At 60.4% G+C, this 57,020-nt stretch carries 51 protein-coding genes and 1 pseudogene (1 of these 52 running past the window's edge); 25 read left to right on the top strand and 27 right to left on the bottom strand.

Annotated features, from left to right (window positions below; genetic code table 11):
* A pseudogene (locus ABIB95_RS42870) lies at positions 1-1,384 on the top strand (helicase-like domain-containing protein) (it extends 3,547 nt beyond the left edge of the window).
* Between the two features lie 778 nt (positions 1,385-2,162).
* Positions 2,163-2,867, top strand: coding sequence for a hypothetical protein (locus tag ABIB95_RS42865; protein ID WP_354248711.1), 705 nt, complete (start codon positions 2,163-2,165; stop codon positions 2,865-2,867).
* Here ABIB95_RS42865 and ABIB95_RS42860 read toward each other — a convergent pair.
* Complete coding sequence (locus ABIB95_RS42860) at positions 2,854-3,276, bottom strand: DUF4403 family protein (RefSeq protein ID WP_354248717.1); 423 nt, start codon at positions 3,274-3,276, stop codon at positions 2,854-2,856. The two genes, ABIB95_RS42865 and ABIB95_RS42860, sit on opposite strands and share 14 nt — an antisense overlap.
* Positions 3,159-4,187 (bottom strand): DUF4403 family protein, encoded by a 1,029-nt coding sequence (locus ABIB95_RS42855; RefSeq protein WP_354248710.1) that lies wholly within the window; start codon positions 4,185-4,187, stop codon positions 3,159-3,161. Before ABIB95_RS42855 ends, ABIB95_RS42860 begins: the two co-directional genes overlap by 118 nt.
* Before the next feature lie 872 nt (positions 4,188-5,059).
* Here ABIB95_RS42855 and ABIB95_RS42850 point away from each other — a divergent pair.
* From ABIB95_RS42850 to ABIB95_RS42820, 7 genes are all read left to right on the top strand, one after another.
* A complete protein-coding gene (locus ABIB95_RS42850) occupies positions 5,060-6,724 on the top strand; it encodes a ParB N-terminal domain-containing protein (RefSeq protein ID WP_354248709.1) in 1,665 nt (554 codons plus the stop codon).
* Positions 6,725-6,815: 91 nt separating this feature from the next.
* Positions 6,816-7,697, top strand: a complete 882-nt coding sequence (locus tag ABIB95_RS42845) for a DUF7007 domain-containing protein (RefSeq protein WP_354248708.1) — start codon at positions 6,816-6,818, stop codon at positions 7,695-7,697.
* Entirely contained in the window at positions 7,694-8,101 is a 408-nt protein-coding gene (locus ABIB95_RS42840) for a hypothetical protein (protein ID WP_354248707.1), read from the top strand. Before ABIB95_RS42845 ends, ABIB95_RS42840 begins: the two co-directional genes overlap by 4 nt.
* A gap of 680 nt (positions 8,102-8,781) precedes the next feature.
* On the top strand, positions 8,782-9,369 hold the full coding sequence (locus ABIB95_RS42835; protein ID WP_354248706.1) for a hypothetical protein: 588 nt from the start codon (positions 8,782-8,784) through the stop codon (positions 9,367-9,369).
* A 349-nt stretch (positions 9,370-9,718) separates the two neighbouring features.
* Complete coding sequence (locus ABIB95_RS42830; RefSeq protein ID WP_354248705.1) at positions 9,719-10,651, top strand: ArdC family protein; 933 nt, start codon at positions 9,719-9,721, stop codon at positions 10,649-10,651.
* A gap of 625 nt (positions 10,652-11,276) precedes the next feature.
* On the top strand, positions 11,277-11,588 hold the full coding sequence (locus ABIB95_RS42825; RefSeq protein WP_354248704.1) for a DUF736 domain-containing protein: 312 nt from the start codon (positions 11,277-11,279) through the stop codon (positions 11,586-11,588).
* 63 nt (positions 11,589-11,651) lie between these two features.
* A complete protein-coding gene (locus ABIB95_RS42820; RefSeq protein WP_354248703.1) occupies positions 11,652-11,798 on the top strand; it encodes a hypothetical protein in 147 nt (48 codons plus the stop codon).
* 20 nt (positions 11,799-11,818) lie between these two features.
* Here the strand turns inward: ABIB95_RS42820 and ABIB95_RS42815 are convergent, their stop codons facing one another.
* The 5 genes from ABIB95_RS42815 to traC form a co-directional block, all read right to left on the bottom strand.
* A complete protein-coding gene (locus ABIB95_RS42815; RefSeq protein WP_354248702.1) occupies positions 11,819-12,121 on the bottom strand; it encodes an HU family DNA-binding protein in 303 nt (100 codons plus the stop codon).
* Positions 12,122-12,253: 132 nt separating this feature from the next.
* Positions 12,254-12,487, bottom strand: a complete 234-nt coding sequence (locus ABIB95_RS42810) for a WGR domain-containing protein (protein WP_354248701.1) — start codon at positions 12,485-12,487, stop codon at positions 12,254-12,256.
* Positions 12,488-12,907: 420 nt separating this feature from the next.
* Positions 12,908-14,839 (bottom strand): Ti-type conjugative transfer system protein TraG, encoded by a 1,932-nt coding sequence (traG, locus tag ABIB95_RS42800; protein WP_354248700.1) that lies wholly within the window; start codon positions 14,837-14,839, stop codon positions 12,908-12,910.
* Positions 14,826-15,041 carry a type IV conjugative transfer system coupling protein TraD gene (traD, locus tag ABIB95_RS42795; RefSeq protein WP_354248699.1) on the bottom strand — a complete coding sequence of 72 codons (216 nt, stop codon included), beginning with the start codon at positions 15,039-15,041 and terminating at the stop codon, positions 14,826-14,828. Before traD ends, traG begins: the two co-directional genes overlap by 14 nt.
* Before the next feature lie 4 nt (positions 15,042-15,045).
* Positions 15,046-15,306, bottom strand: coding sequence for a conjugal transfer protein TraC (traC, locus tag ABIB95_RS42790; RefSeq protein WP_354248698.1), 261 nt, complete (start codon positions 15,304-15,306; stop codon positions 15,046-15,048).
* Between the two features lie 246 nt (positions 15,307-15,552).
* On the opposite strand from traC, the gene traA reads away from it, so the two are divergent.
* From traA to ABIB95_RS42765, 5 genes are all read left to right on the top strand, one after another.
* Positions 15,553-18,861, top strand: a complete 3,309-nt coding sequence (gene traA, locus ABIB95_RS42785) for a Ti-type conjugative transfer relaxase TraA (protein WP_354248697.1) — start codon at positions 15,553-15,555, stop codon at positions 18,859-18,861.
* A gap of 20 nt (positions 18,862-18,881) precedes the next feature.
* The gene (gene traF, locus ABIB95_RS42780; protein ID WP_354248696.1) at positions 18,882-19,391 is read left to right on the top strand and encodes a conjugative transfer signal peptidase TraF; all 510 of its coding nucleotides are present in this window, start codon (positions 18,882-18,884) and stop codon (positions 19,389-19,391) included.
* Positions 19,312-20,562 carry a conjugal transfer protein TraB gene (locus tag ABIB95_RS42775; RefSeq protein WP_502917932.1) on the top strand — a complete coding sequence of 417 codons (1,251 nt, stop codon included), beginning with the start codon at positions 19,312-19,314 and terminating at the stop codon, positions 20,560-20,562. The genes traF and ABIB95_RS42775 overlap by 80 nt, the downstream gene beginning before the upstream one ends.
* On the top strand, positions 20,559-21,182 hold the full coding sequence (locus tag ABIB95_RS42770; protein WP_354248695.1) for a TraH family protein: 624 nt from the start codon (positions 20,559-20,561) through the stop codon (positions 21,180-21,182). Before ABIB95_RS42775 ends, ABIB95_RS42770 begins: the two co-directional genes overlap by 4 nt.
* Positions 21,183-21,657: 475 nt before the next feature.
* On the top strand, positions 21,658-21,978 hold the full coding sequence (locus ABIB95_RS42765; RefSeq protein ID WP_354248694.1) for a transcriptional repressor TraM: 321 nt from the start codon (positions 21,658-21,660) through the stop codon (positions 21,976-21,978).
* Positions 21,979-22,115: 137 nt separating this feature from the next.
* Here ABIB95_RS42765 and ABIB95_RS42760 read toward each other — a convergent pair whose 3' ends face one another.
* On the bottom strand, positions 22,116-22,859 hold the full coding sequence (locus tag ABIB95_RS42760) for an autoinducer binding domain-containing protein (protein ID WP_354248693.1): 744 nt from the start codon (positions 22,857-22,859) through the stop codon (positions 22,116-22,118).
* Positions 22,860-22,900: 41 nt separating this feature from the next.
* On the opposite strand from ABIB95_RS42760, the gene ABIB95_RS42755 reads away from it, so the two are divergent.
* A complete protein-coding gene (locus ABIB95_RS42755; RefSeq protein ID WP_354248692.1) occupies positions 22,901-23,128 on the top strand; it encodes a hypothetical protein in 228 nt (75 codons plus the stop codon).
* Positions 23,129-24,190: 1,062 nt separating this feature from the next.
* Here the strand turns inward: ABIB95_RS42755 and ABIB95_RS42750 are convergent.
* The gene (locus ABIB95_RS42750; RefSeq protein ID WP_354248691.1) at positions 24,191-24,493 is read right to left on the bottom strand and encodes a helix-turn-helix domain-containing protein; all 303 of its coding nucleotides are present in this window, start codon (positions 24,491-24,493) and stop codon (positions 24,191-24,193) included.
* Positions 24,494-25,309: 816 nt separating this feature from the next.
* On the opposite strand from ABIB95_RS42750, the gene ABIB95_RS42745 reads away from it, so the two are divergent.
* Positions 25,310-26,590, top strand: a complete 1,281-nt coding sequence (locus tag ABIB95_RS42745) for an ABC transporter substrate-binding protein (RefSeq protein WP_354248690.1) — start codon at positions 25,310-25,312, stop codon at positions 26,588-26,590.
* Between the two features lie 576 nt (positions 26,591-27,166).
* The gene (locus ABIB95_RS42740; protein ID WP_354248689.1) at positions 27,167-28,645 is read left to right on the top strand and encodes a porin; all 1,479 of its coding nucleotides are present in this window, start codon (positions 27,167-27,169) and stop codon (positions 28,643-28,645) included.
* A 505-nt stretch (positions 28,646-29,150) separates the two neighbouring features.
* Here the strand turns inward: ABIB95_RS42740 and phnL are convergent.
* Genes phnL through phnG form a run of 8 tightly spaced genes read right to left on the bottom strand, consistent with a single transcriptional unit; the run spans position 29,151 to position 35,844 of the window.
* The gene (phnL, locus tag ABIB95_RS42735; RefSeq protein ID WP_354248715.1) at positions 29,151-29,888 is read right to left on the bottom strand and encodes a phosphonate C-P lyase system protein PhnL; all 738 of its coding nucleotides are present in this window, start codon (positions 29,886-29,888) and stop codon (positions 29,151-29,153) included.
* A 53-nt stretch (positions 29,889-29,941) separates the two neighbouring features.
* Positions 29,942-30,841, bottom strand: coding sequence for a metallophosphoesterase family protein (locus tag ABIB95_RS42730; protein WP_354248688.1), 900 nt, complete (start codon positions 30,839-30,841; stop codon positions 29,942-29,944).
* Positions 30,842-30,861: 20 nt separating this feature from the next.
* Positions 30,862-32,004, bottom strand: coding sequence for an alpha-D-ribose 1-methylphosphonate 5-triphosphate diphosphatase (locus tag ABIB95_RS42725; protein ID WP_354248687.1), 1,143 nt, complete (start codon positions 32,002-32,004; stop codon positions 30,862-30,864).
* A 25-nt stretch (positions 32,005-32,029) separates the two neighbouring features.
* Positions 32,030-32,821 carry an ATP-binding cassette domain-containing protein gene (locus ABIB95_RS42720; protein ID WP_354248686.1) on the bottom strand — a complete coding sequence of 264 codons (792 nt, stop codon included), beginning with the start codon at positions 32,819-32,821 and terminating at the stop codon, positions 32,030-32,032.
* Positions 32,818-33,693: an alpha-D-ribose 1-methylphosphonate 5-phosphate C-P-lyase PhnJ gene (locus tag ABIB95_RS42715; RefSeq protein ID WP_354248685.1), complete on the bottom strand. Its 876-nt coding sequence runs from the start codon at positions 33,691-33,693 to the stop codon at positions 32,818-32,820. Before ABIB95_RS42715 ends, ABIB95_RS42720 begins: the two co-directional genes overlap by 4 nt.
* The gene (locus ABIB95_RS42710) at positions 33,690-34,772 is read right to left on the bottom strand and encodes a carbon-phosphorus lyase complex subunit (protein WP_354248684.1); all 1,083 of its coding nucleotides are present in this window, start codon (positions 34,770-34,772) and stop codon (positions 33,690-33,692) included. The genes ABIB95_RS42715 and ABIB95_RS42710 overlap by 4 nt, the downstream gene beginning before the upstream one ends.
* Positions 34,763-35,380: a phosphonate C-P lyase system protein PhnH gene (gene phnH / locus ABIB95_RS42705; protein WP_354248683.1), complete on the bottom strand. Its 618-nt coding sequence runs from the start codon at positions 35,378-35,380 to the stop codon at positions 34,763-34,765. The genes ABIB95_RS42710 and phnH overlap by 10 nt, the downstream gene beginning before the upstream one ends.
* On the bottom strand, positions 35,377-35,844 hold the full coding sequence (phnG, locus tag ABIB95_RS42700; RefSeq protein WP_354248682.1) for a phosphonate C-P lyase system protein PhnG: 468 nt from the start codon (positions 35,842-35,844) through the stop codon (positions 35,377-35,379). Before phnG ends, phnH begins: the two co-directional genes overlap by 4 nt.
* Before the next feature lie 315 nt (positions 35,845-36,159).
* Between phnG and ABIB95_RS42695 the strand changes: the two genes are divergently transcribed.
* The 3 genes from ABIB95_RS42695 to ABIB95_RS42685 are packed head-to-tail and all read left to right on the top strand — an operon-like array spanning position 36,160 to position 39,106.
* Positions 36,160-37,314, top strand: coding sequence for an ABC transporter ATP-binding protein (locus ABIB95_RS42695; protein WP_354248681.1), 1,155 nt, complete (start codon positions 36,160-36,162; stop codon positions 37,312-37,314).
* Entirely contained in the window at positions 37,314-38,276 is a 963-nt protein-coding gene (locus ABIB95_RS42690) for a carbohydrate ABC transporter permease (RefSeq protein ID WP_354248680.1), read from the top strand. Before ABIB95_RS42695 ends, ABIB95_RS42690 begins: the two co-directional genes overlap by 1 nt.
* Positions 38,273-39,106: a carbohydrate ABC transporter permease gene (locus tag ABIB95_RS42685; protein ID WP_354248679.1), complete on the top strand. Its 834-nt coding sequence runs from the start codon at positions 38,273-38,275 to the stop codon at positions 39,104-39,106. The genes ABIB95_RS42690 and ABIB95_RS42685 overlap by 4 nt, the downstream gene beginning before the upstream one ends.
* Positions 39,107-39,135: 29 nt before the next feature.
* Here the strand turns inward: ABIB95_RS42685 and ABIB95_RS42680 are convergent, their stop codons facing one another.
* From ABIB95_RS42680 to ABIB95_RS42670, 3 genes are all read right to left on the bottom strand, one after another.
* On the bottom strand, positions 39,136-39,897 hold the full coding sequence (locus ABIB95_RS42680) for a GntR family transcriptional regulator (RefSeq protein ID WP_354248678.1): 762 nt from the start codon (positions 39,895-39,897) through the stop codon (positions 39,136-39,138).
* 802 nt (positions 39,898-40,699) lie between these two features.
* Positions 40,700-41,485 carry a class I SAM-dependent methyltransferase gene (locus ABIB95_RS42675; protein ID WP_354248677.1) on the bottom strand — a complete coding sequence of 262 codons (786 nt, stop codon included), beginning with the start codon at positions 41,483-41,485 and terminating at the stop codon, positions 40,700-40,702.
* 54 nt (positions 41,486-41,539) lie between these two features.
* Positions 41,540-42,979, bottom strand: a complete 1,440-nt coding sequence (locus tag ABIB95_RS42670) for a Mur ligase family protein (RefSeq protein WP_354248676.1) — start codon at positions 42,977-42,979, stop codon at positions 41,540-41,542.
* Positions 42,980-44,898: 1,919 nt separating this feature from the next.
* Here ABIB95_RS42670 and ABIB95_RS42665 point away from each other — a divergent pair.
* The 5 genes from ABIB95_RS42665 to ABIB95_RS47435 all read left to right on the top strand — a co-directional run bounded on the left by ABIB95_RS42665 (position 44,899) and on the right by ABIB95_RS47435 (position 49,422).
* Positions 44,899-46,107 carry a pyridoxal phosphate-dependent aminotransferase gene (locus ABIB95_RS42665; protein ID WP_354248675.1) on the top strand — a complete coding sequence of 403 codons (1,209 nt, stop codon included), beginning with the start codon at positions 44,899-44,901 and terminating at the stop codon, positions 46,105-46,107.
* Positions 46,108-46,262: 155 nt separating this feature from the next.
* Complete coding sequence (locus tag ABIB95_RS42660) at positions 46,263-46,877, top strand: CDP-alcohol phosphatidyltransferase family protein (protein ID WP_354248674.1); 615 nt, start codon at positions 46,263-46,265, stop codon at positions 46,875-46,877.
* A gap of 29 nt (positions 46,878-46,906) precedes the next feature.
* Complete coding sequence (locus tag ABIB95_RS42655) at positions 46,907-48,085, top strand: aminotransferase-like domain-containing protein (protein ID WP_354248673.1); 1,179 nt, start codon at positions 46,907-46,909, stop codon at positions 48,083-48,085.
* An 18-nt stretch (positions 48,086-48,103) separates the two neighbouring features.
* Positions 48,104-48,946 (top strand): class I SAM-dependent methyltransferase, encoded by an 843-nt coding sequence (locus ABIB95_RS42650; protein ID WP_354248672.1) that lies wholly within the window; start codon positions 48,104-48,106, stop codon positions 48,944-48,946.
* 158 nt (positions 48,947-49,104) lie between these two features.
* Positions 49,105-49,422 carry a hypothetical protein gene (locus tag ABIB95_RS47435; protein WP_502917931.1) on the top strand — a complete coding sequence of 106 codons (318 nt, stop codon included), beginning with the start codon at positions 49,105-49,107 and terminating at the stop codon, positions 49,420-49,422.
* Between the two features lie 101 nt (positions 49,423-49,523).
* Here ABIB95_RS47435 and ABIB95_RS42640 read toward each other — a convergent pair whose 3' ends face one another.
* From ABIB95_RS42640 to ABIB95_RS42610, 7 genes are all read right to left on the bottom strand, one after another.
* The gene (locus ABIB95_RS42640) at positions 49,524-50,639 is read right to left on the bottom strand and encodes an NAD(P)/FAD-dependent oxidoreductase (protein WP_354248671.1); all 1,116 of its coding nucleotides are present in this window, start codon (positions 50,637-50,639) and stop codon (positions 49,524-49,526) included.
* Between the two features lie 488 nt (positions 50,640-51,127).
* Positions 51,128-52,257, bottom strand: a protein-coding gene (locus ABIB95_RS42635) for an IS3-like element ISRj2 family transposase (protein ID WP_354248670.1) whose coding sequence is annotated in 2 segments (ribosomal slippage) — positions 51,128-52,005 and positions 52,005-52,257 — 1,131 coding nt in all. Because the reading frame shifts where the segments join, the coding sequence is not laid out codon by codon here.
* Positions 52,258-52,410: 153 nt separating this feature from the next.
* Entirely contained in the window at positions 52,411-52,797 is a 387-nt protein-coding gene (locus tag ABIB95_RS42630; RefSeq protein WP_354248669.1) for a hypothetical protein, read from the bottom strand.
* Between the two features lie 908 nt (positions 52,798-53,705).
* Positions 53,706-55,358 (bottom strand): IS66 family transposase, encoded by a 1,653-nt coding sequence (gene tnpC / locus ABIB95_RS42625; protein WP_354248668.1) that lies wholly within the window; start codon positions 55,356-55,358, stop codon positions 53,706-53,708.
* Between the two features lie 45 nt (positions 55,359-55,403).
* Positions 55,404-55,751, bottom strand: coding sequence for an IS66 family insertion sequence element accessory protein TnpB (gene tnpB, locus ABIB95_RS42620; RefSeq protein WP_354248667.1), 348 nt, complete (start codon positions 55,749-55,751; stop codon positions 55,404-55,406).
* On the bottom strand, positions 55,748-56,146 hold the full coding sequence (gene tnpA, locus ABIB95_RS42615; protein WP_354248666.1) for an IS66-like element accessory protein TnpA: 399 nt from the start codon (positions 56,144-56,146) through the stop codon (positions 55,748-55,750). The genes tnpB and tnpA overlap by 4 nt, the downstream gene beginning before the upstream one ends.
* Before the next feature lie 236 nt (positions 56,147-56,382).
* The gene (locus ABIB95_RS42610; protein ID WP_354248665.1) at positions 56,383-56,886 is read right to left on the bottom strand and encodes a hypothetical protein; all 504 of its coding nucleotides are present in this window, start codon (positions 56,884-56,886) and stop codon (positions 56,383-56,385) included.
* Positions 56,887-57,020: the final 134 nt, after the last annotated feature.

The raw sequence follows: 57,020 nt of genomic DNA, 5'->3' as shown, positions 1-57,020 counted from the left end.
CATCCTGCTCTCCGTCATCACTGACGGCCGCCATGCGGCATCGACCTGCGTCTGGTCGATGCCACAATGACAATGAGCTGGAGAACAAGCTCAACAATCTCATCGCGAACGCCTTCCGCATCTGGAAGGAGACGGCGGAGAACAATTACATGCGTCCGGACGGCAAGTCGTTTGAGCTTCCCGGCGCCGCCCAGATGATCTTCTCCGATCTCGGCACGATCAGCGTCGAGAAAACCAGGGGCTTCTCCGCCTACCGCTGGATTCGCGATGAGCTCATCCGCATGGGTGTGCCGGCATCGGAAATCGCTTTCATGCAGGATTACAAGAAGTCCGAGGCGAAGCAGCGCCTGTTCGGCGACGTGCGCGCCGGCACGGTGCGTTTCCTGATCGGTTCGTCCGATACGATGGGCACCGGTGTCAACGCCCAGCTTCGGCTGAAGGCGCTGCATCATCTCGATGTACCCTGCCCTCACAGATCGAGCAGCGTGAGGGCCGCATCGTGCGACAGGGCAACCAGCATGACGAGATCGACATCTTCGCCTACGCGACCAAGGGCTCGCCCGATGCCACAATGTGGCAGAACAACGAGCGCAAGGCCCGCTTCATCGCGGCCGCGCTCTCCGGCGACACCTCGATCCGTAGGCTCGAGGACCTCGGCGAAGGCCAGGCGAACCAGTTTGCTTTTGCCAAGGCGATCGCGTCGGGTGATCCGCGCCTCATGCAGAAGGCGGGGCTCGAGGCCGACATCGCACGGCTGGAGCGTCTGCGCGCCGCCCATATCGACGACCAGCACGCCGTGCGCCGGCAGGTCCGCGATGCCGAGCGCGAGCTCGAGTTCTCGGCCCGGCGCATCGCGGAGATCGGACAGGATATCGCGCGGCTGGTGCCAACGGCAGGCGAGGCGTTCGCGATGAGCGTGAAGCGCCAGCGCTATGCCGAGCGCAAGGACGCCGGCCGCGCGCTGATGAAGGAGATCCTGACGCTAGTCCAGCTTCAGAAGGAAGGCGAGGCCGTCATCGCCTCGATCGACGGCTTCGACCTCGAATATGCCGGCGAGCGCTTCGGACGCGATGGCTATCGCTACGCCACCATGCTGATGCGGACCGGCGCCGAGTGCGAGATCGATCTGGCGGTCACAGTGACGCCGCTCGGCGCGGTCTCCCGCCTCGAGCACGCGCTTGATGATTTCGAGGGGGAGCGAGAGCGCTTTCGCCAGCGTCTCGCCGATGCACGCCGACGTCTCGCGGCATACTAGTCGCGCGAGGGCGGCGACTTCACCTTCGCCGGCGAGCTTGCCGATAAGCGGAAGCAACTCGCCGAGATCGGGCAGGCGCTCGCCGCGGACATCGAGGGGGCGGGCGAGAGGACGGCGATCGCCGCATAGGCGCTCTCGCGCAATTCCTCGATCAGCTCGGGGATGCTGGTCGAGGAGCCGTAATAACTGGCTGGTCGGGCCGCTCGGCTCGACCGGGGCCCCCTTCGTATTTGTCGAGGTATTCTCGCCCACCTTGAGCGGCCCCCAAAGCGCGACAGCTGTAGCTTCTCGCGCACCATTCTTACCGTCGAGGGCGAGGAAGTCCCGCAGCCCCGCATCGGTCACGGCCATGTCATCACCGACATGGATGCCCTCGTCGCTGTTTTCCGGGCAATAGCCCGGCAGTTCGATCGTGATGCTCTTGTCCTGTAGGTCATGATGAGACGGTCGTTTCGACGTCAGCCTGGCTAAGCGTAGTTGTTCGTCTCCCGACTGACTCGATCGACCCAGCTCAGTCATTATCGCCGCCGCCGCCCGACCTGATGCAGCAATCCGGCGGAAGTGGCTTGCAAGTTTAGCCAACGTGCACTCTGCACAGCAAGATTGCAGAAATACTGCAGGCAGCACCAGCTAAGCGCAGGCAGACATGACGCTCCCGACCGACCTTCGACTTTGTCACGGATCGCAGAACATCGCCAAGGACTGTTTACGGGCACGCCCAGTTTATAGATGAACGGCGAAACGAGGCTGTTTGCAGGTTGGTGGCTTTATTTCGTGCCGAACTCTGATTCAAGCTCAAAATGATCCACTTCGGCGTCTCTCAGCGAGACTCGGCAGTGATCGCCAGATGAGGAGAGGTCGTGCTAGAGGTATTCGTCGAAGCTTTTGCTCCGTTCGTGGTGGGACAATGTACCAGAAGCATCTGACGCAGGTCTGGCAATGGATGTCGGTCGTGTGCGTGCTGTTTCTCGTTACGAGTGTGATCTCGATACAGGGCGGATCAGAGTTCATCGGAAGGCTTTTCGGGGACAAAGCCGGTTCTCTCCCCGACAACAAACCTGCGATCGGATACTTCGGTGCCATTATCGGAGGCGTTCTGTTCCTAATCGCCTCCTTCGTGCTCTATTTGCACGCCTACCGCCACGGCACTCGATGGCACAGCCGCGTTCCGACCGTCTGGCTCGAAGGCCTTAACACAGATGTCTGGGACGGAAAGTGCTTTCAGATTATTGTTCTGACGTTGTTTCTCGGACTTCCAGCGGCTGGCATCGTCCTTTGTACAATGGAAGCCGAACGCGGAGATATCTGCGAGCAGGATGCGGCTCATTTTTACAAAGGTTCGGATACGACGCTTCTGTTGCCTCCCAAGGCGATCGACCCCAGGAACCAGATGAGGCTCAGGCGCGAGGGTTCCGGAAGTGAAGAGTGCAAGAAGACCGGCATCGAGATCCTCCCGACATTTTGGAGCCCGTTCCTCGTGTACGGCTTGCCGTCTTTGAGCTTCTGCATGGCATTCGCGGCCATTGGGACGATCTTGCTCGGACCTTTCCGCAAAACAGCGCCGGCCTCCGGAGGGAATTCCGAAGCGGATGATCTAGCTACTTCAGGATAGCCTCGGTAACTTCGGCGTCGACCGGCATCGTAAGGTTGGCGACCACGACGAGGTCAGAGGAGGCCACGTAGACGCCATCCAAAGCGATATCCGGGGTGCCTGCTTTGATCTGTAGGCCCGGCAGGTCGGCCTTCGCGATCGCCCGCGTGATCTCGCTCACGGCTTCATCGATCTCCGCGCTGAGATCGAACGTCGCATGCGCGTCGACAATCTTCAGGATCTCGTCCCGAAATACGAGTTCGGCGGCTGACCAGAAGGCGCTGTCGACGACGCTCGCGAAACGAATGTCCTCTACTTTGATGGCCTTGCCGTCTTTGACCACGATCGGCTTGCCGGACAGATAGACCCAGCCGCCCGTGTCGAACCAGCTTGCGGGCGTTTTTGCGTCGATCTTGAGCCCGAGAGCCAGCGAATCCCCGCTTGAGTAGACGTCGAGGTCGAGAACGCGGACTTCGACTTTTCCGTGGGGAGGTCCTTTCGGAAGATCTTATCCGCAAGCGCCTGCCGAAGTTGCTGCTTGAGCAAGTCGTAAGGGGCAACGGCTCGTAGGTTGATCCGTAGGCTGCCCTTGTCCGCCGTCAAGGGATCGAGGGCCGGCAAGGGCAACACGGCTGTATCGATGGGAGCGGTCTTGAGCACAGTCTGCGCGCCGACACGAACGGCGACGCGTAAACGATCATCCTCCGGGATGAGACCGGAAAACGCTGCCGATTTCGGAACGATGTTCAGGTAGAGCGGCGGACGTTTGTCCCGTTCGACCTTGATCGAGAATGGACGCCACTGGCTCTCGATCTCGGGTTTGACGCTGTCGCAAGGAACGGCGCTTTGCGCTCCTTTTTTGAGATCGTCGCGATGCTTGTCGAATTCGTGGTTCAACTCGTTGGCGATTCCGAGGTTGATCGGCCCTGCGCAAATTTCGGGGTGCCCCAAAGGTCCTAGATCTATCCCCAGACTGTTCTTTCCGACGACCTCGACCGAAGCATCGTCGACCCAGGAGCCGATCGGTTGGGCGGTAATGATGGGGCACCATTGCTTGTCCAAGATTGCACTCAAACTCACTCGCGGCGTCGCATGGACGTCAATGTTCTTACCGTGCAATGAGAGCAGGCCGGCCAAGTCACCGCCCACGCCGGCTTGCCCCGTGACATGGATGCCTTGGGATAGACGTAGAGCGTTTCCGTCGCGGGAGATCTGAGGGGAGCCATCTTTGTTGATGTCTGCGTGCCAATGATAATCGGCACACTGATCGTGTGTGCCGAACTTGGGCCGTAAAATTGGGGCACATCGGTACAGACTCCCAGCAGACACTGCTGACCCCATTCGGTGTGGCCCGGGTTCACGTAAGGCACGCCGAGGCAGGCGATATGACCATCGCCGCCGATCGGGGATGACTTCGGCAGCTTCTCTTCCGCCATACGAGCCAAAGTGGAGTAGGGCAGTGACGCGACCAGCGTGACGACGCTGTCGGCCACGGCGGGCGCCGGAACGTTCGATGCCCCGCGCTCAGGTGGCGTGAACAGCACCTTGTCGTCACACGCCGCTAGGAAAATGCAACACGCGTGGATCAGAAGCAAATTTCTCGGCGCCATCGCAATTTCTCCGATGAAACAATCTCAGGTTGCAACCGTACCATAGCCCCGGATGGTTCTTGCTTAGAAAAATTCGACGGCGTTCTCGTGAATGCCGGACGCGCCGATACGCCCACTCTGGCGTAACCTCTGATCCGCCGCCGGACCGCGGCCAGCCGCAGTTCACGACTTGGCGCAGCAGCGTAGCCGTTTGAGCTCCGGCTAGCGGGCAGAGTCCGGCGGCATCCATTGCGGCCATGGCTTTGGGTACGCCACCATCGCCTGGCCTGACCATTCGAAAGTCGGACGCCTCTACTCGATACCTCACCATGTCACCTTGGCTTCAAGGAAGCAGGAGGAGGAAGAGGGGGACGAAGAAAAGCAGGAAATCAGCCCGCTCGCAGATCGGGCGGACCGCCGTCGCTGACGCTCAACCGCCGCCTGTGCGATCCCGGCCCGTCGTCCTGCGCAGGGCTGTAAGCCCCTGCTGGTCCTGCCGGGCAGGGATGCTCGGTCGCAGTTGCACCGGCCCGTCCGCTCTGCGGGGCCAGGGGAAGTCTTCGGGAAGAAGACGAGAAAGGGCCCCGGCCAGGCCGGTCCGCAAACCCCAAAAGGAGCATTCCCATGCATCTCATCAAGGTCGATCCGCGTGCGCTGAAGGACAATCCTGACCGCCTGCGCCAGACCAAGTCCACCCCGCAGGGCGACGCGCTGCTGCTGGCGACGATCAAGGCCGTTGGCATCGTGCAGCCGCCCGTCATCACGCCGGATTCCGGTGGGGGCAACGCCTACATCATTAGCGCCGGGCACCGCCGCGTGAAGCAGGCGATCGCGGCCGGCCTCATGGAAATTGACGTGCTCGTCGACGAGGCAGCGAATGATAACGGCGCCATGCGCTCGATGGTCGAGAATATCGCCTTCGAGCCGATGAACCCGGTCGACCAGTGGCGCGCGATCGAGCGCCTCGTTGCACTCGGCTGGACCGAGGAAGCGATCGGCGTCGCGCTGGCGCTGCCCGTGCGCCAGATCAGGAAGCTGCGTCTGCTCGCAAATGTGCTGCCCGCCATGCTCGACCACATGGCCAAGGGCGACATGCCGAACGAGCAACAGCTTCGCACCATCGCTGGGGCTTCGCCCGACGAACAGAAGGAGGTCTGGAAGAAGTATAAGCCGTCGAAGGCCGACCCGCAGGTTGCGTGGTTGAGCGTAGCCCAGGCCCTGCAGAAGACGCGGAGGCATGCGCGTCACGCCCGCTTCGGCGACGAACTCGCGCAGGCCTACGGCATCCAGTGGGTCGAGGACCTGTTCGCCCCCGCCGACGAGGACAGCCGCTACACCACGAATGTCGAGGCTTTTCTCGGCGCGCAGCATGAGTGGATGGCGAACAACCTGCCGAAGAAGGGCATCATCGCCGAGACCACGAGCTGGGGCGAGGTGAAGCTGCCGGCGAAGGCCGAGCGGGTTCATGGCAAGCCCTCGAGGTCGGATTGCGCCGCCATGTATCTCGACCGCGAAGGCCGCGTGCAGATCGTGCATTACCGCATGCCCGCAGCGAAGAAGCCGAAGGGCAAGGCCGCTTCGGGTTCGGGCAGCGCCCCGGATGATGTCGGCGAGGTTACAAAGCCGCGTCCGGATGTGACGCGAAAGGGCGTCGAGATGATCGGCGATTATCGCACCGATGCGCTGCGCGAAGCACTCGGACGCGCGCCGATCAAGGACGACACGCTGATGGCGCTGCTGATTATCGCGTTCGCCGGTCAGAACGTCTCCGTTACGACCGGAAGCGGCGGTGTCTACCATGGTCATAGCCGCTTGGCCAAACACGCGGCGGCCCTGTTCGACGGAGACGGCAAGCTCGCTTTTGACAGGGACGCGCTGCGCATCGCGGCGCGGGCCATGCTGATCGAGGTGTTCTCGTGCCGCGAAAACGCGACCAACAGCGGCATCGTCGGCGAGACGATCGGAGCGGACGAGTTTCTGCCGAACACGGGCAGCGAGGAGTTCCTCTCCTGCTTGTCGCGTGCTGCGCTCGAGGCTTCGTGCAAGGACACGCCGCTCCTTCCGCGCCAGCGCGTAAAGGACACCCGCGCCGCGCTCGTCGAGCACTTCAAGGAAGGACGCTTCATCCATCCTGCTGCCCTCTTCGCGCCCGATGCGGCGAAGCTTGCCAGATGGCTGTTGTCGAGCACGACCGCCGCGAATGAAGCCGATGACGTGGATGAGGATACCACGGGAGACGGCGATGACCCGCCCGACGACGTCGAGGCCTTCAGGGAGGCGGCCGAATAAACGCCGCCGCCTTCTTCCTCCGAATGACGTCCGCCGCCGGCATCGCTGGCGGCGGTTCTGTTACCACATTTGCGCACCCATGGAGGACGCGATGTCCGACCCTTTCCCCCAGAATAAAGACGCCGCCGGATTTCCGGCGGTTTCCTTCGGCCACAGTGCAGATGGCCTTGCCGTCGCGCTTGTCGATGAGACCGCCTTCGCAATGGCGCCCGCTCGTGACGGCAAGCATTATCTCGTAACAGCCTGGCGCATCCCGCGTCCGATGAACGAATGGACGCGGGGTGATTTCTATGGCCATTTCGGCGAACTCGCTGATGAAGCGGCGTTTCGGGCTCGCATGGTCGAGCAGGCCGAACATAGCCGCGAACTGAAGACGCTCTGTCGTCGCGTCACGCGAATCCCCTGCTACACCCCGTGGGGCACGTCGCAGGGTACGACGGTCTATGCTGAGGGCGTCATCTGTCATTCGACGGCGGGCCACGGCGGCTTTCATCTCACACCCGAGCGCAACGCGCAGGTTCATCCGATACTGCGCAGCGATGACGGCTACTACGAAGAGGATTGCGCCTGGGCGATCGTCGCCATCACCTTTCCGCATCTGTTGACGAGCTACGAGCGGCGCTGCGCTGAGCGCACGATCAAGGCAAGCTGGCCGGACGCGTGGGAAGCGATCTTCGGCACGATCCTCGCCCCCGGCGAATCCTACGAGAAAGATCGCCGCGCCTTCGAGCAGGCGCATGCCGATGACTGGATCGTCATCTCGGCGATCACCTCCAGCCACCAGAAGGGGTTCGTCGAGTGCGTGGCCACGCCCGGTGGCAGGCGCGGAGCCGGCACGGAGGAGCGGCGCTTTCTCGTGCCGTCTTGCGAATACAAGGTCGGGCGTTTCGGCTTCGTGGTCGATCCGGAGCGGCGCCACGTCTACGGCGGACCATCGGACTTCGTCGGCTGGCAGCGGAGAGTGGCATCATGACGCCCGCTTCCGATTGCCTCGTTCAACTCGCGCGGATGGAGGAAGCGCGGCGACAAATCCAGCGCCAGCTCGACCTGATCGACAGGCAGATCACGCGGCGGATGACAGCGATGATCCCGCAGCTCAAGCCAAAACGCACCGGCTACCGGCGCGGTAAGGTTCCGGACCCGAGCGCCTTCCTCGAGCGATATCGCTCGCACCTCGCGGCAATCACGGCCGAGCGCCAGCCTGAGATTGACGCGCTTTCGCGAAAGCTCGCGCGGCAGGATGCGCTCATCGAGGCCCACTGCCTGCGCCATGGGTTTGCGCGCGACCGTGCCGCTGCCCCTCACCAATCGGCTCCCGGTCCGGTCGATCGGGCCGCGCTACCACCGCGCAGCCAGAAGGAGTACGACCACGGATGACGCCGCGCGCGGGATGCGAACGGTTGCTCGACATCACGAGGCACGACATCGGCCAGTCGCGCCGCGAACTTCATTTTCGTCTGGTCGAACGCTGAGCCCTCTGCGGATTCGACTTGTCCGACATCTTCGCTGCGGATCGCACGATCGCGCGTGCCATAGCCATGATCGTCGCGGACCTCGCCGAATCTCCAGTCGCGGAAATCCCAAGGCTTGCCGCGTCGAGATCGAGGAATTCATCATGCTCTGGCGGCCGGAGGTCTGGGTGCACTCGGTCGAAACCGCCTGACGTGGCGGGGATTGCCTTCGTTGCGATCGACATGGAGCGACACACGAATGCGCGGCAGGTCATGGCGGTCCTTGCCTGCTGGTTTCTCCATCATCGTTCCGGGTCGCCGGATCTCCCCTCGGGTTTGTCGCGCTCGTAAACCGGCGGCCGGGCGCTTTCCAAGGCCGCTGTCGCGCCGCGTTGCGGCCGGGGTCGCCGATCTCGGCAAAGCGGGTCCGCGTCCCCGCGCGAGGGCTGAAAAAGCCCTGCTTGTCCGCAAACCCGCTTCGCTCGATCCGGCAGCCCCGGACCTTGGGAAGCCCCGTCTTTCCGCCGGTTTTTCCCGATCGCACCCGAAGGGAGGACCGGCAGGTGCCGGCCCGAGCCTTCCGGGAGAAACCGAAAGGATGTTCCCATGACCAAGACCGCTCGCGCTCCTCGCCAACCTGCCAAGGTCGTTCAGCTCCGCAAGGGCACCACCCTCGAAATGGTCGGGCTCGCCTGCCCCGACGCCGCCCAGGCCACCCGCATCTCCGAAAGCTTCGGCCTCCCTGTCCTCGACAGCGACGGCATCCGCGATCTCCATGAGCGCCTGATCATCGAGACAGCCGGCGCACTCAGCGAAGGCCTGAGCCAGCGAGCGATGCAGATCCATCTGCAGCGGATCGTCGGCGCCTATGTCGGCTCCGCCCACGGGGCTGGCCAGTTCTACAGCCGCGCGGTGACGGAAGCCCGCAACGCCACGGCCAAGACCGCCAACGACGCTCGTGACGAGGACCTCGACGGTCCGGTCGGCTTCGACAGCGCCGCGCAGCGCAAGCGCGAGTTTGCCGCCGACATGGCGCTCCAGTGCCACGCGCTCCGCATGGCGGCCGAAGGCGCTGTCGCAGCCTACGAGCAGGTCGTTGGTGAGGCCTGGAAGCCCTTCGAGCGTCCGTTCGACAATCCGGGCCAGACCGTCGACCATAAGGCGGCCGAACTCCAGATGGCAGCGTTCGGTTGAGCCGCATCGGGCGAGGCTTCGGCCTCGCCCATTTCTCGTCGCCTGCATCTCAGGGCCGGTCCCGCGTGGGTCCGGCCCTTTGTCATGTCGCAGCCCGCGGCGGGCTTGGTCGTCGACCTCCTGATCTCGATGCCTGGAAGACGGAAGAGGGAAGGCGAGGCAGGCCAAAGCGCCGCACCACGCGGCCGTCCCGGCTGTTGGTCCTGCCAGGGCCGGCGGCCGGCGCAGCGGCTGCGCCGCCCTCCACTTCGTTGCGGCCTAAGGGTGCGCCAGCCCCCTGAATTCCCTGGCGACGGACCGCCGTGACGGGCCGCGATGGGCGCGGCCCTCGAAACGGATGTTCAGGAAAATGAGCAGGAAAGATAAGAGCGAAACGTCGCGCCGTGATGTCTATGCGCGCATCACAGAACGCATCATCGCCGATCTCGAAAAGGGCGTGCGGCCTTGGGTGCAGCCCTGGAGCGCCGGCAATGCAATGGGTCGGATCACCCGTCCGTTGCGCCACAATGGTGAACCGTACACCGGCATGAATGTGCTGTTGTTGTGGTCGGAGGGCATGGCCCGCGGCTTCACCTCGCCGATCTGGATGACGTTCAAGCAGTCGGCAGAGCTCGGCGCTCATGTCCGTAAGGGCGAGTCAGGTTCGACCGTCATCTATGCCACCCGCTTCACCAAGACCGAGACCGACGAACACGGCGGCGAGGTCGAGCGGGATATCCCGTTCCTGAAAACGTACAACGTCTTCAATGTCGAACAGATCCATGGCCTGCCTGAGCATTTTTATCACCGGCCGCAGCCTATCCTCGATCCGGTCGAACGCATCGCGCATGCCGATCGCTTCTTCGCCAACACCGGCTCCGTGATCCGGCATGGCGGCTCGCGTGCCTTCTTTTCGCCGTCAACCGACAGCATCCAGATGCCGCCGTTCGAGACGTTCCGCGACGCAGCCTCTTACACGGCGGTGTTGAGCCATGAGCACATTCACTGGACAGCGGATGCGCGTCGTGTCGGTCGTGATCTCAGCCGCTACGCGAAGGATCGCAGCGAGCGTGCGCGGGAAGAATTAATTGCGGAAATTGGATCTGCGCTGGTATGTGCGGATCTCGGCATCGTCCCCGAGCTCGAACCGCGACCGGATCATGCCGCGTATTTGGCGAGCTGGTTGACCGTTCTCGCCAACGACCGCCGCGCCATCTTCTCGGCCGCCGCCCATGCGCAGCGCGCCGTCGCCTATCTGCACAGCCTTCAGCCACAGGCCGAAGCCGAGCGGGAGGCGGCCTGATCTTTAATGCACCGTTTGTTGAAGGGAGGGCGTTCCGTCCTCCCCGATCCGCTTTCGTGTGTTCAGCCTATGTCGTATTCGAGTGCAAAGCCCAAGGCCCGCCTCGCGGCGGATTCGCAGCGGATGCCATTTCCGGTTCCGTCAGCGCCACATTGCTGAAGCCCGCGCGTGCGAGGATCATCAGCGGCATCATTTCCGCACGGAAGCTATCGCGTCGACATGACGTGGACATCGGGCCTCGGTCTCTCCTGCGACGGCCATCACCTCATGTTCCCCCCGCAATTGCTGATCGGGACACTTCTCGTGAGCGGATACGCGGTCGCACGGCGGCCTGGTCGAGGAAAATCGGTGTTGCGATGGCCGGATCCGTTGCTGCCTGATCGGAAGGACCGGGAACGCCAGTCGTCATCCCCCGGTGTTTTCGCGACGGGCGCACCATCCGCGTCCTCGATAAAGGCTGGTCTGACCGAAGGTCGATCCCGCTTCGCGCGCTCTCGATCTCGTCCCCGCAACGTCCGTCCTCCATTTCATTTCGGCCCTTCGGGTGCAGGTCGATCGCCTCCGGTCTTTCGACCGCCATCGAGGTCGCGATTGGCGCGACCCGAGAAAACAAAGGATGAGACAAATGGCTACCATCGGCACCTTCACCTCCAATGGCAACGCTGGCTTCTCCGGCGCCATCAAGACCCTGAACCTCAACGTAAAGGCCAAGCTAATCCGCGTCGAGAACCCCTCCGACAAGGGACCGCACTTCCGCGTCTACTCGGGCAATGTGGAGCTGGGCGCGGCCTGGCAGAAGGTCTCCAACGAGGGCCGCGACTACCTCTCGGTCAAGCTGGACGACCCGAGCTTCCCCGCCCCGATCTACGCCACCCTGATCGAAGTCGAGGGCGCGGAAGGCTTGCAGCTGATTTGGTCGCGACCGAACCGGGACTGAGGCTCCCGCTAGAAGGCTCCGCCGCGAGGCGGGGCCTTCTCCACGTCATGCGGAGACACGCTCATGACCGTCGTCGACACGATCGAAGAGCTGCGAGCCGAGCTGCGCAACTGTCTGTTCACGCCCGCGGAGCGCAAAGCACTCGAGGCCGAACTCACCGAGCTCATTCGCCAGCGCGATGCGGCGCTCGCCGCGGAGGAGGGGACGTAAGTCCCTTCTCTTTGCTCGTCTTACGGTGCGGTACCGGCCGCGTTCGTCCCGTTGAGGGCGTCCTTGATAGCCTTGGCTGGCGTGAAGGTCAGTTTCCGGGAGGCCGCGATCGTGATTGTCGCGCCGGTCCCCGGATTGCGACCCTCGCGGGCAGGCGATTCCTTGACCTTGAACTTGCCGAACCCGGCCAAGCTCGTTTCGGCCCCGCTCACGGCCGCGTCTCCGATCGCCTTGAACACGCCGTCGACGATGGCCTTCGCCTGCGCTTTTGTCATGCTGTACTCGTCTGCGATCTTGTCGGCGATCTCATTCGCGGTCGTCATGGAACGGTTCCTTCTTGCTGTGATTTCCGTCCGTCTGACACCATGATTGCCGCATAGGTAGGGCCGAGATCGCAAGCTGAGCCTTATCCCCGGAAAACTGCCGAATTATCGCGCTTTCTCCTCCGCACCGATTTATCCGCGCCTGCGCTTGGCGCACTCCAGCCGTCCGAAAGCCTCGCCGGCCTCAGTGCTGTTATCGAAGGTCTGCACCATCATCTGGCCGTTCGTGCCGATGCGGCCCCAATTGCGGACCAGTGACACCCCGCCGAACAAGGTCGGCTGGATCGACAGGACGTAGAACCGCCGCATATTGCGGCCGGCATCAATGCGGCGAAGATGAAGCGGCTCATGCTCGGGGTTCGACATGGATGGATTCTCGCTTCCTTCGGAAGCGGCGTCCAATGAGTTTTATGAATCGACCGGGTGGATCGATTCATTTTACCGATGCATCAGCTGCACCAGGGATGCCCTGACCCATCCCATCCTCGAGCAAGCCCTTGCTCCGCGAGGACGCCGATCGAGCGTCCGTCACGAGCAACTGTCCTGAGCTTACGATTAACCGGAGATGTTGAGTTCCGATCTCCGTGTTTGCGTAGTTGCCTTCGCCGACCGGTAGTGAAGGGTTGGGCGAGCCCCTGCGGGGACAGCTCTACTCGGGCCCGAAGGACGGCGCTCACGGAGCCCGCGAGCGGTCTCCGCGCATTCGCGTAACGATCCTCTCGCGGTCCCGGACCATCCGCTGACCCGCCACTATCCACGGCGAACGCTCCGCCGCCTTTCGCACGATCAGCGCACCTCATTCGCTACCTTCCGGTGGAACCTGTTCTCGCCGACACAAGCCCGCATGTCGGCGCGCCGGAACCAGATCGCTCGTCCGCAGCGCAGTGGTGGATTGCCGGCCGTAAAGATGATCTGTTCGTCGGTGCGCATGCGCAGCACCTCATGCGGCAGGATCAGCGGCCGGCGCGTCAGCTGTTTGGAACGTGTCCGCGACGAGCCCGACATTTGCGACGAGCGGCTTAGCTGGTCGATCTCGACCGTCGTGTCGCCGCAGCGCTTCGAAATGTAGTCGGCGGTCTCCGGATCATTGATCGCGGCGAAGGAGATCCATGACGCGCTCTCGAACCATTTGCTGGTCGCGTCGCGGCCGCCATATGCCTCGCGCATCTGCCCGATCGACTGATAGAGCATCAAGAGGGTGATGCCGTACTTACGACCGGCGTCGCGGGCGGTCTCGAGGATGCGCAGATAGCCGAGACGGGCGACCTCATCGAGCAGGAACAGGGTGCGGTCGCCGACCTCGCCATTGCGGTTGTAGATCGCGTTGAGGAGGGCGCCGATGATGACGCGGGCGAGGCCGGCATGATTCTCCAGCGTCTTGAGGTCGAGGTTGATGAAGATGTCGGTTCGACCTTCGGCGAGCTCCCCTGTCGCGAAACTCGACCCCGACACCAGCGCCGCATAGTTGGCGTATGAGAGCCAGTGCGTCTCCTTCACCGCGTTGGCGTAGACGCCGCTGAATGTTTCCGGCGTCATGGCGATGAAGGGTGCGACGTTCTCCTTCACGAACTCCGATTCCGAATTGTCGTAGATCGCCTGAAGCCGCTGGCGCAGCTTTGGTTCCGGCTCGGACAGGTTGGCGCGGACCTGGCGCAGATGCTGGTCCTTCCGTTCCATATGACCGGACAGGCAGACGTCGCCAATCAGTGCCGTCAGAAGCTGCAAGGCCGAGGCGCGGAAGAAGTCGTCGCGGGCCGAGCCCTGGCGTGGATTGTCGGTCATGATCCATGACGCGACGGCTCCAATGTCCTCTTCCTTGGTCGCGCCGTGCTGGCCGATCCAGTCGAGCACGTTAAAGCCGATCGCCCAGGCGCGCGGGTCGAGCACGAAGACCTGCCGGCCTGCGTCCCGCCGGTGCGCGCTCACCATTGGCGCGACCTCGTTGGAGGGATCGAGGACGACGAGGCCGCCGCCCCATTTGAGGGCGGTCGGCACCGTGATGGATGTTGTCTTGAAGCCGCCCGATCCCGCGAACACGATGCCATGCGACGAGCCGAAGGAGGCATCGAAGCAGAGCAGGGGAAACCTGCCGCCCGCGCCCCATGTCTCGGCGTCCTCAGTGCGGAAGGACTGCTCCGCGACCGCATCCCGATCGACACGATAGCGCTCACCGACCACGACGCCGCCCGTCTCCAGAAACAGCCGGCCGGCCTCCGGCATCGCCATCCAGTCGGACTCGCCGTGGATGGCTCGCCGGCCTCGGACGCGGCGCGGAACGGCAGCCGCGAAAGCGGCGTTGCCCTTCAGCGCGACGCGCAGGGCGAACACGGCCACGAGCGCCGCCATGGTTGCCCCGATGATGGTCGACGGATCGGCATAGGCGAGAAGCCGGTCGCCGGCCGGCACCGCGCCGGCGAAGGAATGCAGTCGCGCGATCTCCCGCGAAGTCGCGATCGCGACGACAGCCACGCCGCCGGACGTGACGCCCCAGCCGGCGGAGCGGATCGCGGTTATGCCAGCGGCCGCGAAGAGGAGGACTACCCCGCTTGCCGCCGCCAACGCATAGGGCATGGCGATGCCAATCCGGCCGAGCACCAGGCGCGCGTTGGGCGTCGCTCCGAACTTCGCAAACCACGACTCGACGCCGGTGACGGCAAGGCATAGGCCCGCCATCAGCACGGCCGGCGCGATCACCAGCGCGATCTTATTTGCCTTCATGGCCGAACGCCTTCGCGCCGATCGCCATCAGGCGCTCGCGTTCCGACTCGTTGCCATCAAGACGGTCCTTGGCGTCGATCAAGAGGCCCAGTAGCAGCGCCCGCTTCTCGTAACGAAGCCCGGCCTTGGCGATCAGGCCGCCAAGCTCGATCTTCTCCCGCGTATCCTTCTTTCTGATATCACTGGCCTCAAGCTTGCGCATGCGCTCAGCCCTGTTCAGCCACGCCCGAAGACGCGCCAATCGTGACCGTCGGAAGCACCTTGGTGGTTCGGGAACCATCCTTGCGAAAGCGGCCAGCGATCTCCTCGAAGGCCGACAGCAGCGCCCCCTCGTCAATCTCGAACTCCCCGATGCCGGCCTTCAGTGCGATCCGGCCGATGCGCTCGGCCTCTCGCGTTTCGGCCTGCTTCAGCTGGTCCTGGAGCCGAGCGATTTCGTCCCTGATCTGCCGCGAGGGCTTTTTCATTCCGAAAGACCTTTCCTGTCGACTTGCGCGAAGCGCCCGACAAGGAAAGCCGGGGTAAGCGCGAAGCGCGACCCGGGTAATTAACGGGGTCGGCGAAGCCGACGCTTTGGAAGATCATCCCGCCGTTCCGAAGGAGCGGTCCAAGGGCGCAGTTATACGTCGCTGACGCGACGTCCTGCTTCCCGCCCCGAATGGGCGGGCCGATCCCGACGAACAGCATGTTCGTTCGTTTCGGGAACGCCTTTCGTGGCCATTACGCATTTCACCGTCCAGATCATCGGCCGCGCCAGTGGACGCAGCGCCGTTCTGTCGGCCGCGTACCGCCATTGCGCCCGCATGGAGCACGAGGCGGAGGGGAGGGCCGTCGACTACTCGAACAAGCGCGGCCTCGCGCATGAGGAATTCCTCCTGCCGGCGAGCGCACCGGCCTGGGCGCGCGCGCTGATTGCCGACCGTTCCGTGGCGGGCGCGACTGAGGCGTTCTGGAACAAGGTCGAGGCGTTCGAGAAACGCTCCGATGCGCAGTTCGCGCGCGAAGCCATCATCGCCCTGCCGGTGGAGCTCACGACTGATCAGAATATCGCACTCATGCGCCAGTTCGTGGCGCAGGAGATCTTGTCGCGTGGGCAGGTCGCGGATTGGGTCTATCACGACGAACCCGGCAATCCGCATGTCCACCTGATGACGACGCTGCGGCCCCTGACGGAGGGCGGTTTCGGCGGCAAGAAGGTCGCTCTGCTAGGCGAAGACGGCGAGCCGCACCGCACCAACGCCGGCAAAATCCGCTATGCGCTCTGGGCCGGTGACAAGCAGGAATTTTTGGCGCAACGGGCGCGGTGGATCGATCTGCAGAACCACCATCTCGCGCTCGCCGGCCTCGACATTCGGGTCGACGGCCGCTCCTATGCCGAGCGCGGCATCGACCTCGTCCGAACCACCCATATCGGTGTCGCGGCAAGAGCGATCGACCGGAAAGCGAAGCGGGAAGGCGCGGCGCACGGCCTCGATCGGCTGGCGGTCTTCGAAGAGAGCCGGGCCGAGAATGCCCGTCGCATCGAGCGCCGGCCGGAGATCGTGCTCGAGCTTGTCAGCCGCGAGAAGAGCGTCTTCGACGAGCGCGATATCGCCAAGGCGCTGCATCGCTATGTCGATGACCCCGGCACCTTCCAGGCTCTCCTGAACCGCATCCTCCAAGGCCCGGATGTCGTGCGGTTGCAGGCCGAGGGCATCGACTATGCGACCGGCGCGCGGATGCCGGCTCGGCTTACGACGCGCGAGCTGATCCACCTGGAAGCCGACATGGCACGACGTGCGATCGGCCTTGCCAGGACCACCAGCTTCGGCGTCCGGGAGAAGGTCGCAAGCGAGGTGCTGGCGCGGCATGCGCAGCTGTCGGCGGAGCAGCGCGCGGCGCTCGAGCATGTCATGGCGCCCGCGCGGATCGCGGCCGTGATTGGGCGCGCTGGCGCCGGCAAGACGACGATGATGCGGGCGGCGCGCGAGGTGTGGGAAGCGGCGGGGTATCGTGTCGTCGGCGCGGCGCTTGCCGGCAAGGCCACTGAGGGCCTGTCGCGCGAAGCGGGGATCGCCTCGCATACGCTGTCGTCGTGGGAGCTGCGCTGGCAGAACGGCCGTGACGCCCTCGATGGGCGGACCGTCATGGTGATCGACGAGGCCGGCATGATCGCCTCGCGGCAGATGGCGACCTTTGTGGAAGCCGCATCGCGCTCCGGCGCAAAACTCGTCCTGGTCGGCGATCCCGACCAGCTTCAGCCGATCGAGGCGGGCGCCGCCTTCCGGTCGATCGCCGAGCGCATCGGCTATGCCGAGCTCGAGACCATCTACCGCCAGCGCGAGCAATGGATGCGGGACGCTTCGCTCGATCTCGCGCGCGGACGCATCGCCGAGGCGCTCTCTACCTATCGCGCCCAGGGCCGCATTCTCGGTTCCGAGCTCAAGGCCCAGGCGATCGAGAACCTGATCGCGGACTGGAACCGCGATTACGATCCGGCCAAGACCTCGCTGATCCTCGCCCATCTGCGCCGCGATGTGCGCTCCCTCAATGACCTCGCGCGCGGCAAGCTGATCGAGCGCGGCCTCCTCGAGGAAGGCCATGCGTTCCGGACGGAGGATGGCGAGCGCCGCTTTGCTGTCGGCGACCAGATCGTGTTCCTGCAGAACGAGGGCTCGCTCGGTGTCAAGAACGGCATGATCGGCAAGGTCGTGGAAGCCCAGCCCAGGCGCTTCATCGCCGAGATTGGCGAGGGCGAGCATCGTCAGCGGGTCGAGGTCGATCAGCGGTTCTATGCCCACGTCGATCACGGCTACGCCACCACCATTCACAAATCGCAAGGTACGACCGTCGACCGGGTGAAAGTGCTGGCGAGCCTCTCGCTCGACCGTCACCTGACCTATGTCGCGATGACCCGGCATCGCCAGGACGTGGCGCTCTATTACGGCCGCCGATCGTTCAGCTTCAACGGCGGGCTGATCGCGGTCCTGTCGCGGCTAAATCTCAAGGAAACCACCCTCGATTATGCCAATGGCCGCTTTTATTCCGACGCGCTGCGCTTCGCCTCCAACCGCGGCCTGCACATCGTTCAGGTCGTCCGCACGCTCGTCCGCGACCGTGTCCGCTGGACCATCCGCCAGAAGGACGAGGTGGCTCGGCTCGCACGGCGCCTGCGCGCCGTCGGCGAAAAGCTTGGGCTCGCTAAAGCGCGCACATCAACCGTCACCGCCACGAATAAGGAGGCCTCACCCATGGTCGCCGGCGTCACCACATTCCCCAAATCCCTGATCGATACGGTCGAGGACAAGATCCTCGCCGACCCCGCCATCAAGAAGCAATGGGAGGATGTCTCGACGCGCTTCCGCCTTGTCTTTGCCGATCCCGAACGGGCCTTCAGGGCGGCGAACTTCGACGCCCTCCTGAAGGATTCCGCTGCGGCGACGTCGACGCTCCAGCGTCTTGGCTCCGACCCCGAATCCTTTGGGGCGCTCCGCGGGAAGGTCGGTCTGCTGGCGGGCAAGGCCAAAAGCCAAGAACGCCAACGGGCCGAGGCCAATGTGCCGGCGTTGAAGAAGGATATCGAGCGCTACTTGCGTCTTCGCGCCGAGGCCGAGCACAAGCATGAGGCTGAGGAGCGCGCTATCCGGCACCGCGTCGCCGTCGACATCCCTGCGCTGTCTCGCGATGCCCGTCGTGTGCTCGAGCGCGTGCGCGACGCCATCGACCGGAACGACCTGCCGAGCGCGCTGGAATTCGCTCTCGCCGACCGGATGGTGAAAGCGGAAATCGAAGGCTTCAACAAGGCGGTCGCCGAACGGTTCGGGGATCGGACCTTCTTGTCGCACGCCGCCAGAGGGCCGAGCGGTCAGGCCTTCGAGAAGGCAGCGGCCGGCATGGATCCGGTGCGTCGCGACCAACTCAAGGAGGCCTGGCCCGCGATGCGCACCGCGCAGCAACTCGCAAGCGGGGAGCGCACCGCGCAGGCTCTCAAGCAGGCCGAGGCGCAGCGCGTGACCCAGCGCCAGGGACAGACCCTGAAATGAGGTCTCGACGCTTGCCTGTGATGATCCTGGCGACCGGCGCCGGCCTCGTTGTTGCCCTGGCGTTCGCAGCGTGGGGCGCCGGACTGCGCATCAACATGACGCCGAGCTATCCTCGCGGCCTGTGGCGCATCGCGCCGCTCGATCGTGCGGTCGCGGTGGGCGATCTCGTATTCATCTGCCCGCCGGACACAGTGGAGTTCGAACGCGCCTTCGACCGCGGCTACATCCGGCGGGGACTGTGCGCCGGGGGCTTAAGCCCGCTCATTAAGACCGTCGCCGCGCTCAGTGGTCAGCGGGTCGATATCGCCGAACGGGTGTCAATCGACGGAAAGCCGCTGCCCGATTCCGATGTCCGGCACAGGGATGCCGCCGGCCGTTCTCTCTCACCGTTTGTCGGCGGCGTTATTCCTGCCGGCGAGCTCTATCTCCACTCCGATTTCCGAGGTTCCTATGATTCCCGATATTTTGGGCCGCTCCCGTCATCGGGCGTCCTCGGCCTCGCACGGCCCATTCTCACCCTCAGCCCATAGGGTCTGGCGCGCAGCGGCAATGGTCGTCGCGGCCGCCGTGGTTGGCACTGTGGCCTGGAGCGGCGAGGCGCTCACCTTGCCGCTCGCCTGCGCCTTCCCGACGCTATGGGCGTTTGCCCCATCGCGGATCGCCGCGGCCATGGTCTCTGCAGCCTATTTCCTGGCCGCCTCGCGCGGGCTTCCGCAAGGAGCGGTCAATTTCTATGGCGCCGATTTTGGCGTCGGCTTCGCCTTGTGGATCGGCGCCGCGGCGGCCTTCGTCCTCGTCCATGCCGTCGTCTGGCAAAGGCAGCCGGGATGGGCGAGGGCGCTTTCGTTTGCCTTTGCCGCGATGTTGATGAGCGTGCCGCCGTTCGGGATCGTCGGATGGGCGCAGCCGGTCACGGCGGCCGGCGTTCTGTTTCCAGGCTGGGGCTGGTGGGGACTGGCGGCGACCGCGGCCGCGCTCCTCACGATGACGACGCGCAAATGGCCGCTCGCCGCGATCGTCGCGACCGGCCTTTGGACCTGGTCGGCGTCGCAGTGGATCGCACCCTCGCAACCGGACGGCTGGGTCGGCCTCGACACCTGGCTCGGGAGCGCGCTCGGCCGCGCCCCCGATCTCGAACAATCCCGCGTGCTCCTCCAGCGCGTGCGCGAGGCTGCCGGGGGTGGCGCGCGCGTGATCGTGCTCCCCGAAAGTGCGGCCGGGCTGTGGACATCGACCACGAGCGGCTTCTGGATGGATGGTCTGCGCGGCACCGGCACCACGGTGATCGCCGGCGCCGCGATCGTCGATCGCGAAGGCTATGACAACGCCATGATCGAGATCGGCGCCGGCTGGGCGCGCGAGCTCTATGGCGAACGGATGCCGGTTCCAATCTCGATGTGGCAACCCTGGCTTGCCTGGACCGGGCAGGGCGGCGGGGCTAGCGCGACTTTCTTCGGCAATCCGGTCGTCGAGTCCGCCGGCCGGCGCGTCGCACCCCTTATCTGTTACGAGCAGCTACTCGTCTGGCCCATCCTGCAGTCGATGCTCCATTCGCCCGACGTGCTTGTCGCCATCGGCAACGATTGGTGGACCTCCGGCACCAGCATCATCGCGATTCAAAGAGCCAGCACGGAGGCCTGGGCTCGACTCTTCGGCCTGCCGCTCGTGCTCGCGTTCAACACCCGAAGGGGGTCATCATGATCGATGCCGCGACCATCCACCAATGCGCCGATCCCGGTCTGAAGCCCGGGGTCGTCGAGAAATTTATCCGGGTAGCCGGATCGCCCGATCCGCTCGCCGTCACCATTCGCGCGGGAAACCGCGTCATCCTCGTGATGCCTCCCAAGACGCCGGATGACGCCATGGAGCTCGTCCGCCGCTATGTCGGCCAGGCCATGGTCCGTGTCGGCGTGACGCAGTATCCGGCCGGGCTCGGCGTCACCGACGTCGCCGAACTCAAGCCTGATCTGGTCGACGTCTGCGCCAATATCAGGATGGGCACCGCGCTGTTCGGCAAGGTCTACCGCATCGTTGTGAAATGGTATGGCGCGCCGGTCGATGAAGCATTCGGCGATGCGATCGATGCCTGGAAGACGGGGTATTTCGATGGGAAATACGTGTTCGACCAGCCCGATCCCGGCAGCCTCCCAGCCCACAAGGACGAGCTCGATATTGGTGACAAGCCTTTGAAGGGCGATGACGCGGCGAAGTCTGCGACCGTCACGGACAACGGCGCCCGACAGGTGAAGGAGCCGGACGATCCGAACAAGGCAGGCATCCGGATCGATTTGACCGTCATCGGCGTCGACAAGCCGAAATAGCCCGCATGCGGGGGCATAAAGCTCGGCGCTGCAAGATCGCTCTCGAGCCGCTCGTTCTGCTCTTCAATCTCCATCGGCAGGACTGCAGGGTCTCGTCGATTACGTGCGGGGCCTTTTGTCCCGATTGCGCCTTTTGTCACCAAAACTGCACCCATTTCGGCGAAAATCTCATTGTGGATCGCTGACGAGGGCGTGACGCAACACGGCTAGCGACGGAACCGTCTTCGATCTATAAGGAATCCTAGGGCAGTACGCGCTGCCTCGGGGCTTAGAAACCCCTCGATTAGCGGTTGGTGCCGGCCGTGACGGCACCGGGATCCTCTGACCAATTGGCCGGGGGCCTGTGACGTATGTCCAGGCGCCTCGGTGCTAAAGGTCACAGGGACCGTCTAATCGCGGTTTTCTAACCCCCGGCTTGGGCTCAAGGGATTATCGTCGGCGGGGGCGCACCGCGGACCAAGCGTGTGTGAGAATTGTGGCATCGAATAATGATGATGTATCGCCCGGCGCGGGGCTCAACTGCGATCTTGAGGAAATCTTTGGCGGATTGGCACAGCCTGAGCTTGAGCGTCTGACCATCGACGCCATTCGCGAGTATCGGGCGAGCGTCGCGCTCGCCGAGACAGCGCGACTGGAGCGGCTCGCCGCAGAGTCCGACAAGAATTGTTGTCCGGAACGCCGGGCCGAGCTTCAACGCATCCACCAGCACGCGGAAACGGAACACCGGGCTCGCCAACTCGTTCTGAACAACCTCGTCGATCGGCTCGGCTACGTTCCGAACGTCCCGACCCGATAGGCTGCGAGCCAACGCACCGCACGCTTCACCTACTGAGCGAAATCGGGGCCGACGTCGTAGCTCACGCATTTTCCGCCTCAGTCGCCTACACAAGGTGAGCGCGAGGATTCCATTGCCGCTCATCCTGAATGACTCGGCTAGATGAGCGTTTTTTCCATGGCGATACGGACGGCCTGTTGGAGATTACTGGCCCCGAGTTTGTCGCGCGCATTGTCCAGATAGAACTGGACGGTTCGTGACCTGATGCCAAGCAGGTCGGCAATCACGTTCATCGACTTGCCGTGCGAGGACCAGCTGAGCGAGGTCGCTTCCTGCGACGACAATGTCACTTCGCCGGTTCTGAACGAAGAAATGGGCAGCAGGCTGAGATGAACGTGAATGTGGGCAAGCGCCAACGCCGCCTGCATCGGATCCCACGGCGGGAGCTCGACACGCCGCCGGTTGGACGCGAGGGTGATCATTGCTGTACGGCCAAAACTTGTCCTGATCGGGATGGAGACGCCGCAGCGGATGCCGAAGTCCGTCGCCTCGGAATAGAATTGCTTGATCTCGCGCGAGCTCCTGCGCACGTCGCGGTCCTCGGCCGACCAGGCGAACATCCGCATGTTGCGCTTGGCAGTCGTCACAACGGGATCGATGACCGTATAGTGCTTTTCCAAATACAGATTTCGCCATTCCGCAGGATAGTCACTTAGCGCAACGACATCATCGGCGTGAACATGAACGTAGGCATAACGGTCGAAACCGGACGCGACGGTAAAATTCTTGATCGCATTGCGTATGGAGCGCTCGTCGTGTGTCACGTCGACGGCGTCAATCAACCCTTGTAGATCCACGTAAGTTCCTCCTTTGGCAATCTTGACCCGTGGGTCGACCACCATTTTCTTGTTTTTCCGATCCGACGATCACTTCGAGCGTCTCGATGAAATTCAACCTCCCTTCGTTGCTTAGTCTATTGACTCGTCCGATCGTGCTATGCGCACGTCATTTGCCTGGTGAATCGATCCCGTTCTTCGATTCAGATGATCGATCGATGCGACTGCGACTCGCGGTAAGGCGATCCGGCACGTCGCTTCACATTCTCATCGAATTCGGGGACGCCTTGCCGGTGGTCAAGGAGAGTGGCTCGAAGATTGCCGGCCACGAGTGACGCGTGCACGTAGATGGTCGCTCGATCGCTTTCGCCTCGTCGACGGCCCTTGAAGCGACGGCTATTGCCATCCGTTTCATCCACGATGCGCCGGGCGGCAGCGCCCTCATTCTGATCGCCGCGCCGCACAGCGCCATACTTTACGGACCGAGCGATCCAGAATGGTGTTGGCAAGTGTGGGACAGATGTTGTAGTTGCCCGCAGGTAACGGGCAAAACGCGTCAATTAGACTGCGCGCTCCTAAGCCCAAGCGGCCAGGCATTTGGGTTGCGTAGAGAATTGTTCGTCGTTGGCCCACATTGCCTTTGAATCGAGCAGAGGATCGCCAACCTCTGGTGGATGATCGCCTCGAGCTTCGTAGGCGCATTTGAATACTCGGCCTCTGATCGGCGCGCCGACGCGCTGGCTCTTTGCTGTGGGCGTAATCGTCTTCGGCTAGCGTCCGCACATCGCGGACCCATTGATGCAGGTTCGACCAAGTTCTGTTTGGAACGAAGCCTAGGCCGTCTGCGTGACGCTGCACCCTGAACATAACCTGTTTGATTGGCCAGTCCCAGGCAATGAATCGCAGAAGTAGAACGATTTATCATATTAGTTGATAGATGCTCCTCGGCGTCATTTGTTTCTGGCCGTCCTGCGTTTATCCAGGCGGGACTGCCGCCGGCAGCGTTGGCATCTATGGATTAGGGCTAGCGAGCCACAAGGTTGCGCGCGAGTAGATGTGCGCCCTCACGCCCTCACGGCAGCAGCGCCAGTCAGGAGGCGTGCTTGCAGATTCGACGTGAGTTGCGCGAGGAGTCCGGTTGCGCTTACCGTGCCGCTGACGGGGCACCGATTCCCGTGTCCCAGGCGATTGAGTTTCAATGGCCACGCCACGGGATTCAAAAAAGCTCCGTGTCCAAAGCATAATGCGTCCAGCAAGATAGAGGAGGTGCTCGCAAAGAATGCCAAACTCGTGCAACTCGGCCCTAACCAGGAGTCACGTTGGCGATGGCGAAAAGGGGGCTCTCAAAATCGTCACGATATCAATTTCGAAGTATGATCTCCAGCGAAGTATAGTAGCTATTCCTTCCCACGATGTGAACGCAGCTTGCGACCTTTAAGCAATGTATTATTGCGACCTCTAAGCAATGTATTACGAGGCCCCGCACGTTCGGATGGCCGAACAAACAATTCAGACAAATGAACGTCGAGCGCTTCGGCGATGCGGTCCAGAACATCAATCGACGGGTTTTTCGATTGCCGCTCAAGGCTAGCCATGTACGAGCGATTAATGCCGGCCTCGCAAGCCAATTGTTCTTGCGAAATACCTCGGATCAAGCGGATACGACGGACGTTCCAAGCCACAAGCGCACGAGTTTTCATACCAAAGCATGCCGTTCGCGCCGATATCAAACCACTGGATATAACCCAACATTTTCGGTCCAGCCACGAGACGGCAGGAGGGGAGTGCAGGACCTTGCTTGCCGCCGGCCGAAGCGCTATCTCAAACTCCGCTGGGCTGTTGAGAGTCGTATGGACGTTCGTTGAGTAGATGGAAGCGGCGCGCCATCTGGCTGGAAAGAAATCCAGAATGGATGTATAGTGAAGTACCCAGCACAACTCCCGACCAAGGCTAACGAATATTCCATAACGAAGATTATGCGAATCAGAATCAGCAGCGGACAGCTACTATCGCTTCTGGTTGGACCAGAGACATGTGAAGAGCCGCGCCACTAGCGTTCGTCGACCCGCTGGATCCACGTGGCCACGTATTACCCGATACGGCTTCGGCTGAGTAGGCTCTCGGGTTCATAAAGCCTTCCGCGCATGGACACGGGATCGAACGTATCCTCGCGGAAGATCCACGATGCTGGCGAATGCGCAATTCCTACAGGCGGTTCGCCCCAGTCGTTCGCGTTCCTGATTAGCTTAGCCCGCGTCACGATTGCTGTCGGCACGACCGCCAGAACAGGGGCATCGTTGCCCGCGAAGCCCCCTTCCCGGTTGGCTTGCACCGCGAGCACCACGCACTATTCGCTGATAGGGGTAAAGACGAAGGCAGGTAGGAGTGACTGAGTCTTCCATTATTCGTCACGAGGTGTTCATTGCTACATTAATCCTGTAACGCGAGGCGATGCTTTTATGCTGGCGCGGCCGATACCGGCTGCATGGCCGACATAATTGCTGGAAACGCTGGATATGACTTCCGAACTTAACAGGCGCGATTTTCTTCGCGGAACTGCCGCCGCGGCCGCCGGTGCAGCACTATCCGGGCCAGCTCTAGCGCAATCGAGGCCGATCACGCTGCGCATCATGACGAGCACGCCGAAAGAGCTCTACGACGGCCTCTGCGCCGATTTCACGCAGAAGCAACCGGCCATCCGCATTACCGTAGACACGCCTTCGCCGGATTATGACGATCTCTCCTTACGGGTTCTCCGGGCTTCGATTAGCGGTGACATTCCAGACATCGCGTTCCAGGGATTCAATCGAATCGATCTGCTGGCCCAACGCGGTCTTGCGATGTCCTTGGACTCCCTTATTGACGCCGAGGGCGATCTCGCCACGCTGGGCTATCAACCGCCGCTTCTCGACATGACCAAGTCTAACGGAAAGGTCTTTGGTCTGCCATTTGCGATTTCCTCTCCGACGCTGTTCTACAATCTCGATCTGGTAGAGAAGGCAGGCGGAAATCCGGACAAGCTACCAGCTGACTGGCCCGAAATTATTGATTTGGGTAGAAAGATCCGAGGGCTCGGCGGCGGCACAATGGGCCTGCATTACGCCTATATCGGCCACTCGGGCGTCTGGACCTGGATGGCTCTCATCATGAGTCAGGGCGGCAGAATCCTGACGCCGGATGGGAGGGATATTGCCTTCGACAGCCCAGAAGGCCTAGAGGCCTTGGAGCTATTTAGACAGTTTGGTCAAGCTGGCCAAATCGAGATGTCGCTAGATCAGACCCGACAGGCATTCTCGGGCGGGTCAATGGGAATCCTCGGCACCGCCAACAGCTATCTACGCTCCGCCGAAAAGGCCGCAGCGGGCCGCTTCCGGGTTCGCACGGCGAACCTGCCGCTCAAGCCGAATGGCAAGTTACCAGTTGGCGGAAACGCTGCGACGATCCTGACTAAGGACCCTGACCGCCAGAAGGTCGCGTGGGGTTTTGTCAAGTTCATGACTGGTCCGGAGGCCCAAACGAAACTCGTCAATACCACCGGTTATATCCCTGCAAATGATATCGCGGTGAAGAAGCCAGAATTGCTTGGCAGGTTTTTCGCTGAGAACGCCAATGCGAGAGTGGGCGTCGAACAGCTTCCGATCCTAACCAAGTGGCCTGGCTTCCCAGGTGAGAATGCGATCAAGATCACTGATCTTATCCGGGATCGCATCCAGTCCGTCGTGACATTGCGCCGTGAACCGAAGGCGGCACTGGATGACATGGTCCGCGATGTTCGAGCCCTCCTTCCGCGGGCCTGAATAGACTTCCTGATGTCTCGCTGAATCAGTGATCCCCGACGGTATCGGGGTTTTGCAACCCAAGGGTTTGGATATGCGGTTTCCAACTAAGTGCGTTGGTATGCATCGTTGTGGCTTTAAGCGTCCTAAGTCGATCGCCAATCTTATTCGCGGTCAACGGGCGGCGAGCACATTGGCACCTCGTCGTGCGGGGCCGTTGGGTGTAAGTCCCACCGTTATTTCACGCGCTGACCTCACGTCGTTGCCGTTGAAACGATTCGCCTCACCATTGGGTCGGACCTCGCGTTCTAAGGGCTGGGGCGACGGCGAGAAGCAGCGTCGCGTCGGTTACACCGATCCCTGAGTTGACCTGATGGGAGTGCGTCTCTCCCTCGTCAGCTGGGCACGGCGCGCTACGAGCTAACACCGACATCTACGATCTCTCTTTTATCATCCTACGCAGAAAGCATAGGGGGTCTATGTTTGCGTGCTCATTTGGGGGCTTTAGTGTTGAGAGCAAATCTTCGAGACGAATCGAATCTTGCGCGGCGATCATCTGGCAGGTCGACGGCATCGCGATGGATCGCGACTACCGCCATGATCGGTTGCGCAGTTTCGTATTCATCATCCGGCGCGTATGCTGAGTCGCTGGACGAGCTAAAGCAGCTAAAGCAAGAGCTGAAACGTCTCCAGAGTCGCGTTCGCTCACTTGAAACTGCCGAGCGAACGGGAGCCCGCAACGATCCTTCTCCGTCCAAGATGACGAAACTGACGCCGAAAGAGGCGGCGGCTCAAGCGCACGCCGACGCGGCACGTGCCCAATCTAAGGCCGCCGATGTGCCCGTCGCAAAGACCGGAGTCGGCTACGTCAACGTATGCGATGTGTACGGCCCGGGCTACTTTTATATTCCAGGCACCCGCACCTGTATGAACATCGGCGGCTATGTTCGCACAGACTTAACTACGGGCAACACAACCCGTGGGTCGGACATCGGCTCGTTTCGAAGCGGAATTCTGCCGGGTGCGAGCGATCGCGGGACTTACAAAGACGCTGAAAACTTCGAAGCGTCCGTGAACTTCAAGGCAAAAACAGCCACTGATTGGGGTGTGGTGAATTCGTTCGTCAACTACCGCCTTGACTACGCAACCGCCGCGAGCCAAGCCGCGACTACATCCGGTATGCCGTCGATCGCGCTCGATTGGGGCTACGTGGAGATGAATGGCTTTAAGATCGGTCGCGACGAAACAAATTATAATTTTCTCGTCTATAACAACATCTTCCGGATATTTGAGCCCTTCTCTGAATACAAGGTCAATCAAGCGGCTTATACCGCGAATTTAGGCAATGGCCTCACAGCCGCGATCTCCGTGGAAGATCCGACCACCGGTGGCTCCATGAGGTCAAATACTCCTCCCTCGGCCACCAGAACTCGCAGAAGCGGTGCTTCATTCGTCTACGGTTCTATGGATCTTCCGGACGTGATTGGCAACCTGAGGATCTCGCAACCGTGGGGCGCCGCTCAGCTCTCGGTCGGCTACCATCAGAACTACGGCTCCGCAGCCACCCCATACACCGCGAATGGTTACGGAGGACAGGCGGCCGTCAGCTTCAACATTCCTACATTAGGCGCCGGGTCCAGGGTGAGCTTCCAGGGCGCCTACTCCGTTGGCGCTACCGCTTTAGCCTACAGTTGGGGCTATCAAGGTGGCACTGCTGGTATTTCCAGTGCGGATCTTGGTGCTGACGCTGCCGTCGCCAATGGGGTCCTCAAACAGGCCCGCGAGTGGACAGTTGGAGCGGTGCTTGAGACACAACTTACGCCGACGGTAGGGTTCGACATGTCGCCAGCCTACTACTCGTTCAGCAACAGGAATACCGCCGGCGCCTTAGATTTCAAAGGTCTCGAAATCAGCGGCCAGCTAAGGTGGACGCCCTTGGGTCCCGAGTTAGTGATCTACCCAGAAGTCGAATACCGCCACATCGATGTCTCGGCTGCTACGGTTGCGGCCGGCAATGCGACGTTCCGCAAAGCCGACGCCTACGTCTACAACTTGCGCATCTTGCGCAAGTTCTGATTTGCGCAGCCGCATGTCTGAACTACCCCAGCTACATTTCGCAATTCGTCACCACATCGAACTCGATAATGAGGAGTCTATGGGGCACAAGCATCAATGCGACCGACAGCGGTGTTGAGCATCGTCATGGATCGCGCGCACTATTCTGCCCTCATTTTACGGCGGGGATGTTTTGTCTGAGCCGGGCAAGTGAAGAGTTTCGGATTATTGTTGGCCTCGTCAAGGAAGCGGACCATCTCAGTCTTGAGTTCGCGGACCGATTGGAAGGCGCCGCGCTTGAAGCTCCGTTTGGAAAGTACTGGCGAGGAAGCCTTCGACGACATCGAAATGCGGGATGACGACGTGGCGTGAAATGCAAGTTAAAGCGCGGATTGGATTGCGATCCGGGCGAGCCGCGAGCGAACGCATCCCGCCCGAACCACGGTCTAGCAGCAACCGTCAGCGGGTGTTCGGTCGGCGGCCCAAAATGGATCCGCATCTGGGGCTCCCCTGATAGAGGTTCCAATCATGCCAACATTCTTGAGCGCTCTGTTTCGTCGTCCACCTTGCTCATTTCCGAGACTGCCAGAGTTGATTGGCCGATCTCGAATATGCGGTCGGCAACAGCAGTGCCGACCTCCTCATCGTGAAAGATTCCGACGATTGCCGAACCGCGAGACTTCGCCTCGTTGATCAGGTCGATGACGGTTTGTCGGTTCTCCGCGTCGAGAGAGGCTGTCGGCTCATCCAGCAGCAGGATCGGGTAATTGACAACGAATCCTCGGGCGATGTTGACGCGCTGCTGCTCGCCACCTGAGAAGGTGGCCGGTGCAAGCAACCAGAGCCGTTCGGGTATGCGCAGCCGTGCAAGCAGGGTTTTCGCGAGCGCCTTGGCGTCTTCGGGCGGCATGCCGTTGGCGATGGCGGGTTCGGCGACGACGTCGACGGCAGCCACGCGCGGAATAACACGCAGGAACTGGCTGACATAGCCGATCGTGCGACGGCGGATCTCCACAACTTGCCAGGGCTCGGCGGCGAGCACGTCGACGATCTCGCCAAGGTGTTCGACAAAAAGGTGGCCGGCAGTCGGCTTGTAATTCACATAGAGCGAGCGCAAAAGCGTCGACTTGCCGGCGCCGGATGGGCCATGGAGGCGGACGCATTCGCCGGCCCTAACCGTAAGTTCGACATCCTCAAATACAGGGAGCACGATGCCGGCCTGGGTGTGGAGCGTAAAGGTCTTGGACAGGCCCTTGGCATGCATGACCGTACGGGGGGGGCGAGTTTCTGTGGTATTGCGCAATCGAGCATCCGTCATCACGAAGAGATCGTTTTTGAACCGATCCCAAAACCGGCAAAGCGGCCGCCGCGGGCGAACTCATAATAAAGCCCGGCTCCATCATGAACCCAATTACCGATGTCGAAATCTACCATACGACGCGGTTCATGCGTTCGGACATCGATTTCATTGCCGAGCCTGACCTCGGTCCATCCGACACGTTTGCGCCCGCCAAAGTGCGGACGCCACTCGCCGGCCATATCCGTAACGAAAGCTGTGCTTGGTGCCCAGACATGCCGGATACCATCGATCAGACGATCCCGGCTCTGGTGCATGTCGCCGCTCAACAGAAGCTGGATTCTTCCCGCGACGAGATGGGGACTCAGCATGGCGCGGCTTTCGGCAGGCATGAACCAGCCGGTCACATCGAATTCGGATAGCGCGGTGTCACAGACGGCCATGTGCGATAGGATAACGACCCGTCGCGAGCCGGCTTGCGTTATCGAGTCCTCCAGGAACCTCTCCTGTTCTGCTTCTGCTGCGAGCCCCGATGTGAGAATCATGCTGTTTAGCCCGATGATTCGCCAGTCGCCTATGTCGAATGACCAGAAATCCCGACCTATCGTTTCTAGATAGCGATTGCGCCGTTCCTCGGTGACGGCCGCTTCGGCACTAGCTGACTTGGCGATATCGCCGATGTCATGATTGCCAGGAACTGCCAGCCATGGGCATGGCAATCGATCGAGTTGCCGCCGCGCAAACCGAAGGTCTGACGGATTGTTTGCCCCATCAAGAGCAAGATCCCCACCGACAAGAACAAGATCTGGTTGTTGCCGGGATAGTTCATCGAGCAGGACTTCCCAGTTGAACTGAAAGAAAGGCCGCTCTTCAGAAAGATGTGGATCGGAGACGAAAGCAATGAACGAGGAGGCGGTCATGATGTTTCTGGGGTTTGAAGTTAATAGACGATGCGGCCGGCGCGCCATACTGATCGGATGACCGGTAGGTCGTTGTGAACGCGCACCCGCACGAGATCAGCGCGTTTACCCGCGCTTATTTCTCCTCGATCGTCGAGGCCAACGCATGCAGCGGGAGATGCCGTTACTGTGGCGATCGCCCTCGGCAGCGACCAGCCGACCGTCTCCCCGGTCAGCAAAAACGCAGCATGCAGGAGGCTCGCCGGGACATAATCCGAAGCCAAGATATTGAGTAGGCCCGATCGCGCACATTCACCGGCTGAGAGATTGCCGATATGCGATCCTCCGCGTACCAGATTAGGGGCTCCCATCACCACCCTAATATCTCGCTTGCGCGCTTCGGCTGCAGCGAGATGAGTCGTCGGAAACTCGGAAATCGTGTTGCCGAGTTCGTCTGCCTCGAGAACATGATCGAGTGTCGTATCGTCATGGCTTGCCACCACGATGCCCGTCTCTCGGCAGATTTCAGCGATGGCTCTGCGATTTATGGTAGCGTATTGATCTCGGGCTTCCTGTCGGGCCGCTAGGATGGCGTCAAGTGCCGCATCAGATGCACCGGTCCTGCGCTTCTGATGCACCTTCCATTTCCGCTCGTCGGGGAAGGTCCGCTGTCCAGGCGTGTGGTCCATGAGTGAAACCAGCTTCAGCCGGGGCAGCTCCTGCAAAGCAGCAAAACGCGGCACAATGTCGGGCTCGATGATCTCGCAACGTAGATGTATGAAATGATCGGCGCGCAGCAGGCCTTCATTCGCGGCCTCCTCCATGCCCTGCAGCATACGCCCAAGAGAGGCGTTGCGATCGCTGTCGAACTCCTCTCCTACCAGTCCAAAACTGTCGAACATCGTGGTGATGCCTGAACTGATTACCTGCGCATCGTAGGAGACAGCCGCCGACACCGCAGGCCAGTAGACGCCAGGCCTCGGCATAATGTGCTTCTCCAGATGATCGCTGTGAAGATCGACTAGACCCGGCATAAGGAAGTCGCCCTCAAGGTCGATCGCTCCGGTGGGCAATTCGCCGCCGGCCTCAATGCCTATGATCCAGCCGTCTTCAACTTTCAGATGGCCCTGCACTACCTCGTTCGGCAATAAAACTTGCGCATTGCCAAGGGTCATCCGCGTCATTTCTGCTCTCCGAGTCGCCGGGCGCTCATGCTCGCAGCACCGACGATACGAGCAATTGGGTGTAGGGGTGATGGGGGTCATCGAGGACCTGATCGGCAAGGCCATGCTCGACGATCGTTCCCGACTTCAAAACGTACAGCCGGTCGGCAAGCATGCGCGCGACCCCGAGATCGTGGGTGACGAGCACAACGGCGACGGGAAGATCGTGCACCAGCCTGCGCAGGAGATCGAGAATGCGCGCCTGAACCGAGACATCGAGGCCGCCGGTCGGCTCGTCCATAAGGAGCAGCCGGGGGCGCTTGACCAAGCCGCGGGCGATCTGCAGGCGCTGCTGCATCCCGCCAGAAAACGAGCCGGGAAGATCGTCGATGCGGCAGGGATGGATCTCGACGCACTCAAGCCAATCTTTCGCGATACGGCGCATCTGCGAAAAGTCCCGAAGGCCTGCAACCGCCAGAGTTTCGACGATGTTGGCGCCTGCGCTGATATTCATCCGCAATCCGTCCTGGGGACGCTGATGGATAAAGCCGACATGCGATCGCAGGAGTCCGACGCGTTGCTCTTCCTGGAGCGACCATATTGAACGTAGGCGGCGGTCTTTGCCCTGTATTTCCACGATCCCATCGTCGGGTCGCAGATGGCCGGCCAGGCAGCGGAGCAAAGTCGTCTTTCCCGAGCCGCTTTCACCGACTATGGCAACGATTTCACCCGATGCGATCTCCAGAGAAATGTTGTGGCAGGCGAGTCGCCCGCCGCCAAAGCGTTTCCCTACCGCTTGTGTGCGGAGCACGGAGTGATTTCTGACGGGGCCGGTCATGAACGGTCTCCCGCGGGGACGCCACCTCGCCGGACGATACAGAAGGAAGTATCGGAGCAGACGAAGCTGCTCATCCCTGCATCCTCAGAGACCACATCCAGGTAGCTCTCGTTCGATCCGCAAAGACTGCATCGGCCCTCAAGTTTCCGCGCGACAAAGGGGCGATCATCGAAGGACAGATTTTCGACGGACGTATGTGGCGGAATGGCATAGATGCGCCGCTGACGACCGGCCCCGAACAGCATCAGTGCAGGACTGCGATTTAGTTTGTGATTGTCGAATGCCGGGATCGGCGATGGGGCAGCGAAATACCGACCATTGACGAGCACGGGATGATTTGTTCCGCTACCGGCCTCACCGAATTTCACTATGTCTTCATAGAGCCTGACATAGAGCATTCCGTAGTCTTGAAATGCATGGAGGCGCCTGGTCACGGTCTCCGAGGGTTCGAGCGATCGCATTGGCTCCGGTAGCGGCACCTGAAGCACGATAATCTGGCCATCAGAAAGCGGCTCCTCGGGAATGCGGTGCCGGGTCTGGATAATGGTCGCTTCGCGCGTCGACATCGTCGTGGAGCTCTCGGCGACGCGCGTAAAGAATCTCCGGATGCTGGTGGCGTTGATGGAATCGTCGGCGCCTTGATCTATTACCTTTAGTACATCGGAGTGCCCGATCAGCGCCGCGGTGATCTGCATACCGCCGGTACCCCAACCAGGAGGAAGCGGCATCTCGTGGCCCGCAATCGGGACCTGAAAGCCGGGAATCGATATCGCTTTCAAAATAGCGCGGCGGAGCAGGCGCTTCGTGACTTCATTCAAATAACCAAGGTTGTAGGGGCTTTGCTCATTAAGGCCTGCGTCCGAGGGGATCACTGCGCATCCTCCTCTGGCCGCGCGCCCGCAGCCTGGAGATCCCGCAGGCGCTTCAGTTCTGCCTGATAGCTGACATAGTGCGGCAATTTAAGACTCTGCAGGAGACCGGCGGAGTCGACACCGTCTGCGTTCGACAATACAAACTGCTCGTCCTCGATGGGGTCCCGGACAACCTCACCCAATTCGCGCCCTCTCAACGCCCGATCATTGACGGCCATCGCCATCGCCCGCCTTTCGCTGTACCCGAAGGCAAGCCCGTAACCACGGGTGAAACGAGGTTCAGGGCTTTGCGCGTCCAGCTTCTTGTTGAGAATTTCGCATTCGCTGAGGATCACTCGTCCGATCGTAACGGCAAGGCCCAGCTCAGGGATCGTGAAATCCACCGCCACATCACCGACGCGGATTTCGGTCACAAGCGGAAAGTTCTGTCCGTATCCCTGAAGAGCGGAGTTAGCGAGGCCGGTCAGAAAACCTTCGTCGGCCCTTGCCAATGACTGCAGCCTGGCGTCTCGGTTGGCCGGAGCGATGACCGGATCGCGCGTGATATCGAAAACACAGCCATCTGACTCTGCGGATGGCAGTCTCTCAGCAATCCCATCACGAGCGAGCTGATCGGCGACATGCGGGGCGGTAATGGGACTGCTCTCAGCGCCAGCCGATATCGGAAAGTCAAAGCTACTCGAGTTTTCGTTGAGAAGCCTATGAACGTAATCGTAAGTCGCTCCCAAGAACTGACCGCCGGGGGCCAGCTTCAGAATAGGCGAAATCCGGCGTGCGATCTGCATCGAGCCGGTATCGAGGAGCTCGGAGTAACCCGCTCGCGGCAATGTGGCCCGGAATGTGCGAAGCAGGAAGGCCGCTTCCACCGCGTCCCCCTGTGCTTGCTTGAGTGCCAGGCTCGCCGCATGTCTGTCATAGATAGCGCCCTCGTTCATGGCGCGATCGACGGCCAAGGACAATTGTTCACCGATCTGTTCGACGGATAGTTCGGGGATCGCCGCATCGCCCCTACGCTGGGCGCTGAGAAGCAGCTCCGCATTTTCGAGCGCCTGTTCGCCACCGCGGATTGCTACGAGCATGGGGTACCCCGGCGAACCGAGCGGGGTAGGCCCAAAACGCTTCCGCCATCAACGAAAAGAACGTCGACACCCAGCGGGAATTGCGCGGCATTGGTCTCCCACGAGGACCAGAACCAGGAAGGCAACCCGGACGGTGAAACCGATTTCATCGCTTCGATACCAGGCCCATACAGTGATATCGGCACGCCGCCAACGAGGCTGGGCAACTGGATAAGAAGCGTCGCCGAGCGATTTGGCGCCAATAGTGTCCCTGCACGAAATCGTTCGAGGTCCGGCATTTCGTTCGCATCGCCGATCAGAGCGAAATCGACGTCCATCGGATGAGAACTAATTGAGACCCCCGTTCGCAGCCGGAGGAACTCCTCAATATCCTTGGTTCTGAAGGCCGGATCGAGCCAAGTGGAAACCTCGCCGTCCAGGAGACAAAGCGCGGCAGACAACATACTTTGGCTCATTGGTCGGGGTGCGTGGGATATTGGGGGCATTGCAATGACTTTGCCGGGATGGCTGAAGGCACGCAAAATCACCCTGAAGCTTGCTTGCGCGTGCTGGACCGCATCGGATTTAGTGTCGATCGAAAATTGCGCTGTCGGGTGCGGGAACGTCATTTTGGCTGGCCCGCAATCGACATCGAGAACGTCACTTCGGTCGCACGCGCTTTCGCAGCCTTTGCCGCGGAAAGCCTTCTGGTTGCCTCCTCGGCCGCAAGCACCGCCTCGCGCGCCTGTTCATGCCATGCCGTGCCCTTCGGACATAACATCATCGCGTCGAAGACTGCGGCAATCGCGGCGTGCCGTTTGTCCCGCCTACCAATGCACGCGAAGCCAGCCATTTCATTGCCCAACGCAAGAGAACAGCGCGTGACCGTCATTTCACCGAGATTGAAGGCCATTCCGCTGCCATCTGCACGGGCCCGCAGCATGATCGTCTCGAACTGCGGAGGCCTGATCCAGGTAAAATCCGGCTGGGCCAGGAGAGCCTGCCAGCTATCCGAAAGAGCCGCCGCTGGTGCCGTTGCGAGAACGGACATCCAACGACTGCGATCGGAGAGCAGAGAAGATTGAGACGTCATAGATCCAGATAACGTGCAATGCCTTCGCTGGTCTGCGGGGCTGTTGCAGTCACTACATCATTGCCTCTGCGGTGGTCGTGAACCCTGGATGACGAAAGATGGACAACCTGGTTGGTGACACATGCGCCGGCCCGGTCCTTCCCGTCCGACAGCAAGGCCAATTTACGTATGCCCTCCGGACCACGTGCGACGACTTGAGAGTCACGCGCTTGTTCGTCAAAACGTCATCTGTTTGTCACCGATCTGATACGAGCCTGCAGCCACTCTCGCCCACCGCTGGCTTTCGGTCCGGCAATCAGGAATGAAGAGGCCGCGATGGCAGGACTTGAACTGCGTAACATCAGCAAGAATTTCGAATCCACGAACGTCATTCGGAACCTTTCGTTGGATATCATTTCCGGGGAGTTCCTGACCCTGCTCGGCCCTTCGGGCTGCGGAAAATCGACGCTTATGCGCATCATCGCGGGCCTTGAACTTCAGGATGAAGGGTCAATTGCGATCGGCGGGCGTGCGGTGGACGGATTGCGTCCGAAGCAGCGTGACGTCGCGATGGTATTTCAGTCCTACGCGCTTTATCCCCACATGAGCGTCGCCAAAAATCTCGCCATGCCGCTGCTGATGCGACGCCTGAATGCCTGGCAGCGCATTCCGGTCTTCGGTGAGTTCCTTCCCGGAAGTGCGAGCAGGAAATCGGAAATTGCCGAGGAGGTTGCAAGGGTTGCGAAGTCTATAGGCATCAACCACCTACTGGACCGTAAGCCGAGTCAACTTTCCGGTGGCCAGCGCCAGCGCGTCGCCGTGGGCCGCGCGATGGTGCGCCGTCCGGCGGTGTTCTTGATGGACGAGCCGCTCTCCAACTTGGATGCCAAGCTGCGTGTCCAGATGCGAGCGGAAATCAAGGAACTCCACCAACGGCTGGGCACCACCTTTGTCTATGTCACCCACGATCAGGTGGAGGCGATGACGCTCTCCGATCGGGTGGCGGTCATGCTCGACGGCGAGCTTATCCAGGTCGCTCCTCCACAGGAGATCTACGCCAATCCCCACACTCGGCGGGTGGCAGAATTTGTCGGTTCCCCTAAGATCAATATGATCAAGGCAAACGTGCGCGACGGCAGGCTCGCCGAAATCGGCGGGCAGGTTCTGCCGCTTGAACTTGTCACAGACCAGAGCACGCTGACCATAGGAATTCGTCCGGAAGCCCTTTACCTAGCCAACAGCGGTGATCCGAATTCGATCTCAGCCGCGGTTCGGCTCGTTGAGCACTTGGGATCCGAGCTGTTCCTTCACCTGGATTTGACGGGCGTTCCCGACCCGGTCATCGCCCGCCTACCCGCCGCGAGCAGCCATATTGCACCGGGCAGCAAACTGCATTTGCGGATCAGAACAGAACAGATGCTTCTATTCTCCATGGATGGTCGACGGCTGACGCAGCAGGCCTCGGTGACACCTCTCCGAGAATATGCGTGATGAACTTGATTGAGAGACACCAACCACTGGCGCAGAACGATCAAGCTCCGCTGCTCCATCGATCTAGGGACGCCGTATTGCGTCGCTTGCGCCTTGCGGAGAGCCTCGCCGCCTATGCGCTCGCCGGTCCCGGCCTGGTACTTTTGCTTGCTCTCTTTATCCTGCCGGTCGCGGGCGTGCTGGTCATCGCCTTCACGGATTGGCAATTCGGTTCAGCGACCCTGAATTTCGTCGGCCTCAAGAATTTCGCCGAGGTCTTTGCGGACCCGGGATTTCGCAAAGTGCTCACCAACACGACGATCTATACGCTCATCGTCGTTCCGGGGACCGTTGTTCTCGGCCTCGCCGTCGCGCTGGTGATCCAAAGCGTCGAAACGATGCGTGCCTTCTACCGCGCCGTCCACTTCCTTCCTTACATGGCAACCCTAGCGGCCATGGCGATCACGTGGGAAGCGCTTCTTCACCCGACAATCGGCCTGCTCAATCAGATCCTGACGGCGGCTGGATTGCCGACCGCAAACTGGCTTCGCGACGAGACGACTGTCCTGCCCGTCCTCGCTGTAATCGGCATTTGGCAGAACCTCGGCTTCGCGATGGTGCTCTTCCTCGCCGGCCTTGCGGCCATTCCGCGCGACCTCTACGACGCCGCAGACGTAGACGGAGTCGACATCTGGTTCGACCGACTCCGCCTGATTACCCTGCCAATGCTCGGACCGGTGCTGATGTTCGTCGTCATCGTCGTTGCCCTCCATGCCTTGCAGATTTTTGACACGGTGCAAGTCCTCACCCAGGGCGGCCCCAATCATGCGTCTGACGTACTGCTCTACACGCTCTATCGCGAAAGCTTTCAGTATCTGCGGACAGGATATGGTGCGGCGGTCACCATCGTATTCCTCGTTATCGTCATAGCGCTGACGCTGATCCAAGCCCGGATGATGGATCGAAAGGTGCACTATCAATGAAACGCTTCCGGTTTTCACTCCGCACCGTGAGTCGGCACGGTTTCCTGGCCATCACCACCGCGTTTGTCGTCGCCCCCTTCATCTGGATGGTCAGCTTGTCGTTAAAGCCGCCCGAGGAGATTTTTCAGGGATCATTCTCGCTGCTGCCGCAAAGCTGGCACGCAACGCAGAATTACTCCCGAGCCATGACAGCTTCGCCCCTTCCCCGCTTCATGTTGAATGGTGTTCTGATCTGCACTATCATCCTGGCGCTCCAAATTTTGGTCTGCGCACCAATCGCGTATGCGCTCGCCAAACTCAAATTTCCGGGCCGGCATGTCCTTTTCACCCTAGTGCTCGTCAGTCTGCTCATTCCGAGCCAAGTGCTCGCATTGCCGCTCTTCATCTTGGCCTACCAGCTTGGTCTGCTGAATACCTACGCCGCACTCGTTTTCCCGTTCATCGTCTCCCCATTTGGCATCTTCCTGTTTCGCCAGTTCTTCAACACTATCCCGGACGACATCGTGCATGCGGCCCGGCTCGACGGAATGTCGGAACTCACTATCGTCTGGCGGATCATGCTCCCCATGGCGATACCCGCCCTGATCGCGTTTTCGGTATTTTCAGTCGTCGGACATTGGAACGATCTCTTCTGGCCGCTCATCGCGGTTCGCTCTCAGGAGCTTATGCCTCCTCCGCTCGGCCTTATGGCATTCAGGAATGAAGATACAGGAATAGATTACGGTCCATTGATGGCCGGCAGCACCATCGTGGTCGCTCCGCTGGTGATCGTTTTCGTATTCGCCCAGCGCTGGTTCATCGAGGGTCTGACATCCGGCGGCTTAAAATGACGGCTTGCCGGAAGCTCAAACAAAAAGTCTCATAATTCGTTATATTGGATGATCAGCTCGATCCACCGGGCCGACATTCTGATCTGGGTGAACAGAATCGGCCGGTTAGCGCCATCGATAATGATGTTCTTCACCTTGAGCACCGGCTGGGTACGGGATTGCCGCAGCAACTCGGCATCCGTGCGGGTCGGGTGACTAGTGGTGATCCTCGACTCGTACCGGATGATCTCATCGGTGCCGAGTTGCTTCAGACCTTCGGGTACTGACCCCGTTTCCTCAATTGCCTTGTCAATGCCGTGAAAGCGCGGCAGCGGAAAATAAGCCGAGCTGATCATCGTTGGATTTTCGTCGACCAGCGTCAGCATGTTAACACGCCGCACGTATTGCGACTTCGACAACCGCAGCGCCGCAGAAATCTCTATCGACGGGCGCACCGTCGTGCTCCCTAATATCTCCTCGCGTCCAGCCCGATCCAATCCCTTCAGGATGATAGGCAGAGTCTTCCGGCGCGCCATGGGATGGGAAATCACGCGTTCCCGAACGAAGCTGCCCAAGCCGTGCTCTATGCGGATTAGCCCCTTTTCCTCAAGCAGATCGAGCGCCCGCCGTACCGTGTTGCGGTGGACGTTGAAACGTCGGGCAAGTTCCTCCTCCTTGGCCAGGCGCTCTCCCGGAAAAAGTCGCCGCTGACGTATATCCCTCTCGATGGCAAGACTGACTTCCTGCCATAGATGCAAGGAACCCTTGCGACGTAGCGCCCTATCGTCGCCTTCTTCTGGCTCGATCTCCATTGGTATTATCTCGAGGTGTCCTTATCTACAGGACGGTAAAGATGGAAGGCACAGTTATGAGTCACAGACTCTTCCACTTTTCTTTACGGCGTGGTTGCTGTACCATCCGCGCGCGGTACGGCTTTACGCTGGCGCGGCGATCTTGGCGGTGAGGAGATAAGCAGGAAGGTCGGATATCGTTCGGAGTGGCTGTTGAACGTCTAGCGCAAAGACGGTCCAACGGGGACCGTCGCCGACATTAGCAGACGGCTCCTCTTCGCGGAAGTGCCCATTTGGCAGTCGGCGCCGTATGGGCCCCGCCAACCTTGCGTCAGTTGACACCGATCACGCCCGTATCGTCAAGGAGCACTCAGTAGGAGCTCTACGACGGCCTTGTTCTTTGGTTCCGCCGTCGCTTCTCGGGCTAAGTCCAACACCGAATCCTTGAGGCCGCCATTCGCGATTTCGCTCAGAAGGCCGCCTGGGATTTCGTCAAATTCATGAGGGTGGAGGCTCAGACAAAACTCGTCAACGCCCTGGGAGATATTCCAGCGAACGATCTTGCCGTGAAGACGCCGCTATTCTCCGCGGTGAATGCGATTGGTCACCAGCTCCCATTTCCGCCCGCTTGGCCAGGCGTCCCCGGCGAAAATGCGATCATGATTACCGATCCAATCCTGGATCATGTTCAATCTGTCGTGACATTGCGATCGATGACATGGTCCGCGATGCTCGCGCCCCACTGCAGCATGCTTGCCATCCCAAGTACCTGATTGCGCTAAGACTGAAGGCGAGCCGTACTCGCCTTTCTGGACTTTCCGGATTAACCGGCATTGCGGATGGCAACCAGCCAGGAGCGTGAACTATTCATAGCGCTCGGCCGCAACTGCGCATTGTCGGCAAATCCAGCCAGCCTGAAACCGTGATGGTGGAGATGGGCCTCCATCTCGAGCGGCAGCATGAATCGATGCTCGCTCTTCTCGACCTCAATCACCTCGTCACCCACCGACCAGGTTCTTTCGAGGCGGAACAGGGAATTCAGCAAATCGATCGTTATCTCGGCCTCCCCCCGATACGAATTGCCGTCGAGTTCGACATGAATCGACCAGTTGCGTCCACCAGCTGCACCAGAGATGAGGGCGCAGGCATTCATTCCCTCGATAACGAGGACGGCGCCCTTTTCTGTGTGCTCCGCGAGGACCTGCATCGTCCTGTTGACGTCCTCGTTCGTCCTTGCATGAGTGAAGACGCCGCCAAGCATGACCACCGCATCGAAACGACGCCCAAGGTGCAGATCGCGCATATCTCCGATCACAATGGTCGCATCCGGATTTCTCTGGCGGGCAGCTTCTACCATTACCGGCAGGGCGTCTATGCCCCACCGCTCAACATCGGGACCAGCGAAACGGGCAAGCGCTAAACCGGTGCCACATCCGATATCCAGGATCGAACTCGGAGGCCTGGCCGCAAACCGATGCACCAGCCGGAAACAGTCCTCGGCCCATTCAGCCGCTTGGGGGTAAGCCCGCTCATACCATTCCCCACTTTGGTAGATGAAACGCATCGGCACGATGCCGCCCAAGCCTGCGGCTTTATCATTTTGATGCATAGGTCATTCCTTGGATCGCATTAAAGAAGGACGTCAATCTCCATAGGCATCTTTTCAGTCGGACTTGCCGACTAGCCTCTCAAGAAAGCAACGCATATCCCCAGGCGGATTGTAGAAGACGGGAGAAATTAGTAGCCGTGCATCAGGACGCGCTGCTCGCGCGGCTTCAAGAACCGCGGCCTCGAAGTTCTCTGCGTGAATAACTGACGGCATTCCTTTGCCTATTTCGACCAACGTCCGCTCTATGACGTCCCCGCCATCGTCGAAGAGTACGATGCCGTTCGCCTTTCTTAGAAGCGCCTCGCAAAACAATCGCAAGTCAGCTTTCTCCAGCGCGCTGCTGACCCGTCTTTCCCCGCCAACTGATTGGACTGCGCCTCCGGAAACGACAATCAGCGAATGATCAGGAAACGTTTCCAACCCTTTCAAGGCCTTGCGAGGGTTCATCCCGATCGTGTCATCATATATCTCGACGCCGTCTACCGCGCCGAGAAATTGACATCGTTGCGGCAGGCCCCGGAAGCTGACCAGCTCGTCGCGCATTGCATTGCGGTTCACTCCAAGTTCGATCGCTACTGCCGCAGCAGCCAGAGCATTCGGAATATGATGGCTCGGCATTCTCAATTCCGAAATGCCGCAAATTCTATCGTATCCTGCTCTCGACCGGTGCGTAATGTAGCCGTCCGCAACCACAACCCCATTAGTAATGTTGTCCAGCGGGCTAAAATAGATTTCACGCGCCTGCCCAACCCCGCGGAAATGTCCGCGCACTTCAGGATCATCGAAATTAAGCACGGCCAGGTCACCACACTCCTGAAAGCGCAGCAGATTCTGTTTGGCACCTCTATAGGCTTCAAAAGAACCATGCCAGTCCTGATGATCCGGAAAAAGGTTGGTGACGATCCCGATTGAAGGACCGGTCGTGACGTAGTTCAGGTGATGGCTGGTCAATTCGAGCACCGACCACGACATATCGTTGCGTGACGCGACCGCTTCCAGCATCGCCTTTCCCGGTCCGGACGGTGTGAGGCGATAATCCGTCGAACCAATGACGTCCATCCCCGCATTCCGCAGGATTGCCGTCAGCAGATATGTCGTCGTCGTCTTCCCAGCCGAGCCTGTCACTCCGACCGTCCGACCGAGCGTATCGCGCAAAATGGTATCCGCGAGATTGGAGAGTATGAGGCTCTTGCTCCGGGCATGATCGATGATGAGGTCACGCGGCGACGTCGAAAGGGAAACGAAAAGCGCTCTTGCATCTTCAATTTCGGCGATCTCGGTTCGAGATCGAAAATCGACATTCCCGCCATCAGCACACCAGGCGTCCCGCACTCGTCCCGGTTCATCGTTTTCGATATCAAGAACGGTTACGCGCCTGGCGCGGTGGGAAAGATACCGTGCCAGAGCCACTGCGTCCTCATTCACACCGTCGATCAAGACATGCAAGTGTTCAATCGAAGCACCGCTCTCGCGATCAAGATTCGAGATACGCATAATAGCCCATCCACTCCGCAAACTTTAACTCTGACTCACGACTAAACACGCATCAGTTGTCAGTCAACCACGAGGCCGACCCCGGTTCGCACCTCCTCCGCCTTTGGAGCGTGAGCTGTGACTCCGGCGACATCAGATCCGCTGTCGATTTGTAGCTGCTCCAGATGAGGCGTCACAGCTCATGCGTGGTGCACACAACGTTACCAAAAGTGCGACGACGAACGCGTTCCCCGCTAGGAAATGCGCGATGGGCTGGCCACACAACCAGCCCTCCGCCTTGATTGGAGGAGCCGGGGGCTCGATGCGCAGAACCATGTTGCTCTCCGATGCTATTACCAAACGTTGCGCGGCTTCATGGGCAATCTCCGTATGAGCGAGCTCCGTTCTCGCTCAGAAACGGGGCAGCGGAGCCACGAAGGAGAGTGTCGCTCGTCTTGCACGTCTGGTGCACTCAGCACTCCACTCAGCATTGGTTCATCGGAACAGCAATGGCTGTGCCAGCGCTGTTCTCGCTCTTAACCGCCTGATTATACGTCGAAACGCGGCGCCCCGACACTGGTGGCTGGTGTCGTGAACGTGACAGGATTTGTGCCGCCGTCAGAAACCGGACGAGGAGCGCTCGCGTCGCGCCGGCAGAACAGCGTGGCGTGGCCTTGCAAGGCACCGAACGGAACTTACTGATTTCTCTCCAAGTCAGACGGTGTCGATGCAGATCGGAGTCGAAAGAGCCCAGACCGTCAACCAGTGGCGCATGTTCGTAGTCAGTGACGATGAAATCGTTCGTGGGATATTGCTGCTTGCGCTGCAATGACGAGATCCGTCAGTCGGGGACCGGAAGGGGCCGACGATAAGGGACTACTGGTTGACAACCGGAGTCGGTCTTATGCGCGTTTTTAATTACTCATTCGGCCGCGCTTGGCGGACATGCGGTTGATCCATTGTTGTTGCCGCAGTCGTGGGAGCGCCGATAGACCCTATGCGCCGATGAGCCCAGCCCTTCCATATCGACGCTGAAGACCGGGTGCATAGCAGTGCGTTCCGCAACCAGCGACATGCCATGTCCCGTTCTGATCGATCGACTGCAGCGGCAAACTGGTCCCGCTCATTGCGCCCCTCGCTCCCGTCGATGCTGACGGCAATGCCGAAAATGGCGTCGCCAGCCGGCGCGACAGACAACGTCTCGTCGTACCAACAGGAAGGATTGGGAGCAGTTCAAGACATGAGTTGACCTCAAGCAGCACGAGCTCGCTTGGAGGCGTCATAGTGCGGGGGAAAGTCAATAGCGTTGGCCTGGCATCCACCCGGACTCATTTGAGAGCGCGTGTACGCAGCGTACCGGTCGTCAGCCAGTTACGGCTTTAGCCGCTCACCGAATGTTTCCTTCAATGGCTGATATCCGAAATGCTTAAGCGGGCATGGAGGATGAACTGCGAGGTCCTGGCTCAATCCAAAAGCGAGATGCAGCATGCCCCAGTCAACTACCAACGTTAGCAATTGATCTAATGGGATAAGCCGGTCAATTGTTGGCTGACGAGCGTCCGGCTGGTTAAACGTCACAAGGGGTGCGGCATGCAACCTCCACCACGATTTGTATTCGCTGATAGCCGCGATCGATGCGCTGACTCGTCGCCTGCAGAAGCGTTGTACGCTAGGTCGGCTCCAACCGCGACCTTTCCTTCCTCATGGAAGCGCATGATCAGCTGGCCCGCGCAATCACTGAGCGTGCAAGTGGCCAATTGCTCCGGTGCGCGCATGGGATAAAACACCGATGATGCCGTCAACGCATTGCTGCTGAGTGCTGGTGGCACGACAGTGTCGCGCACAGCCTTTGGCCCCCATGGGGATCCGACTCTGTTAGTCGAGGCCATGCGGTACGGATCATTGTCACAAACTCGACAGTCAACTCGGGAGGAGCGCACTTGTTGGCGCAACGGATATCTTTGCTTTCAGATTCAGGAACTGCGGCCGCTCGTGAGGCAGCCACGCTAGCCATCGCGGCCGGCCGTCAGATTGTCGATCTGGCGGCCGGCGAAGTCTTCATCGAGCCACCATCATCGGTACGCGAAGGAGCCATTGCCGCGATCAATGCCGGAAGGAACCGCTATACAGATTCCATCGGCCTTCCGCCACTTCGCAAGGCTGTCGCCAAAAAGGTGTCTGCGGAAACAGGCACTGACTGGAGGGCGGACGATATAGTCATCACTGCCGGCGCAAAGCAGGGCCTGCTCGACGCCGTCTTGGCCGTGCTCGATCCGGGGGATGAAGTCATTATCATTCGCCCCTGCTGGCCGACATTCCCGTCCCAGGTTCTTCTCGCTGGCGCAAAGCCTGTGTTCGTTGAGGCCCGCCCTCCGACATATATCCCCGACATCACCAGAATCCGCGCTGCAGTCACACCGCACACGAAGGCCATTATCATCAACTCACCGAACAATCCTACCGGCGCAGTTTACGATCGAACGATCCTTCAGGCCATCGGTGATCTCGCGATCAACTACCAGTTCTGGATCGTCTCCGACGAATGCTACTCCAGCTTCGTATTCACCGGTGGGCGCCATGAGTCGATCGTCACGGCACATCCAAGTGTGCGTTCACGGACGATCGTAGTCAACGCCTTCTCCAAGGAGTTGGCGATCACCGGGTGGCGCCTGGGCTATTTCGCAGCCCCGCCGGAAATCATCTCCGCGGCCAAGAAGCTGCAAAGCCATACGACTTCCAATGCCAACGTGATCGCGCAGCACGCGATCCTGCACCACCTTCAAGTCGGTGACGGCAGCTTCGAACGCGTGATGCATCAACGCTTGTCTGACGCTCGCAGCGTAGGCCTTCGCATCCTGTCTAGTCTCCACGACGTAATCCCGCCGCGAGGAGCCGGCTCATTCTTCTTCTATCTCGATCTGAGCAGACTTGTCGCGGATCTGCCGGTTAGAAGTCCCGTTGGATCTGCTGACGATATTGTACGACTGCTCCTAGACGAAGCTGATGTGGCATGCGTTGCCGGCGCTATCTTTGGTGACGTGAACGGCCTGCGTCTCTCCTTCGGTGCCCCGCCAGACCTGATGGAGGTGGGGCTGAGACGGGTAGTGGAGACCCTGAACAACCTGAAGACCAGACAAACAGCGGCCTGACCCTCACCAGGATATCTTGAAATGCGGATTACAGCGACACCTTCTGGTTCGGGACCGATAGCGAAGATCTGCGCCTGGCGGGAGAGTGCGTATTGCCGATGGGCCGTGCGCTTCGCCTCCACAACGTCTCATTCGCTGACAGCAGGAGCGACGTGATGATCGGGTATCTCCGTGACTATGCAAATGCGATCACGGCCCTCGCCTATCTGTTTGCCGTCACCGGGCTGTTCTTGGCCATCAATGCCAAGATAGAACTCGGCGTTGCGGCAATGCTCTGGACCTGGTTTCTGGATCATTGGGACGGACTTGTTGCGCGCAAGACAAGCCATCGTCGCCGTCCAGGTGTGCCTGAATTCGGCAGAAGCTTCGATGGCTTTGCCGACTTCATCCATGGTGTCTTGTTCCCGGCGACTATTATCATGCTTGTTGGTCAAGGTTCGATACTTTCGCTGTTCGTCAGTGTACTCTTGGTTTTGTCGGGTGCGATTAGGCTGAGCTATTTCGAAAACGTCGGACTAACTGCCGACGCTCGTTTCATCGGGATACCGGTTTCGTATGACACTCCATCACTTGCCGTGATGTTGCTGCTTCGACCGCTAATGTCCGAAGGGACGTTCGAGACGACACTGGCCGTACTGTTTACCGCCCTTGCCCTCCTCCACGTATCCACTTTCGTGAAGGTTCCGGCGATCCGAGGCGCCGGCGTCCCGATTGCCACCGTCGCAGCGATTGCGGGGTCGTTAGCACTAATAACCATTACTCGGAAGTAGGCGAGCCGAACCAGTCTAGGGGGTCTCTAATGAACAATGCGCTTGCAGCAGTACCTGCTGTGAAAACCTCAATTCAGAGCCAGATTGGCGAACACCTCAAGAACCCGATTGCACTCAGGCTGAATCCGCCGCCGCCAGTACCATGTGTCTTTGATCCAGTCGTCAGCACCGCAACAACTAATATTTTGGCAAGGGGTGCTCTTAGCGAGATTATCGGACACCATCGTTGGTGCGGAACCGAAGCCGACCGGCGAGCCGGTGCTGAATTGTGCGCGTCCCGCCTGGGCTATCGAGCTGACGACGAGCGTATCGTCCTAACAAGCAGCACACAGAGTACTCTGAACATGCTCATTCCCGGCCTGGTCGGTGCAGGCGGGGTGCTGGCCGTCGATGAGCTAACCTATCCACCGATTAAGGGATTTGCAGAACGTTACAGTGTAGTGCTGGCGCCGGTCCGGCTGGATGACGACGGCATGATTCCAGATGCGCTTCGGAAGGCGTGTCAGATGCATCGTCCGAAAGCACTATACCCTCTTTCGACACTTCAAAACCCGACCACCGTCACCATGTCCCTGGAAAGACGCAAAGAAATCGTCGCGATCGCCAGAGAGTTCGGCGTCTCCATCATCGAGGACGACATCTACAGCCTTATTCCTCGAAATGCGCCACCACCGCTTTCTGCCCTTGCCCCAGAGATCTCGTGGTATCTGCTCGGCTTGGCCAAGAGCGTTGCACCGGGAATGAAGGTGGCCTATGTCGTTGCGCCGTCAAAGGAGGCCGCGGCGAACCTATTCTGGCCGGGAGTCCGGGCGACCTTCTGGATGACCGCGCCCCTTAGCGCCGCACTCGCTACAGAATTGATTGAGACTGCGTCAATCGGACAGATTCTCGATGCAGTTCGTAGCGCAACCGCCGCGCGGCACACTTTGGTCCATCAATACCTCAGAAATATCGATCACCGACTTGGGGATGGAGGGCTCCACGTCTGGATGCCAACGCCGCCTAGCGTGACGAGTGCCGATCTAACCACGAGGCTTGCGCAAGCTGGCGTGCTCGTTTCGACTAGCGATGGATTCGCGATCGGTGAAGGGGGGGTGCCACGAGCGATTCGGTTCGGCCTCGGCAACCCATCAGACGATTCAACGCTCGAAAGTGCACTTACGATCATCGCGGCAGAGTACGACAGGTATCCGCTAGCCAAGGCGTAGCGCCAGGGAGACAACCACATGTCCATAGAAGGCACGACAACGAGCCAACCTACGTCGGGCCAGATGCACAAGCCCTGGGAGGATTTTGATGGTCTCGGCCACTTTTATCAGTGTCGCCCGCAGTACCCGCCGCGCATTGCAGAACAATTGAGGTCTGTGCTCCGTGATTCCAGGGGTGGTCGCATCATCGAGGTCGGCGCCGGGACCGGTCTATTCACGCGAAGCCTTGCTGCAGTGTTTGGCACTAGCTTTCAGATCTTCGCTGTAGAGCCGAATGAAGATATGCGGCGGCACGCGGAGTCTCAAAGGCTAGCCGGCATGCCAGTGCACTATGTGAGTGGGGTCGCCGAAAATTTGCAAGCGCCCGACGGTGCCGCTCAATTGGTGACGGCTGCTAGCGCAGTACATCGCTTCAATTGCCCGGCGTTTTATCGAGAGGCCCAACGTGTCCTGGCGCCCGGGGGCGTCCTCGCGATCGTTCAATATGAGCCGTACGACAAGGGCAGTGCCTTCGTGGATAGCTTTCTCTCGGTCATCGAGGCCGCACTCCCCGGTTACAAGCGGCATCGGCATTCCAGACCTGACGGCGGCTACTCAGAGGTTGATATTGCGGTCGAGTTAGGAGCCGAAGCCGATCTGAAAGACGTCAGGCGAGAAACATTCGTGTTTACCGAGCTGATCAATCGCGAACGGTTCGAGCATCGTGCGCTGTCGTTTACGATCGTGCAGAAGGCAATCAAACGTGAGGGGGATGATGCTATTCGTTCAGCGCTCGGTAGCCTCTTCGAGCAGTACCGTAACAGCAACGGGCTCGTTGAGATGCCTTACGAGGCCGAAATCATCACAGCACGTCGTTCCTAGATTGTCAGGGCGTTCCCTCCTAAGATGGTGGACATCAGAATGCGGTGGGTATTGAGCGGCTCAACAATGACCAATAGAATTGGATGAAAGTCCGCTCCGAACGCCGCGACGAGCCCTGAGCCCCAAGCTCGCATGGCTTGGTCATAAGGACCAGGTTGATGCCGGCAAAACATGCCCGCCCGTGGGGCAAGGGATATAAGAAAGACTTCGATGATGCCGACGCAAGGCGAAGCCATGCACCGCCCGAAGATGAAGTTCGTCGAAACCGCGAGCAACTGGATCTGCAGGCGCCGCATCAGGCGCGCGAGTGGCTGATGTCGCAACACACCGATCATCAACCAGATTCGCGCATTTCGAACTGGAGCGCCGGATCGCTTGCGATACCTGATCTCAAAAACGGCCTGGTCGGGATTGCCGTTGCTGGCTCGGATTTCGATGTGATGGAGCCCTTTGGCGGCGATCTCGCGATCGTGTGATCTCTAGCTGCGGCAAATTGGTTGACGCATGTCCTGATCCGGGAAGTGGTGGCCGACCAACTCTTGATTTCCGATTTAGATGCATCCAAAGACTAAAGCGACTACTGGAGTCTTGGAGGGCTGTTTCCTATCGGAGGATTGAATCGCTCTGGTCGAAACGCGCCAAGCGCCTCGCATGATGTTTCGTTTGCAATTTCCGTGGTGAGCAGTAGCGGAATATATGGGGCAAGTGTGACGCCTGAGGGCGTAACGGCAATGAATATCCGCTCTTGACCAGGCAGTCGCCCGACGATCGGGTAGCCATCCTTGGGAACCGGACGAGTGCCTTTCTGCGCGGTGATGGACTCCCCAACGGAGGGGTCTTTGAGCTCGCCCCTTACTAAGGATACATTCTCTCTGACAGCCTTGACCGCTACATCTGAGTCGCGGAGGCCCACGGGATCGTAGGCATTGCCGACGATGAGAGAAGAAGGCCCGTTTGCCCGGAAATGAATATGGTTGGCAAAGACAACGTGTTCGATCGGCGGGCCGAAATACTGTATTAGCGTAAGCACATCACGCAATTCATCAACCAATGGCTCACACGCGAGATCGTCGAGCAGGGAGTTGATTCCGACGCCGCTAGCCAGCACGACTGCATCGACAAGGTAGCAAGTACGATTGGTCCAGACCACGACGCCTTGCTTGAGGGGCTCAATCCTAGTACATTTTTCACGGACACGATGGGCGAGCCCGGTAGCAACAGCAGCGTCGATCGTGCGCTTTGTGAAGTGTACAGAATCGAGCCATCCCTCTTGCGGAGCGCGCAAAATCACTTCGGGACATCCCACGATGCTCAGATTGGGCTCAAGGTTCAATGCATCATTTCGTGACAGATACTCTACGGTTCTTCCTAGCCCCTCGGCCATACTGCCTGCCTGAAGCAGTTTTTTATTTTGGATGGAGTCGGTTGACCAACGTAATGTTCCCGTTGCTCTAATCGTGTCCACCAGACCAATCTGCCGTGCAAGTTCCACGTGGTAGTCAAGGGCTTCGGAGCTGAACTGCATGTAGCCCGACGTAGCCCCAGCGAAGAAGTTTAGGCACGCGAAACTTGATCCGGTCGCACCAGAGCCAGCGGCGGCGCCATCAAACAACAATACCGTCATTTCGTTGCCGGCAAAATGAAGTGCGAGCGACGCGCCCATAATTCCAGCTCCGACAACAGCAACCAACATTAATTCTCCCCTCACGCCGCCAAGCGCTTGTTGGAGGCGAAGCTATTGTTGAAAAGGCGTTCCGCCACGATTGAGAACGCTCGCTCTACTGTATCTCGATGCACTGGACGGTCGGATCGCTTCCCAGAGGGTCGTCAAGTGAGACGGAGAAAATAATGATACCTGCCAATTCGGCGGGAGCTGCGTAAGCGCTCTTGGTCCAGTATGATGCTTGGTGCGGCCAGATGTGGATGGCTTGGGCATGCATTTGATGGTTAACTCCATCAAGGGTGAGCGCGAGCTTTCCCATGGAGAATGATTATCGCTCGCGAATGGTTTTCAGGATCCTGTTTCCGGGACCATAGAGCTGGCCCCGGTTGTTTGGACAGCGCCCCGCGGGATTTAAGTGGATTCCTGCCGGGTTATGCTGAACGCGGGGCCTTACGATTTTGTCGTTGCCTCGGGAGGGCGTAGCCCGACCAGAGCGACGACAAAATCGTCGGCGACGGTCATGCGGCCATCACCATAGCTTGCGTGCCGAAGTAAGCCTCGTCGGGCGTGCGCCCGTCAAGGCTCGAGTGAGGGCGTCCCTGATTGTAGAAGGCCAGATACTTGGCAATTGACGCTCGCGCCTCGGACACGCTGTCGTAGGCGCGGAGATAAACTTCTTCGTATTTGACCGTGCGCCAGAGCCGCTCGACAAACACGTTGTCGCGCCAGGCGCCCTTGCCGTCCATGCTGATGGCGATCTTCGCGTCCAGCAGCACATCGGTGAACTCGAGGCTGGTGAACTGGCTGCCCTGGTCCGTGTTGAAAATCTCGGGCCTGCCGTGCTTCGCCAACGCCTCCTGGACCGCTTCGACGCAGAAGGCGGCCTCCATTGTGATCGAGACGCGATGGGCCAGGACCCGTCGGCTGAACACATCGACGACCGCCGCGAGATAGACGAAGCCACGCCGCATCGGAATGTAGGTGATGTCCATTGCCCACGCCTGGTCGGGCCGCTCGATCTTCAATCCGCGCAACAGGTACGGGTAGATCTTGTGACCCGGTGCCGGCTTGCTCGTGTTCGGGCGACGATAGACCGCCTCGATCCCCATGCGCTTCATCAGCGTCGCGATGTGGCGGCGACCGGCGTATACGCCCTCCCGCCGCAGCAACGATCGCAGCATACGCGCTCCCGCGAAGGGATAATCGAGATGCAGCTCATCGAGCCGACGCATCAAGGCAAGGTCCTCGGCCGAAACTGGCCGAGGTTCATAGTAGACCGTGCTGCGAGCCAGCTTCAGGACCTTCGCCTGGCGCACGATAGAAAGATCATGACCGCGGTCGATCATCGCTTTGCGCTCAGCAGGCCCGCCTTGGTGAGCGCGCCGGACAAAAAATCGTTTTCCAACGCCAGCTCGCCGATCTTGGCATGTAACGCCTTCAAATCGACCGGCGTCTCGGCCGATGCCTTGTCATGCCCAAACACGCCGGCGGCGCCTTCCAGGAGCTGGTTTTTCCAGATCGTGATCTGGTTCGGATGAACATCAAACAGTTGCGCCAGCTCCGCCAGCGTCTTGTCGCCTTTGACCGCAGCCAAAGCAACCTTCGCCTTGAATGCCGGAGAATGCGTCCGGCGGCTCTTCTTCGTCATCTTCGCTCCTGATTCGCGGCAAGAATCCTCGCCGCTGTCAGGCAGAAAATCCACTCAAGCTACTGTCCGAATTTGCCGAGCCAGCTCTCCATCATCGATCCAGCGCCCGCGATAACGGCATCCTTCACTGCCGGCGCCCGGCCTGAGACGTCATCAGTCGGCCACGGAATGGTGCTCGTCAAGAAGCGAGTTTATCCCCGGAAAACGTCTATCACCGAGCGCGACGCGGGCAGCGCGACGTTGATCGCACTTGGGTGTCGGCTGGTGCGCATTCTTGAAGTGCGCGAAATTGCAATCTGCATCAATGGACACAGGCGGAGCGGCGGCATGGCCAAGATAGCAGGCAATTGATCGGCCAAACGCCCAGCGGTCTTTGAAATTTGCGTGCTTGTCGATCGCGCCGGAGAGTCCATCGTGCGCTTCTAGGAGGAAGGGAAGGTTGCGGGTGGAACAGACCTGAGCGCGCTGCATTTCTGAAGGCGACGAGCCCGCGCGTCGATCAGGGCCGCTGGCGAGATCAGATTGTGGTTGTTGTTGCATGCCGAACACCCTTCAGGTGACGTTTGATTGGTCCGCCGCTCCATCAACCAATCAGTGACATGCGTCTTTGATCCATATCAATTCCTAACATTGGTAGTTGACCGAGACGCACATAGCATCTCGCTATAGCGTCGCTAAGCTCAACGGCTGATCCGACTCGGAGTTTCTCAAAAATGGCCTTTCCGTTACTGGACACAGACCTCGCGTGGCTGACCAACTACGAGCGACGCGGCGCGCGGTCAGTAGCTTGTGCGTTTCGCCACGGCTAAGGAAAACATCGATCTGCGTAACGGGCCATCGCACCGATGGCCTCACTGCTCCACCGGTTATCGACGGAGTCATGGTTGGCGACGCCTTCCTCGCTTATCTCGAACAGCTGCTCGCACCAACGCTGGCCAGAAGGTCTTGTGATCATAACGTGCGTCTGGCCTTTTGCTGCGGCTGTCACATGCCGCCGGCCCGTATGGGGAGTTCGCGGGGCGGATCCACTTCAACCTCGCGTGCTCGAGGCGCGTATCCATGATCTAATGTTCCTGATCCACATCTCGCTTGACGGTTGCGCTAACCTCTACAGTTGACTTTCTTACACTCTCATTGTCCGTGTCGCGGAAGTGCGTCGCCGCAGCCGGAGCTCGATAAGTTCCGCCTCTCGCCATCAATGCCTAAGCGCTGCGTGCCATGTTGTGGCGGGGGCGACGATCACCAGCATGAGCGGTTTACGGGCAAGCATGCGCGCAAGCCATGTGATCTGCTGTCGAGCCTTTGCGCATCGTCCAGCGCACCGCCGCACTCGCGCCGATTGGCGCAGGGCTCGTTTGCCATGCGGGATGGTACGCCTACGACGAAGGCCGCCTGATTGACGCGTGCGCGCGGGCACGGCGAGCTATATGTGATGGTGTTGGGTGAAGTCAGGCGGCTTGCTGATCGTCGGATTTGCCGGCTTGGCGCAGAAGCTTCCATTCCCAGGGCAGCAGTTCGTGCAGCCGCGATGCAGAAAGATCGGCGATACGGGCGAGGACGTCGGCAAGCCAGGCCTTTGGATCGACGTCATTGAGACGACACGTCGTGATCATCGTCAGCATGATGGCGGCACGGTCGGCCCCACGCTGGCTGCCAGCGAAGGTCCAGTTGCGCCGTCCCAAGGCGATGCCTCTCAAAGCGCGTTCAGCGCAATTGTTGGTCAAGCAGATCCTGCCGTCGTCGAGGAAGCGGGCGAAGCCCGCCCAGCGCCTGAGCATATAGTTGATCGGCTTCAGGACCTCGGACGAGCGCGAGAGAGTGTCTCGCTCGCGCAGCAGCCAGGCGTGCATGTCGTCGAGAAGCGGCTTGCTCTGTTCCTGGCGCACGGCGCCTCGCTCGTCGGCGCTGCAGCCATTAATGGCGCGCTCGATCTCGAACAACGCGTCCACCCGCCTGACCGCCTCCAGTGCGATCGGGGAGACCGGTTTGCCCTTCTTGCCTTCCCGAGCATTTTTCTCGATGTCAGCCAGCTCGAAGAAGCCTCGCCGTGCATGGGCAAAGCAATACGCCGGCGTAATTGGCAGTGTCTTCTTCTGCGGATCGAACAACGGCTCGAAGCCGTTGTAGCAATCGGCTTGCAGGATGCCGGCGAAGACCGCCAGATGCTTCTGAGGATGCTCGCCTCGTCGGTCGCTCGAGGCGTAATAGACCGCAGCCGGCGGCGCGGGCCCGGCGAAGGGCCGGTCATCCCGCACATATGTCCAGATCCGCCCTGTCGTGCACTTGCCCTTCGCCAGGATACGGATGGTGGTGTCGTCGCCATGTAGGCGCTCGGCCGCAAGCACATGACGCTCGATCAAGTGGAAGAGCGGCATGACGGCAAAGGTCCCGTGGCCGATCTGGTCAGCCAGTGTCGATAGCGGCAAATCGATCCTCTCGGCCTTAAAGCGCACGCTCTGGCGGTTGAGCGGGATATGCATGCCGAACTTGTCGAACAGAATCGCCGCCAACAATTGTGGACCGATGAAGCCACGCGGTGTGGCATGGAACGGCGCTGGCGGCTGGCTGATCTTCTCGCAATCCCGGCAGGTGAACTTCTCGCGCACCGTCTCGATGACCTTGAAGCGGCGCGGGATCTCTTCCAGGGTCTTGGTCACATCCTCGCCGACCTTCGCCAGCCGCGATCCACCGCAGCAGGCGCAGGTCGTTGGAGCTTCAACAACGACGCGCTCGTGCTCGATATCGTCGGGCCAAGGCTTGCGCACCGGCCGCTTACGCGCGAAGGGACGGACGTTCTGCGTCTTCGCTGCCGCCGCCTGTGCGGCGAGCTCATCCTCGCTCGCCGTGGTGATGAGTTCCTCGAGCTCCAACTCCAACTGCTCGAGCAGCCGTGCCGAGCGCTCGGATCGCTGCCCGTGTAGTTCGCGTTTGAGCTTCTCAATTCGCAGCTCAAGATGCGCGATCAGCGCCTCATTGTCCGACAGCTCCGCCAGCGCACTGGCTGCCACCGCCTCGGCATGCAGCCGGGCCTCGCGCTCGGCCTGCAGCGCTGCCAGGGCACTGACAAGATCCGACGGAAGGTCGTCCGGCTTCGATATCATGAAGCCATTGAATCAGATCAAGCCGCAGATTCAAACCAAAAATGGCTATCCGACCCGCGTCGGACGCTGGGGTTCTTGCGGGTTGCGCCAATCGATTCCGGACAACAGATAGCTCATCTGCGCCGGCGAGATCGTCACAGCTTCACCCCCAACGGATGGCCATATAAACCTTCCTCTCTCCAGTCTCTTGGTGAACAGGCATGCCCCCTGGCCATCGTGCCAGATCACCTTCACAAGATCGCTGCGGCGACCTCGGAAGACGAACAAATGGCCGCTGAGCGGATCCTTGCGTAGCACCTCCTGCACCTGCAGTGCCAACGACGGAAAGCCTCGTCGCATGTCTGTGTAGCCTGTCACGAGCCACACTCGCGCGCCCGTCGGAACCGGGATCATCGGCGCACCAAAGCATCGAGAACACGACGCAGCGCGTCTCCATCAACGTCGCCGTCGACCCGAATGCGGGGTCCGGTGCCAAGATCAATCTCGATGATGCCATCGCTCTTGCGTCGCCGCGCCGTCGTCGTCAACGGCGCTTCGGCCAGCTCCCGCGGCGGCACAGACAACCCAATCTCGACCGGCACGAACGGCGCTATACTCGCTTCAGCGTGCTTGCAAAGCTCCTTGCGCCACCTGAACAGCTGGCTCACATGAAGCCCGGCCACGCGAGCCACCTCGGAAACACTGGCTCCGGGCTCGAGCGATGCTGCAACAAGTCGTTCCTTCTCGTCCTGCGACCACCGGCGCCGCCGTTCGACCGATGTGATTACCTCCGCCCTCGAAATCGTCATAGCGCTTCTCCTAGGATTACCCCTAGGACCTGCAGCGATCCCGCTCATCAAGCAAGGCGGCCCTCAATGGAGGGATACGCGGGATGTCTCGCCGAGGTTCTGCTTTCCGCCCGTGGAGCACTGCAGCGGCGTGAGCCCCATCCCAGGCCGCAAAGTCGCGTTCCCTCCTGATGGCCTGAACCCCGGGCGCGCCAGGCACGAGCGCCGTCGCCGTGATCGACCCGATTAGATCGTCATCAGCCGCTTCGCTTCGGCACCCTCCTGCGCGCGCCGGGCGAGCTCACGGTCGAACAGCGCCACCTCTCTCTTCGAGCGATCGCAACTGCTCCGCGAGCAAGCAGGATCGGTCGAGCCAGCGCCGTCGTTGTCATGGTCCTCACTCGCCGACACGAGTTTGTCAAGATGGGGCCACGCGCCGCGACCATCTCGGATTCGGCCAGATCGCTGTGGATCGCGTTGATGGTCTGGGTACGTAGAAGTACCAGAAGGTCGCGGGCGCGAAACACAACGGCCACATCATTATTCTGCTTCACGAAAGGCTGTTGGCAGTCTGGCGCCATGAGTCGCACCTCATGCCCCAGCCTCGCGATCTCGCGGTCCCAGTAATCGCTGCTGGCGCAGGCCTCGATGGCGACCATGCAAGCGGGCTGCCCGGCAAGAATTTTGAGTACTTCTTCCCGGCGCAGCTTCTTGCAGAAAAGCATTGCTTCTGATGCATCGGCGCCGGGCATCTCGAACACGTTTTTCGCCGAATCCAATCCCATTATGCTGACGTCGATCTAGTACCCACTTTTCTTGGAACGTGAGTCGTGATTCAAGATATGGATGATCCCTGAAGCAAGAGAAGTCCGCCTTTCGCGGAAAGATCGCACGG

The sequence above is a fragment of the Bradyrhizobium sp. LA2.1 genome (assembly GCF_040547725.1).
GTDB classification, from domain to species: Bacteria; Pseudomonadota; Alphaproteobacteria; order Rhizobiales; family Xanthobacteraceae; genus Bradyrhizobium; species Bradyrhizobium barranii.
The sequence above is the reverse complement of the archived record's forward strand: the minus strand, read 5'-3'. Positions and strand labels throughout refer to the sequence as shown.

Excerpts from the sequence above, each read along its gene's own strand:
- ABIB95_RS42740 (WP_354248689.1), top strand. The coding sequence starts at position 27,167 with ATGATCGGTTGCGCAGTTTCGTATTCATCATCCGGCGCGTATGCTGAG.
- tnpC (WP_354248668.1), bottom strand. The coding sequence starts at position 55,358 with ATGATATCGAAGCCGGACGACCTTCCGTCGGATCTTGTCAGTGCCCTG.
- ABIB95_RS42680 (WP_354248678.1), bottom strand. The coding sequence starts at position 39,897 with ATGGAGATCGAGCCAGAAGAAGGCGACGATAGGGCGCTACGTCGCAAG.
- ABIB95_RS42840 (WP_354248707.1), top strand. The coding sequence starts at position 7,694 with ATGACGCCCGCTTCCGATTGCCTCGTTCAACTCGCGCGGATGGAGGAA.
- ABIB95_RS42845 (WP_354248708.1), top strand. The coding sequence starts at position 6,816 with ATGTCCGACCCTTTCCCCCAGAATAAAGACGCCGCCGGATTTCCGGCG.
- ABIB95_RS42770 (WP_354248695.1), top strand. The coding sequence starts at position 20,559 with ATGATCGATGCCGCGACCATCCACCAATGCGCCGATCCCGGTCTGAAG.
- ABIB95_RS42825 (WP_354248704.1), top strand. The coding sequence starts at position 11,277 with ATGGCTACCATCGGCACCTTCACCTCCAATGGCAACGCTGGCTTCTCC.
- ABIB95_RS47435 (WP_502917931.1), top strand. The coding sequence starts at position 49,105 with ATGCCGGCAAAACATGCCCGCCCGTGGGGCAAGGGATATAAGAAAGAC.
- ABIB95_RS42730 (WP_354248688.1), bottom strand. The coding sequence starts at position 30,841 with ATGACCGCCTCCTCGTTCATTGCTTTCGTCTCCGATCCACATCTTTCT.
- ABIB95_RS42670 (WP_354248676.1), bottom strand. The coding sequence starts at position 42,979 with ATGCGTATCTCGAATCTTGATCGCGAGAGCGGTGCTTCGATTGAACAC.
- ABIB95_RS42775 (WP_502917932.1), top strand. The coding sequence starts at position 19,312 with ATGATTCCCGATATTTTGGGCCGCTCCCGTCATCGGGCGTCCTCGGCC.
- ABIB95_RS42710 (WP_354248684.1), bottom strand. The coding sequence starts at position 34,772 with ATGCTCGTAGCAATCCGCGGTGGCGAACAGGCGCTCGAAAATGCGGAG.
- ABIB95_RS42835 (WP_354248706.1), top strand. The coding sequence starts at position 8,782 with ATGACCAAGACCGCTCGCGCTCCTCGCCAACCTGCCAAGGTCGTTCAG.
- traG (WP_354248700.1), bottom strand. The coding sequence starts at position 14,839 with ATGAAGGCAAATAAGATCGCGCTGGTGATCGCGCCGGCCGTGCTGATG.
- traF (WP_354248696.1), top strand. The coding sequence starts at position 18,882 with ATGATCCTGGCGACCGGCGCCGGCCTCGTTGTTGCCCTGGCGTTCGCA.
- tnpA (WP_354248666.1), bottom strand. The coding sequence starts at position 56,146 with ATGACGATTTCGAGGGCGGAGGTAATCACATCGGTCGAACGGCGGCGC.
- ABIB95_RS42655 (WP_354248673.1), top strand. The coding sequence starts at position 46,907 with ATGAACAATGCGCTTGCAGCAGTACCTGCTGTGAAAACCTCAATTCAG.
- ABIB95_RS42750 (WP_354248691.1), bottom strand. The coding sequence starts at position 24,493 with ATGAAAACTCGTGCGCTTGTGGCTTGGAACGTCCGTCGTATCCGCTTG.
- ABIB95_RS42865 (WP_354248711.1), top strand. The coding sequence starts at position 2,163 with ATGTACCAGAAGCATCTGACGCAGGTCTGGCAATGGATGTCGGTCGTG.
- ABIB95_RS42660 (WP_354248674.1), top strand. The coding sequence starts at position 46,263 with ATGATCGGGTATCTCCGTGACTATGCAAATGCGATCACGGCCCTCGCC.
- ABIB95_RS42760 (WP_354248693.1), bottom strand. The coding sequence starts at position 22,859 with ATGGTGGTCGACCCACGGGTCAAGATTGCCAAAGGAGGAACTTACGTG.
- ABIB95_RS42830 (WP_354248705.1), top strand. The coding sequence starts at position 9,719 with ATGAGCAGGAAAGATAAGAGCGAAACGTCGCGCCGTGATGTCTATGCG.
- phnG (WP_354248682.1), bottom strand. The coding sequence starts at position 35,844 with ATGACGTCTCAATCTTCTCTGCTCTCCGATCGCAGTCGTTGGATGTCC.
- traC (WP_354248698.1), bottom strand. The coding sequence starts at position 15,306 with ATGAAAAAGCCCTCGCGGCAGATCAGGGACGAAATCGCTCGGCTCCAG.
- ABIB95_RS42675 (WP_354248677.1), bottom strand. The coding sequence starts at position 41,485 with ATGCATCAAAATGATAAAGCCGCAGGCTTGGGCGGCATCGTGCCGATG.
- ABIB95_RS42725 (WP_354248687.1), bottom strand. The coding sequence starts at position 32,004 with ATGACGCGGATGACCCTTGGCAATGCGCAAGTTTTATTGCCGAACGAG.
- ABIB95_RS42695 (WP_354248681.1), top strand. The coding sequence starts at position 36,160 with ATGGCAGGACTTGAACTGCGTAACATCAGCAAGAATTTCGAATCCACG.
- ABIB95_RS42720 (WP_354248686.1), bottom strand. The coding sequence starts at position 32,821 with ATGACCGGCCCCGTCAGAAATCACTCCGTGCTCCGCACACAAGCGGTA.
- tnpB (WP_354248667.1), bottom strand. The coding sequence starts at position 55,751 with ATGATCCCGGTTCCGACGGGCGCGCGAGTGTGGCTCGTGACAGGCTAC.
- phnL (WP_354248715.1), bottom strand. The coding sequence starts at position 29,888 with ATGCATGCCAAGGGCCTGTCCAAGACCTTTACGCTCCACACCCAGGCC.
- ABIB95_RS42650 (WP_354248672.1), top strand. The coding sequence starts at position 48,104 with ATGTCCATAGAAGGCACGACAACGAGCCAACCTACGTCGGGCCAGATG.
- phnH (WP_354248683.1), bottom strand. The coding sequence starts at position 35,380 with ATGACGTTCCCGCACCCGACAGCGCAATTTTCGATCGACACTAAATCC.
- ABIB95_RS42815 (WP_354248702.1), bottom strand. The coding sequence starts at position 12,121 with ATGACGACCGCGAATGAGATCGCCGACAAGATCGCAGACGAGTACAGC.
- ABIB95_RS42810 (WP_354248701.1), bottom strand. The coding sequence starts at position 12,487 with ATGTCGAACCCCGAGCATGAGCCGCTTCATCTTCGCCGCATTGATGCC.
- ABIB95_RS42755 (WP_354248692.1), top strand. The coding sequence starts at position 22,901 with ATGAAATTCAACCTCCCTTCGTTGCTTAGTCTATTGACTCGTCCGATC.
- ABIB95_RS42685 (WP_354248679.1), top strand. The coding sequence starts at position 38,273 with ATGAAACGCTTCCGGTTTTCACTCCGCACCGTGAGTCGGCACGGTTTC.
- traD (WP_354248699.1), bottom strand. The coding sequence starts at position 15,041 with ATGCGCAAGCTTGAGGCCAGTGATATCAGAAAGAAGGATACGCGGGAG.
- ABIB95_RS42855 (WP_354248710.1), bottom strand. The coding sequence starts at position 4,187 with ATGGGGTCAGCAGTGTCTGCTGGGAGTCTGTACCGATGTGCCCCAATT.
- ABIB95_RS42640 (WP_354248671.1), bottom strand. The coding sequence starts at position 50,639 with ATGTTGGTTGCTGTTGTCGGAGCTGGAATTATGGGCGCGTCGCTCGCA.
- ABIB95_RS42850 (WP_354248709.1), top strand. The coding sequence starts at position 5,060 with ATGCATCTCATCAAGGTCGATCCGCGTGCGCTGAAGGACAATCCTGAC.
- ABIB95_RS42820 (WP_354248703.1), top strand. The coding sequence starts at position 11,652 with ATGACCGTCGTCGACACGATCGAAGAGCTGCGAGCCGAGCTGCGCAAC.
- ABIB95_RS42745 (WP_354248690.1), top strand. The coding sequence starts at position 25,310 with ATGACTTCCGAACTTAACAGGCGCGATTTTCTTCGCGGAACTGCCGCC.
- ABIB95_RS42690 (WP_354248680.1), top strand. The coding sequence starts at position 37,314 with ATGAACTTGATTGAGAGACACCAACCACTGGCGCAGAACGATCAAGCT.
- ABIB95_RS42630 (WP_354248669.1), bottom strand. The coding sequence starts at position 52,797 with ATGCAACAACAACCACAATCTGATCTCGCCAGCGGCCCTGATCGACGC.